Genomic DNA, 49,261 nt, shown 5'->3' with positions numbered 1-49,261 from the left:
GGTAGTGCCCGAACTCTTGCGCACTTTGGTCTTCGCCCGTCCCTGTGGCGGTGATCAGTTCGCTGCTGGTACGGTCTCACCGAGCCTTGACATGTCGAGGTAGCGGCGCGTCGACCACTCGTCGGATGTCACGTAGCGGACCCTCGCGCAGACGAGCATCAACGCGCTGCGTCCGTCGGGGAACGAGCCGACCACGCGGGTCCTGCGCCTGATCTCGCGGTTGAGCCGTTCGATCATGTTGTTGGTGCGGATCCGACGCCTATGCTCGCGCGGGTAGTCGTCGAGCAGGTAGGTCGTGGTCTCGCCGATGCCCTCGCGCAGGCATTTGGCGGCCTCCTTGAGTTTCCTGGATTCCATGTCCCGGGCGACGGATTCGGCCTTCTCCAACGCCTTGTCGCGTGATTCCATGGAGAACACGGCCTTCAGTGCGTCGGCCGCCCAGTCGCGGTTCCCGGGGTTGACCCTGGCGAGTATGTTGCGCTCGAAATGCACCATGCACCGCTGGTAGCGGGCATCGGGCAGCAGCTCGCCCGCGGCGGCGACCAGCCCCGCGCACCGATCTCCCGTCACCAGTCTCACGCCCTTGAGGCCTCGTGCGAGCATGCCTTTGATGAATTCGCGCCAGCTTTCCGCGTCCTCCTTCATGCCCTCGGCCACCGAAAGCACCTCGCGCCGCCCGTCCATGCCGACGCCGATGGCCACCAGGATGCTCACGTTCTCCACGGACCCGCCCCAGCACCTTTTGTGCCACACGCCGTCCATGAACAGGTACGGGTAATCCTGTTCGAGGGGCCTGCCCCGCCATGCGTCGATATCCGCATAGACGCGCTTGAGCTTGTCGCTCAGGGTCTGCGAGGGCATGCGGTCGCCCCACAGGAGCCGGCTGACATCATCGACCTGGCGGGTGGAGACGCCGGCCAGGTACATGTCGATCAAGGCCTCCTCGACGCTCTCCTCACGCCGACGGTATCGTTCGATCACGGCCGACTCGAACACCGCGCCCTTGAGTTTCGGCACTTTCAGGCTCATTTTGCCGGCCTTGACGGTCAGGTCGCGCTCGTAGTGGCCGGCCCGGTACGCCTTGCGGTCCCCGCTGCGCTCGTAGCGCGCGGCGCCGGTGATCTCGTCGGCCTCGGCGTCGAGCATCGCGTTCAGGGTCTCCTCGACGCTTTTGCGGACCATCCGGTCCAGGGTGGTTTCCAACATGGCCTGGTCGACCTGTAGAATCTGCTGTGACATGGCTTCGTGCCCTCGTTTCCAATCGCGGTTTTCTAATGTCTGGCGACTGAAAATCGTACACAGGACACGGGCCATGCCCCTATCTCAAGCCCAAACCAAAGTGCGCAAAATCTCAGGCGTTATCTCTCCATGTGGATGTCCATGGACATATCCATGTGGATGTCCATGGACATATCCATGTGGATGTCCATAGACGTGTCCATGTGGATGTCCATGGACATATCCATATGAGCGCATAGGAAAACGCATGAGGGTGGATGATCGTTCGGGGTGATGCCTTCTTCCGCGAATGGGAAGGGGCTCTTCCTTTTTTTGGAATGTCATCTTCCCGCATCCTTCGTCTTGAGCTCCTTGAGCAGCATCGTCGCGTTGTCGCGGATGCTCGCGTCCGTGAGCGGGGAGAGCTCGTCCGCATAGGAGCGGCAGAGGAGCGCGTACACCCGTTCCCGCACCCATGCGCTGCGTGCGATGCCCAGCTTGAACGCGGCCCGGCACAGCATCTCGTATTCGTCGCCGGTGAGCATGACATTGAGCTGGCGTCCCTGCTTCAAAGGATGTTCGGGGTCGGGGTCGGTGCGGTACACGTCGTTCCAATCGGTGGTGCCGGGGGCGAGTTCCGTGTAGCTGAACGGCTGGATGGCGTATCTCACGAAACGGGATTTGGGTATGCCCGTCTTGGTGGAGGCCTCGGCAAGCAGATTGAACAGCTCCCGGTCCATGAGGACCCGGAAGGCGTGGCTGTATCGTCGCATGGTTTCCTCGTCTCCTTGGTCGTTGCCGTGCCCGGCGCGGCATGGCGCGCCGGGCACGGATGGTTGGCCGGTTGGTCAGCGGTCGAAGTCGAACGCCGTGCCGCGTAACTTGTCGATGCGGATGGCCGCGTCGAACTTCTTCCCGGATTTGGATGTGAAGCCCTTCAGGGTGACGGTTTGTCCCGCGAGGAGCCTGCGTGCGGTCTGGTCGGTGATGGTCTTGCCCGCTATGCGCGCGAACATCTTCCAGCCGCATCCCTCGACGACGGTCCACTTGCCGTCCTTGGTCTTCTCGCTTCTGTTCGTGGAGCATTGCCACATCCGGCCGGTTTTCCTGACCGGCTGGCCGCAGCGCGGGCAGTCGCCCCAATCCTGCGCGTCGGTGTTCGTGGTTTGCGTGACGGCATCGGCCTTGAGGTTCGCGGTCGCGTCGGCGGGGATTCGCAATGCCTCCCGGTGGAACATGTCCATCACGTCGGCCGGGTCCCGTTTGCCGTGTTCCACGTCGGAGAGCGCCTGTTCCATCCGCGCGGTGAGCAGCACGTCCTTCAGGCGTGGCTCCACCACGTCGGTGAGGCGTTCGCCTTCCGTGGTGGCGTGGAGCTGACGGCCCTTGCGTTCCACGAGTTTGGAGCGCACGAGCTTTTCGATGGTGTCCGCGCGGGTGGCTGGCGTGCCGATGCCGCCGGAATGTGATTCGTCGTCATCGAGCGCCGCCTTGAGGCTTTTGTCCTCCACGTACCGGCTCGCGTGCTCCATCGCGGCCAGCAGTGTGGCCTCGGTGAACGGTTTGGGCGGGCGGGTCTCGCCTTCCTCGACCGTGACCTTCCCGACAGGGCGAATGACGCCGCCTTCCATGAGGTTCGACGGGATCACGTTTCTTCCTCCCGCCGGGTTCGCGGTTTCCTCGTCTTCCGGTTCGGGCCCGTGGCCGGTTTCGACAGCCTTCCATCCTGCGGATACGGTCTCGTCGGAACGGCTGGAGAACTCCCTATCGGTGTCGTCGGAAAGCCGTGCCTTCACTTCGGTGACGATGTGCACATGGTCGTCGCCCACGGCTTCCCACATGCGGCGCACGATGCGTGTCATCACCTTGCGTTCGTCGTCGGTCAGGCCTTCCAGCTTCCCGGCGTCCAGTTGCATGGTCGGCAGGATCGCGGTGTGGCCGGCCACCTTCGCGTCGTTGACGGTGATCTCCGGGCGCGGGTGTCCGGGTATGCCCTCACGTGTGACGAAACCTTGGGCGAGACGGCCGGATTCGAGGAGCGCCGTGAGCGTTTCGAGGTCGTCGTGCGTGATGTACCGGCTGTCGGTGCGCGGATAGGTGGCGAGTTTGAGTTCGTAGAGGTGCTGCAACGCCTGGAGCGTGCGTGCGGCGGTCATGCCGTGCAACCGGCTCATGTCCTTCTGCAAGCCGGTCAGGTCATACAAGCGGGGCGGCCGGTCGTTCACCTTCCTCCGGTTCACGGATATGATGCGGAAGCGGCCGTGTTCGACCTGGCCGCACAGCAGCATCGCCACCTCGCGGTTGTCGATCCGTTCGCTGGAGAGCCGCCATCCGCCCATGTCCGCGATCACGGTCCAGAACGGCACCGGTTTGTGGTTCCTGATCTGCCGGTCGCGTTCCGCGATCATGGCGAGCGTCGGCGTCTGCACGCGGCCCACGCTGAACCGTGCGTTGTAGAGCAGCGAGTATGCGCGGCTCGCGTTCATGCCGATCAGCCAGTCCGCCTTCGACCTGATCTCCGCCGACCATGCGAGTCCTTGGTATTCGGATTCGGGTTTCATCGCACGCCACGCGGCCTGGATGGCCTCCGCTTCCAGGCTCGCCACCCACAGGCGCAGTTCCGGCTTGCGCGAGCCTTCCATGTCCGCGATGCGGCGGAAGATGGCCTCGCCCTCGCGGTCGGGGTCGCAGGCGTTGACGAGGCAATCCACATCCGCGCGCCGGATCAATTGCACGATCTGCCGGTAGCGGGTTCCCGCGCCGCGTTCGGCGCTGATCTTCCATTGCCAATGGCCGGACGGGTCCACCGGCAACGTGTCCAGACTCCATTTGCCCCAATCCCTGTCCTTGTAGTCCTCTGGCATGGCAAGGTCGATCAGGTGGCCCTGCGCCCATGTCACGAGCAGCTGGCCGCACTCATAGCATCCGTCCCTTTGGACGGGCGCGGCGCACAATGCCTGTGCGATGGCCGTGGCGACCGATTTCTTTTCCGCGATGACGAGTCTCATTCGCGTTCCTTCCGATTTTCTGGATTCCTTGATTCTTGTCCGACATGCGAGGGCCGGCGCGGGAATCCCTTCCCGGCCGGCCCTGGATGGAGAGGCGTCGCCAAGGTCAGGCGGCGAAGCCGAGCAGCGGCGCGAACACGGCGGCGATGGCCAGCACCGCGATCAGCATGAGGATGACGCCGGCGATCCACGCGATGGCCGTCACCAGCGTGCGGCTCCAGGTCTGTCCGCCGGATTCCACGATCATCGGGCTGCCCATGCGTTTGCCGATGATCGCGCACACGCCCGAGGCGACCACGCACAGCAGCACGAGCACCACCTGGAGCATCCCGTTGAGCTCGACCAGCCACGTCCACAGGCCCATGAACCAGCCGGCGAGCATAGAGAGAAACGATTCCATTGATTTTCCTTTCATCTGATTGGAACGACGCTTCCGATTCTCGGCCGCACAACGGCCGGACACGGGGCATGGCGTCTACACGCCCCGCCTTCCGCCATGGGGAATGTAGACGCCATGCCCCGTGGAACGCGCGACGGGAAGGCAGACTCGCCTTGACGGAAAAACGAGCGAAAGGAAGATCGTCGTGGCGAACAACCAGAACACCATGCGTGACATGAAACGCAGCATCCTCAAGGCGGTGCGCGACAGCCAGAAGACGAAACAGGATGCGATGGACGAGTACGTGGCGGCGCGCGTCAACATCAAATCATTGGAGGGACGTCTGGAAGAGGCCCGCGAGAAGGCCACCCTGCTGCGCAGGAAGGCGAAGGACGCGGGAAACACCAGCGCCGAACTGAAAACGGCGGACGACCTCATAGACGCGCGATGGACGGGGACGGAAGACGGATCACCCGAAAACGCGGATCCGGGAACCGTGAATCCCGAGCGGGAGCATCCGGCCATGGAAGGAAACATGGAAGGCGGCATGCCGGGCGAGCCGAACCGTTGGGAAGGCGGTGAATCGTGAACCGGCCGGAACCGCGTCCGCTGCCGAAACCGCTGCGCGTCCTGTGCCTGCTCGTCGCCGCGCTCCTCGTGTGCTCGCTGGGCGTCATCGTCGCCAACCACCAGCCGTCAACGGCCGGCGACGACCACGGCTCCGCAACGGACGCGAAACAGGAGTCCACGGGCAAAAGGAAAACGGAATCAAGCCCGCAACGGTACGCCGGCCTGGAGGCGGCGGGAATCCCGGTTCCCGGCGACTGGTCTCAGCGCACCGCCGCGTTCCCCGTTGACACCCACAAGGACGGCACCCGCACGCTCTCCGAAAACGCGGACGGCATCACGCTGCACAATGGTTCCGGCCCGATCGACACCGCATTGGAAACGGTGGACGCGCTGCTCGATCCAAACGGCAGCGACGACGAATGGCGCAACAACGTGTTCGCGCTGCTCGGCGACGACGGTGCCGGGGAGAGCCATCCGGTCTCCGACGCGCCGCGCTGGTGGTGGACCCAGCGGCGCTTCCACGCCGGATCCGTATGCTCGGGCCAATACGATGACAAGTACGTCAACTACGCCTACACCTGCACCTCCGACGGCAAATGGGAGGGCTCGGATACGGATGCCATCCAGTCCCAGCCGTTCTGGACGACGAAGGAAACCAGCTTCCCGATCCCGGAAGGCGGCGGACCGTCATCCACGACGGATCCGCAGCAGACCGTCAGCCAGGCGTACAACACCGTGCTCTTGCCGATGGACGACGGCAACTGGCACGTCACCGTCTACTGCCCGGCCGCGCTCGACGCGCCATTGCTGGACAAGGATGCCAACGAGCTCGACCCCGATCAGGTGAAGGCCGGCGACGAGGCGTACACGGTGATCTCCGCCACCGGATACGGCACGGTCCAGCATCCCTGCCGGACCGTGGAGGTCGTGGTCGGCGGGCAGAAGCCCTTCTGGTCGCTGAGGAACACGCAATGAGCCGGACCAGCCGTCATCGGATCCTCGCGGCCATGCTCTCGGCGTGCCTGCTGTCCCTGCTCGGCGGATGCACGCCGTTGACCGTGCTCGCGGTCCTCGGCGGCTGCAAGGACGGAGGCTCCAACGGATCGTCGGGAGGCACCACGGGAAGCGTCGTCACCGGCGAGGTGCGTGACGGCATGACCATCGCGCAGACCAAGGCGTGGTTCAACGGATCCGACGGGCCCGACAACGTGTGCCAGGCCTATCCGGACGGGCAATGCACCTGGTGGGCGTGCATGAGAGGCCATAAAATCGGATTGGACGTGGGTTCCTACTGGGGCAACGGCGGCGACTGGGCCGCCAGCGCCACCGCCGCCGGATGGAAGACCACCCGCACCGATCCCGTGGCCGGCAGCATCGTCAGCTACCCGCCCGGCGTGGCCGACGCGGACACCCTGTACGGCCACGTCGCCGTCGTCGAGGCGGTCGACCGGACGGCCGGCACCGTGACCATCAGCGAGATGAACGGGCGCGCCGGCCTGGGCATCGTCAACCACCGCACGCACAGGACCGACGTCGGCGCGGTCTACATCCTGCCCAACGGCAGTGTGTCCACCAATGGTTCCGCCGGCACGGATTCCACGTCATCCGGTTCCGAATCGTCCGATTCGTCGTCATCGTCCGACTCGTCGTCCTCCTCTTCGGATCCGGTGGAGGCGGCATGGACGTGCTCCAGTTCCGACTCGGGCTCCACGGACGTGGTGGTGGACTACGACGGCGACGGCACCCACGCCACGCCGGAACAGGCGCGGGCCGTCGCCAGGAAGATGATCGCCTCGTACAAGGACTGGGGCGACGGCGACTATGACGCGCTCGTATGGCTGTGGAACAAGGAATCGGGATGGCAGTGGAATGCCACCAACCCGAGCAGCGGCGCGTACGGCATACCCCAGGCGTTGCCCGCGTCGAAACTGGCATCGGCCGGCGATGACTGGAAGGACGACGCCGCCACCCAGATCAAATGGGGATTGAACTACATCGCCGGACGGTACGGCAGCCCCAGCGCCGCCAAGACGTTCTGGCTCGCCCACAACTGGTACTGAGGGGCGGGACACGTGAAGGGGCCGAGCATCAGATCTCGGCGGGATCATCTGACCCGTAGACGCCATGCCCCGCGCGACCGCCCGTATGGGCTGATGATCGGAGCCATGCCCGCCGGACGGCGCGGCACCGATCATCCAAGGGAAGGAAGGACGCATCATGCTGATGGAACCCGACGAATACACGCCCCAGGAACGGGCCCTGACCGACAAGGCGAAGGAGCTGATCGAGCAGCACGAGCTCGACTGGGGCAACGGGGAATGCTTCATCCAACACGACGCCGGCCACAGCGAACTGTACATGACGCTGGAGGCCCCCAACCACGCCACGGTCTCGGTCACGGTGCCGGCCGAGGCGGACGAGAAGGGGCTGAGGCGCGCCATGGCGGACGGGCTCCTCGACTTCGACCCCGACGAGGAGTTCGACGAATGCTGGTCCCGCGAGTTCGCGGCACGCAACGGGTTCACGCCCTCCGGCTTCCTGTCCGGCCTCCAGGAAGACAAAGCGTATTTCGGTCTCCGATCTGAGGCGTTGCTTCATCCCGATCAAAGCAACGCCGGGCAAGGCAACGAAACGATTGCGGAGATCCGCTGGACGGAGGAGGACCTTCGGCACTGGCTGAAAGACCATGACTGGCCCGACAACAACGAGAACATGGACGCGATGCGCGACATGATCTCGGCCAGGGAATTGCAGGACCGCAGCATCGAGGAAGGATGGGAGATCATCGACGCGATGGTGGACGACGGCCGGCTCGCCCGCAAAGACGAAGGCGAGGAGGCCGAAACGTCCGAAACCTACGATCCCGCGAACCCGGCCGACCCGTTGAGCATTGCCGATACGTCTGCCTCGGCCGCAGCCACACGATAAAAGACCCGAGCGAAGGAGCATCATCATGGCCGGATTGAAGGACTACCAGATCAGCGTGTACGTCGCCAACCTGGGCAAATACGCGGAGGGCGTGTTGCAGGGCGCGTGGATCACGCTGCCCATGCCCGCCGAACGCTTGCAGGACACCCTGAAGACCGAGGTGGGGTTGGGCGGCCGGTACGAGGAGTACGCGATCCACGACTACGAGGGCGGGGAAGGACTGCTCGCCACCGTGGCGAATCCCGGCGAATACGAGTCGCTGACGGACCTGAACCTCATGTGCCGCGCGTTCGAGGCGCGCGAGGACGACGACCCGGACGTGTACGAGAAGGTGCAGACGGTCCGCGACGATCTTGACGCGGTCCCGCGCACCCCGTTGCAGTACGCGAACCTCGCGTTGAACTCGGACGAGATCCCCTATCACTCTTATGATGCGCCGTCCTCGGCCGAATCGAAGGAGGCGAAGTATGCCTGGACCGCCGTGAACCGGGGGTGGGCATCGGATGCCGTGTGGTCCATGTTCGATACGGGGCTCGGCTATCTGATCGATATGGAGATGTACGGCCGGGACCTCAAGCTCGACGGCGCTGTGTCGCTTGGCGACAACGGCTATCTGGAGGACGCGGACTGGCCGAGCGATATCGACGGCCGGTACTCGCGCGAGGAGATCGCCGAGGAGGTCGAATGGCTGGATGATTTCGACGCGAAGACCGGTTCGCCGGCCGCGTTCGACCTCGCCTCGCTCGTCCAGCCGGGCGAACGCATCGCGGACTACACGATTTCCGGCACCGGCACGAACTGGGGAGCCCCCTCATACCAGTGCATCGTGGAGGAGGGTTCCACCGATATCCATGCCGCGCTTGAGGACACGATGCACCGGATCATCGACGCGCGCGCCGCTACTGGCGACGCCGTGGACGTGCTGCGCGAGACCATGGGCGCAGTGCCCGCAGCATCCATCGGCGAAGACGACGGCGTGAGCCCGATCGACCTTGATCTGGGATATGTGCTGCCCGGTGCCGTCACCTCGTTCGCGGAACGCGCGCAGGCGTGCGACCCATCGGACCCGCTGAATATGACCGATACGGCCGGTTCCGCCCTTTCCAAGTGAGAAAGGACGAGCGAGATGGCCTTGACGCCTTTTGACATGGAGGGTGTGAACCGCGACCTGCTCGCGGCCGGGAATCCCGCCAAGCCCGACATGCAATCCATCCTGCGCAGGAACGCGCGCGATCTCGTGCTGGGGAACGCGATTCTGGTCTCTTCCGCCGATGCCAGGGAATTGGAGTTCGGCGTCCACATGGCGTATTCCGACGCGGACGGCGGCTTCGACACCGATCCGAGCGAGGACGTGTGGTTCGAGGCGTCCTCGCTCCCGATTCCCAATGAACGCCCTGATCTGCCTCCCGACAACGCGCTCAGGATCAGGGTCACGGACGTGCTGACCGAATACGGGTTCACGGACATTGACGTGAAAGCCCCGGACAGGACGCCGGAAGGCATCTGGATCGGTTTCGAGGCCATGCAGCCGGTCAGGCTCGACGTGACCTCGGCCCGGGGAGGGCGTTCCGTTTCCTTCACCCTGACAGCAGCCGAGGCCAACGATTGGCGTTCCGGCCGTCTCGACGCGCACGGCCTCTCACGCATGGCCGTCGAACGGGTTCTCGCCAGGCCGGGCGACACGGTGACGCTCGCCTACGGGGATTCGCTGTTCCGGCCGGCGGTGATGTGCGACGGTTCGGGAAGGCTTCCCGAGCATCGCGTCAAGGCCGGTATCGGCACGTTCGTCATCGGCCGTGAAAGCGAGGCGGTCATGCCCGAGATACTGCGGATCGACCGCACTGTTGACCCACGAGACCCGCTCGTGATCGAAAAGGCGTTCGGAAAGGAGAACGACATGGAGAACGGGAATGTCCCCGAATACTGGAAAGGCCTGATGGACGAGGCCGATCTGCCGTTGGCGGGCATCGTGCGCGAGCACGGCGGCGGGTTGATGGACTTCCACCGCATGAAGGGCATCGAACGCCTGACCGGTTCGAGTGACTGGGATTTCTACTCCTGGACGGTGGAAAATCACGACGATGACCTGCTCGACGTGTGCGAACGGGAGAACGCCGCCGACGTGCTCGCCGACTTGCAGGCATGGTGGAAAACGAGCCAGCCCGACATGCGGCAACACGTGGACGAGATGATGGCGGGCATCGACGCGGCCATGGGGCAGATCGACAATCGCCTGTACGCCGCCGCCGAAAAGGAGTTCAAGGAGCGCTCGTTGGACCCGGACGGGGAATGCTACCAATTGGACGGCGGCACGTTCATCTCCCAGGAATCATTCGACGGCATCTGCGGCGACCAACGCGACCGCTACATGGCATGGAAGAACCAGGCCGAACCCGCCAGACTCGTGAGCGCATGGGATGACCCCGCACGCCTGGACCGGCTCGTGGGCGACCTGATCGACGCGGACGATGGCGGCGGATGCTTCTACACCGACGCGCAGCCCATCGACTACACGCAGGGCATGGATTACAGCCCACAGCAGCTGGCCGCAGACAGCGGGCTGGGAGATACGGTCCCGCTGGCGTGTGAGTCCAACGCTTCCTACAGCCTCGCGCACCACCCCGATATCAAATTCACCGCCACCGGGTCTCCCGACGGCAGAAAGGCGCTGGAGGTCTCGGTTCCCGGTTCCGCCCGTCATGCGCTGATCACGGCCAAACCCGGAGCGTTCGACGTGAGCCTGCATGACGAGCGCGGCATCGTGTCCAGTGAATCCTTCCCTTACGAGGCAAACGATTCCTGGACGTACCGGCTTTCCGGCCAGGCGTTGCGCGGCGCGCTGGACCTCGCCGTCGGCTGGGCCGACCCACAGGAAACGTCTCCTGAGACCGCAGGGCTCGACCTCGCGTTGGATGACGGCATGGAAACGACACACGGACGATAAAGCGAAGGAGCACATGATGGACATGAATTGGACGGACGAGATACGCGACCCGGAACCCCTCAAGAGGCCCATCTACAACGCCGCCGACTACGACACGCGACACGGGGACCCGTATTACCGTGAACACAGCACCCGCGCCCCCGGCTCGATATCCGCTCCTGGTCGGACGAACCCGTGGAACAGGGGCTTGAAGCATCCGGTCTCGATGGTGCCAAGGCGCGTGTGGAACAGGCCATGATGCTGATCGAACAGGCCGGGGAATGCCTGCGCAGCGCCGATGCCATCGCCTTGGACATTGACCCGCATTACCTCGCGGCCGCGTTCACCGGCAAAACCGTAAGCCTGTGCGACCAGCTCGAACAGGCGACGAAGCAGACCGCCGCAGAAATCGAGGAAATGCGTCTCCAGGAGCCATCCATGGGATCATCGGACGGCAACGATGATCCCATGGCCTTTTTCCGCGACTTCTTCGAGGGAAAGAGAATCGCCTGTCCGTCCATGTGACGTGTTCCGCGCCTGTAGACTTATGGGAGCATCGATTAAGGAGCCGATATGCCGAATCCAGCGCTGACCGGGAAAATCAGGGATCTTCCTTCCCTTCTGGACTCTTTGAACGGGGATTCGGAAATGGCGGACGTGCTTCATCATACCGATGCCGCCAGGGAGCGGTTCGGGAGCATGCTTCCCCTGGATGGGGTGGAGCAGTCAGCGCTTGAGGATTACCGCAGGGAATGGATGGCCCGCTATGTCTACAACTCCAACGCGATCGAGGGATCCACGCTGACGCTTGAGGACACCGAACTGGTGTTGGAGGGCGAGTTCGTGCCGACCGACTCGCCGGCAAGATACATCTTCGCCGCCCGTGGCGTTGCGGATGGCATGGCCTATGCGGAACGATTCGCTGAGGAGAAACGGCCGCTGAGCGTCGAGGTGATCCAAAAGCTGCACGAGGTCACCGCATTGGACATGCAGCCCGCGCTCAGGGGACGGTTCCGCCCCTACGGATACATGGCAAGGATCACCGCCACCCGAGTGAAGACCGCCGACCCGCTCGAAATCTACGAGGACATGGAAGCGCTCGTGGACGCGGTGAACGGTTCCAAAGACCACCCGATCCTCAAAGCTGCCGGATTCCACGCGATGTTCGAGAACATCCATCCATTCACGGACGGCAACGGGCGAACCGGGCGACAGATTCTGAATCTCATGCTCATGGCTGCCGGCTACCGGCCCGTAGCAATCAAGCACGATGCCGGCCGCAGTTACGGGAAAAGTCTGGAAGCATGGCAGGTTGACGGCGATCCCAAGCCGTTCATTTCCCAGCTTGTCCAATGCGTTGATCAGGAAGAGCGCGCCGTAGCGGAAATCGTCGGCGGATTAAGAGAGAACCCTTTCTCGGGAAACGCCATCGACGGGATTGGTCTCGAAGACGGTCCGGCACGAGGGCGTTCCCTCTGATTGGAACGCTTCAGGATTGTGATAGGTGTACATGAATATGCGTTTTTGCGTATGTTCGTGTATACTCACAAACATGAAAAGGAGCGAGGCGATTGACCAGCTGCGCGAGATGGATGCCAAGTACTCGTGCTACGTGTATTGCAAGAACGAACTGGCCGTCGTGCTGGGCGAGCAGGGGCAGAAACTGAACCGAACCCTGTCCAGCCTGGTATCGGCGAAGGCGTTGGTCCGTGCCGCCCGTGGCGTCTACGTGTTCGCGTATTCCTCCCATCTCGGCGAGGGGACACTTCATCAGGTCGCAAAGCGGTTGCGTTCCGGCGAGCTGGTGTGGGAAAGCCTCGAAAGCGCTCTGTCGCGCTGGAACGTGATCAGCCAGATTCCGGTGGATAGGGTCACGTTCATGACCACGGGCCGCGAAGGCGAGTTCCATACCCCGTATGGGGTAATCGAGTTCACGCACTGCAAGCTCAGCTGGGACCGCATCCTGCCGAACCTGATCGCCCGCGATGACGGACTGACGCCGCTCGCGTCGAAACAGTGGGCGTATCGTGACCTGAAGGCCGTCGGACGCAATCTCGATCTGGTGGATATGGATGAATTGGAGGACGACGATGACTGGAACTGACGAACCGTTCAAGTACAAAGCCATGGCAGCACAGATCGTTTCCGCCGAGGACATGGGCAATCTGCTTCCCGTGGTCGAGAAGGAACTTCTGCATTATCGAATCCTGGACGCCATGATGCGCGAGGGTTTCTTCTCCTCGCTGGTGTTCCAGGGCGGCACGAGTCTGCGCCTGTGCCACGGGTCCCCGAGGTACAGCGAGGACCTTGATTTTGCCGGCGGCACCTCGTTCGACATGGACACCCTTAAAGGGCTTGGCTCCTGCATCTCCGATTCGCTCTCGGGGATGGGCGATGATGTGACGGTCCGGGTCAAGGAGCCGAGACCCGACGCCGATGGGCTGACGCGCAGATGGCGTATAGCGATTCGCACGGCCGGTCAGCGCAAGGATCTGCCGAGCCAGACAATCAAGCTGGAGGTGGCATCGATTCCCGCGTACGAGCCGCAGCATCGTCCCGCCTTGGTCAACTATCCGATGTTCCCGGCCTTGTCGGGTCAGATCATCCTCGATGCGGAAAGCCCCACCGAGATTCTTGCCGACAAGCTGCTCTCCTATGCCTGCGCATCGCACCTGCGGCGACGCGACCTGTGGGACATGTGCTGGTTGGCGTCGAGAGGCGACGTCGATTCCCGACGGGCGATGGAGCTTGCGGAATTGAAATCATCTGATTACGGCGAAGAAGGACTTTGGGCAGACCGTGCTGATCGCGTGGCGGGGGTCGCCGATGTGATCGGCTCGGATGCCTTCGCCGACGAGATGCGCCGGTTCCTCCCCGCCGGCCTGATGACATCCACGGTCGAATCCCCACGTTGGAGCGCATGGGCGATCGAACAGATCGGGACGTTGTACGGCACTCCAGGCACTCCATCGTCGGCCGATGCGGTTCCCGGATTCCCTATTTTCGGTGCGTCGAACGACTCCAGTCCAACCCGCTGAACGCTAAGGAGGTCTGCGATGTCGAATCTGGACTATAAGTTGCCTGAGCCGACAAAGGCGCAATTGGAGTACGCGCGTTACCTTAGCCGTTTCCAAGCGCCGCGTGAACGCCGGACTCTTTTCGCCCGCACCGAATCGGATATCGCAGCCGCCTTCCGTGAAGAGACCGCGAACCATTCCTGGAACGCCGACGACCTTGCCTCCCAGGCCGGTATCGATCCCCGGTTTGCCGATGCTCTGCTCCAGCGGGGCGAAGCCCCGATTGAAGCGGTGTTCTCCGCAGCCGATGCGCTGGGGATAGACATAGCCGCGTTGCCGCTTTCCAGTCTCGGGAACACTCGGTGAGTGGTGTTGGTATGCGCCAATATGCGCAAAGAAGCATGTTGGCGTATACCGTTTGTTCATCCGATCCTCGCGGTGCTAAGGGAATAGGTGGCGACGCTGCCGGCTGTTCCGACGACCTGGTTCATGGGCATGGTCAGTCTCATGTCCGTGCGGGTGGTGGATTCCACGGCGTTACGCATCTCGTCCTGCACGAGGCCGATGTAACGCATGGTGGTGGCGATGTTGGCGTGCCCCAGCATACGGCTGACAAGCACGATGTTGCAGCCGTTCCTGTAGTAGACGCATGTGGCGAACCTGCGGCGCAGGCTGTGCGACGGGTATCCGGTTACCGTCTTGATCCTCTTCGCCACGTAATCGACGCCGCAGTGTCCCTGCACGTCTCCGGGGAACAGCCACACGCCGGTGCGTTTCCGCAATGCCGAAGCGAGCTTTGCCGGCACGGGAAGCATCCGCTCCTTGTTGCCCTTGCCGTGGACGTGGAGCACCATACCTTCGGCGTTCTCCTCCAGATCGGTCTTCAGGTTGATCCGGGTCATCTCGACGCGACGCAGGCCGCAGAACGCGCCCAGCATGACGGCCAGCCGCGCGTCCTCGTCGGGTGATGCGAGCCCTTGTTCGATGTTCTCCTCCGGGCAGATGCGGCCGGAAGGAAGGGTGACGGGGACGGTGGGCACTTCGTCCGCCGGGTTGCAGCGGGCGAGCCCTCGCTTCATGCTCCATTGGTAGAAGACCTTGACGCAGCTGCGCACTCCGCGTCTGCCTTCGGTGCCCATGCCGGCAAGATAAAATATGAGGTCGTCTTCGGTCACGTCCGTGATGCTCTTGTTCACGATTTTGGAGAAACGGACTATTTGATACCATCGGGTTCTCAAGGTCTCTTCCGTACGGCCTATGGCTTCCATCCAGTCGATCCACAGTTCGATGGATTCCTTCCAATCCTCGCGTGGCTCGACATGCTCGCAGCTTTTCCTGTTCGAGTTCCAGTACTTCATGGCAGCTCCTTCGCATAGAAAAAGGAAGTGACGTCTTCGTCACTTCCCAGAAAATGCTATTTGCGATTGCATGGAGCCTAGCCAATGTTCTTGCCGACGGCTGAAGCTCTTCGGAAAACCAGGTGCATCGAGAAGAATTGTCGAGACACGCCGATTTGAAGGACAAGCAAAGCAGGTGTATTCTCTATTTCTGTTGCAAAAAGCCCTACGGCTGCAAGCCAGAACCGTATATCGGACGGTCGCTGGTTCAAGCCCAGCCGCAGGAGCTCACCTGAACGGGTAACTCCGGACGGGATGAAAATTGAATATTCCTGCGTAGCTCAGTTGGCAGAGCATCCGACTGTTAATCGGACGGTCACTGGTTCAAGCCCAGTCGCAGGAGCCATCGAAAGCCTCGGTTCTCCGAGGCTTTTTTATTTTCATCGCATTGGTGACCAGACACGACACCCCATCATCAACCGGGAAGTCCATGGCGAAGACCTCACCACTACTCACACCAGGCAGACAGGTCACTGTCAATTCACCGATGAGAGGCATGGTATTCCCAGTATCAGTTTGGGTATACCGCGCAAATCTTACATCGAGACCTTGGTCAGGGGCATGGCGGAGTCAATCGGGAAGTCGGAGGCGCTGGGGGCCACGCCGGCTTCGACCAAGTTCACGCCGAGCATGGCGACCATGGCACCGTTGTCGGTGCAGAGCTTGATTTGCGGGATACGGACGTCGACGCCGTAGTTCTCGCCGAATTCGAGCAGTTTGGCGCGCAGCTGCGAGTTGGCGGAGAAGCCGCCGCCCACGATCAGCGTGTTGGAATCGTACTGCCGGCAGCCGCGCATGGCCTTACGGGCCAGCACGGTGGCCACGGAATCGGCTAGGGAGGCGCACACGTCGTCCACCGGGATCTCATGGCCGGCGGCCTGCTCGCTTTCCACCCAACGGGCCACGGCGGTCTTGACACCGGAGAAACTGAAATCATACGGGTGCGCGGCACCGGCCTTGCCTTGGGTCAGACCCATCGGCACCTTGATGGCGTGCGGGTCGCCGTTCTGGCCGTGGCGGTCGATGTGCGGGCCGCCCGGATACGGGAAGCCGAGCAGGCGGGCGACCTTGTCGAAGCACTCCCCCGCCGCGTCATCCAGCGTGGTGCCCACCACATCGATCTCGCGCGGCATGTCCTCCACATGCAGCAGCGAGGTGTGGCCGCCGGAGACGATCAGAGCCAGCGTGTCCTTGGGGAACGGGCCGAACTGCAGCTGAGTGACGGCGATGTGCCCGATCACATGGTTGATGCCGTAAATCGGCTTGTTCGCAGCCCAAGCCAGCGCCTTGGCGCCGGACACGCCCACGGCCAGGCAACCGGCCAGTCCGGGACCGGCGGACACGGCGATGGCGTCCACATCCGCCAACGTCATGTTCGCGTCGGCGAGCGCCTTGGACACGCACGGCACGAAGGCCTCAGCGTGCGCACGGGAGGCGATTTCGGGGATCACGCCGCCGTATCGCGCGTGTTCCTCCATGGATGAGGCCACGACGTTGGAGAGCAGTTCGCGGCCGCGTACGATGGCGGCTGCGGTTTCGTCGCAGGTGGATTCAATGCCCAGTACAACCGGTTCGCTCATCGTGCTTCTCCGTTCTTCTCCGTTTGCTTGCTGGTGATGTCTTCAATGTCCGCCGATGCCGTCTGCGGGGCGGCAAAGCCCGCGACCCTAGGTTTCAGGTCCAAGCTCATGGTGTATGCGTCGATGCCTTCGGGCTGGTAGTAGCGTTTGCGCAATCCCATGCGTTCGAATCCGAACCGCTGATACAGGGCCAGCGCAGGGTCGTTATCCACACGCACTTCGAGCAGCATGCGCGAGGCGCCCTGACGTTTCGCCCTGTCGACCAACGCCTTGAGCAAAGCTGCGGCGATGCCTTGCCGCTGGTATGCCTTGCCCACGCCGATGGTCATGAGCTCGGCGTCCTCGCCGTCGTACCAGAAGCCGGCGTAGCCGCGGACAACCGCCTGTTCCGCCTCCCCCAGCACATCCAGCAGATACGTACGGGCGGGCGCGTCCAGTTCCTCTCGCACCATGTTCGCATTCCATGCGCCACGGCCGAACAGTTCGCCTTCCAACTGTGCAATGGAGCGAACCGCGAGTTCACGACTCACAGCAGTGATATCAACAATCATCGGACCACAACCCACTTCACGCCTTATCGGCACCGGCATGGCCGAGCACGTGCTTCAGCGGATTCGGCACTTCCGCGTCCGGCCGGCGCAGGTACAACGGTTCGACCGGCACGACCTGGTCGCCACGCAGTTCGCGGCTTAACGCGGTGGTCGCAAAGACGGCGAGCCCGGCTTTCCCGGCATCCAATACCGATCCGTCCACCACGGAGCCCAGCGCATGCAGTCCCTGCCAGACGGACGCGTATTTGGCCGCGCCGTGGCCGGCCACATCCACCACATAGCTGACGCCGTCGCGTTCGCCGTGTTCCGCGAGCGCCGCGTTCACCCGTTCGACGATATGCTCCGGGTAGTCGATATCCATCTCGATCCAGCGTCGTTCGGCGACGTCCTCGTCCGGCAGGCTGATGCTGCCGTGGTTGAGCGAGAAGTACAGCTGCTTGCGGCGCGCATCGTTGACGCACAGCGTGACGTGGCGGTCGAGTTCGTGTTCCTTGGACTCGGCGTCCGGGACGTCACCATCCGATTGGCGCGAACTCAAGCGCGGCACGTCGGCCAGGAAATCGATGCCGTCGAACATGGCGCTGCCACCCAGCACGAAGCTCATCATCTCGCCTTGCGGGTCGAGTACGTTCTGTCCGACGAGCTTGGCCCCGGTGGCGAAGGCCAACGCCTTGGCGGCCACGATGCCGGCGCGCAGGCCGGTGAATGGCGCCGGGCCGATGCCCACGACGATCTCCTCGATATCGGCAGGAGTCAGGCCGGCCTCCTCGACCGCGCGCGCGATATTGACCTGCAGTTTCTCCACATGGGTGCGCGAATCGGTCTCCACAATGGGCTCGCGCCCCACAATGCCGACCGTCGAGCCGAATGAGGTGTCAATCACCAACGTGCAACCCATGAATCCTCCTAGTCGTAAAGCCTCTAGAGAGTGTACATCGAGGAGTCTATGGGCGCATGGCTTATTGCAGGTCGAACGCGGCCCATCGCTTGCCGACTGGGACGAATGCGACGGTACGAGTGCCGTTGCTGGTGAGTTCGCCGTCTGATCCAGCGGATGCGGCCTCTGAGGAATCGAGAGGTCGATCGATATGGATTTCAAGTCGTTCTGGCGCCAAGGCGGTGGCCATTTGTTCGCCCCACTCCATAAGCACCACCGTGTTCTCGCCGGGGTCTTCAAGTTCTTCGTCCAATCCCAGCGATTCCAGCTCGTCCAACAAACGCCCGATGGCGTCCTGCCCCGGCGCATAGGCTGAGCCGCCCAGACGGTAGGCATCCACATGCACCAGATGAGCCGGAGTGCCGTCGGCGAAATGCCCGTCAAGTTCGCGGGCAATGGTGAATGTAGGAGACACGATGGGTTCGGTAATGCCCAGCCCCGCGCCGAAGCCCTGGGCGAATGTGGTTTTGCCGGCACCAAGAGGGCCTGAGAGCAGCAATACATCGCCGCCGTGTACCATTCCGGCCACGCGGCGGCCGAGCTCCTGCATGGCCTCGCTGGTGGGAGCCGCAATAGTGTGTTCGCTCATAAATACCCCTTTATCGACCTTTATGACTGATGACTTCAATGCAGCGTTCCAGCGCATATACCGGGTCGCCGCCGTTCGTTTTGCTTTGCTCATCCGCCCAGGCGAGCATACGGATGCAATGCGCGAGTCCTGCCGAAGTCCAGCCGCCAAGTTGGCGCATCGCATTCTTCAGCACCCACGGATTGGTTTTCGCTTCGGCCTGTGAAATCGTGCCGGCCCGGACCGCCGAGGCTTTGGCAATGGTACGGAGCTTCATGGCCAACGCGCCGATCAGCGCGATGGGATCGGTCCCTTGTTCCACAGCTGCACGCATCATGACGATGGCTTCTGCGGTTTTGCCTTCCACGGCCTTGTCTGCCACGGCAAAACCGGTGACCTGCGGATTGGCGGTCAAATACTGGTTGACACGGTCGAGCCCCATCGGATTATCGTCAAAGTCGAAACACAGTTGCTCGCACATGGCGGCGAGTTCGCCGGTTTTGCCGCCGAGCACGGATACCAGCTGCTGCGCGGCCATCGGTTCGACTCTACGACCGCGTTTCTCGAATTCTCCGAGTACGAAATTGAGTTGGGCATCCGGTTTCTTCAAATCCGGTACGTCCTCTTTGCGAGCGCCGGCTTTCACCAGTTGGTCGATGATCTTGCGCCCTTTGACGCCGCCCTCGTGCTGGCAGATCACCACGCTGGAGCCGTTCGGATCCTTGGCGGCCTGCTTGGTGTACGTCACCAGAGCTTCGGCGAGCTTTTCGTCGGCATTCTGCAGGTTGACGAGTTTGACCACGGCAACGTCGGAAAGCAACGATGGGCTGACGGCTTCATCGAAGGCATATTGGTCGGCCGATGTGGCGTCGAGCTCGATGAGTTCGGCGTCGGGTCGCGCCTTCAACGCTTGTGCGCACAGTGCCTTGGTGCGCGCGTCGTTCAAATACGAGTCGCCTCCGGGCACCACGGTTACCGGTACGTTCGCTGCTGTTTTCGCCATGCCCCCATCTCGCCACACAGGTTGGACAATGACCTGCCGGTATAACTGCCCGGCAGCACTCCGCGATTAGTCGTATGCCTCATCCAACAGGGCGTCGATATCCGCGAAACGCTTGGGATCGGGACGCCATACCGGGCGACTGGCCGCGATGACCAGTGCCGGGTGTTCCAACGCGCGCAGGTCGTCCAGCGGATTGGCATTCAGCACAAGCAAATCAGCGGATTTGCCGACTTCCAAAGAACCGGTCTCGGCATCGACGCCGAGAATGGAGGCGTTGACGGCAGTGGCTGCGTGCAGGGCCTCAGCCGGACTGAAACCGGCATATGCGACCAGCAGCTCCAGCTCACGCCATGTGGCGTACTGCGGCACGAATGTCATGCCGGTATCGGTGCCGACGCCTATCATCAATCCGGCCTCGTGCGCCTGACGAGCACCTGAAACCATGCCGCCGACCACGTTCTTGGAATTCTCCAATTGGATGTCGGTGATGCCGGTCACGGCGATTTTGATGGCGTTGACGCCAGCCTTGAGATTCTGCGCGACTGCGGTACGCGCCTCTTCCGGGGTGCCGCTGGTCAGTGCGATAAGCGGGGCGCCATGGCCTTCGGGAATCGCCATCAGCGGTCCGGATGCCAAGATACGCGGTCCGAGGATTTGGCCTGCATCAATCTGATCGCGTAATGTCACGACTTCATATCCCACGTCGCCAAGCGTACGGATCGTCGTAACGCCGGATTCCAGCAATGTTGTGGCGTTGTGTTTTACGGTTGCGGCCATGTACGGCTTGCCCAATGGCGAATGCGCGAATGTGGCGACCATACGTTGGCCTTTGGGCGTCGTCAGCTTCGGATTGAGCGGCTTGCCTTGGGAGAACAGATGGGTATGCGCATTGATCAGCCCCGGCATCACGATTTTGCCGGTGCCGTCAAGATAGTGGTATTCGGCTGGCTATTGCGATGGTTGCTGCACCGAATACCGCATTGGCTATTCGGCTTGCCGCCGCGTAAAGAGGCGTTTCGTCTCCTCGCACCAGAGACTGAGACGGACACGCCAAGCGGAACCGAAGCGCACGCCAGGCATTCCGGCCTCATAACGGCGGACATGCTGGAGGCAACGGCTGACGAACACCAGTAGCATGCCGATACCGATTTCCACCGCCACAATCAGCACGGCACCCGTAACGCCGTCTTTCCATGGGATGACGGCCATCGTGCTGCCACCCAGCCACAACGCCACCCGTTCCATCACCAGCGTGCCCCATGACGATATCCACGCGAATACGCCGGCCAGCCATGGCTCGCACCATGCGCAGGCCAATGCCATCAATCCCGCCATCGTGGCCAATCCCACGAACGGCGACACCAGCAGGTTCGCCGGCACGGACAGCAACGGCAACTCCGGTTCCATCAACACCTGAATCGGCAGGGTGAACAACTGCGCGGCCACGGTCATCGCCATCATTTCGGCGATGCCATGCGGCATCGCTCGCTCAAAGGCACCGGCCAGCCGCCCCGCAAACAGCACGATACCCAGTACGGCGGCCGAAGACAAGGCGAATCCGTAGCTGGCCGACATATCCGGATTCACCGCCAATACGCCGATTATCGTCCAGCACAGGGCGCTCAACGCTTGCGTACGTCGCCCCATCGCATACGTCAACGCACCTATCAATCCCATGATGAACGCGCGGGTGACCGAATCGCTGGGGAACATCGCCAATGCCAGCAGCACATATACTCCAGAGACCAGCAACGCCGTCAGCCGCCGATCAAGCAGCATCCACATGCATAACCGGCGCACCAATCCCGCCACCAGTACGAAGTGGCCGCCGGATACGGCCATGAGGTGCATGATGCCGGACTGGCGGAACTGATTCTCCAACGTTTGCGCATACGTGCTGTTGACCGGCATCGGACCGGTCTCGCCGCCGATATAATCCTGGCCAAGCACACCCATCGTCAATCCCGGCACCAACACACGCCCCTGATCGGACAATTGTTCGGTCACGGTGAAAAACGCCTCCTGCATATGCGCGATCGCGGCGAGATGCCACGGCGGAGCCCGCACCTGCGCTACCGGCTGTTTTCCTTCCAAGAGCAGCCATAGCGGTATACGTCCATATCTCGCTTGCTGCAATACGCCTGTCAGCAGATAGACCGCGCCTCGACGCAACTGCCCACAATACGATTCGTCGGCGTATACACGCACAGCGACCGTGGAACGTACATCCGTACCATTCACAGTGATGCCGCTCAGTCGTATGTCCGTCTGACAATCGTATGTGCGTTGGTCCGAAGCGATCACGGGCGTCGTCACCGTGGCCATGACTTCGTGGTATGAACTGGATTGGCGAGCTTGTGCGGAGGCAGGATCATGCCAGGCAATGGTGTCCGACGCGATTGCCGTCATACTGCCGATGCACGCCACCGCAACGCATACGGTCAATGTTCCCGTCCACCGGATCCGCAGGCGGAAAGACACCACGATCATCGCCGCCACGGCAGCACATGACGCCACTGTTATAGGCAATATTCGTGTGACAGGCCATTCCATGCCGATTATGGTGACGTCAATGCCAGCTCCGGCATCGGCCTTTGCCTGACCGGTGCCGAGTCCATCAGACATCCTCCATGCGAATAATGCGTGCGCTCCCAGACTCGCCGCCCACATCACTATGGCGATCGGCAGCATCCTCCAATCGCGGCTCCCCTGCTCGCGCAGTATCCAATCCCTGCTCATCCGACCGTCACCTGCCCTCGCATGGTCTCCAACGTCTTGGAGCCGATGCCTTTGACATCCAGCAGCTGATCGACTGATGTATACCCGCCAATCGCCGTGCGATGATCAATGATCCGCTGAGCGGTAACCGGCCCAATACCTTTGATGGATTGCAATTCCTCAGCGGTAGCCGTGTTGAGGTTGATGAGACCATGCGTGGAAGCGCCGGCATCGCTGCCGTCCGTCTGCATGTGCGGAGATTGCGTGGTATCCGATTCGGGGTTCGCTGTGGCATCGGAATGCTCCGACTGCTGCGGATCCGTGCGTTTCTCGTCCGTGGTGTTCTGCGATGGCATCGTCTGATCTCCAGCGGAGCCGCCCGTGGTCTGCATGGCGGTCGGTTGAGACAGCATGGCCATATTCATCGACTGTTGGACCAGCAATGCCAAGCTGATGCCAAGGGCGACGATCAGCAGCAATATCACGGCCAAGGCATGCCCAATGGTGAACGACAATCGCGGCTGATCCCGGGTGAGTCTGGCTGATTCGCCGACGACATCGGCGGAACGTACGCCAATCAGATCCGATAACGCACGTTTGTCACGGGTCGCCTGCCGCAGGCCGCTCTGCGCCCTTTGGTGCGGATGGCCGGACGGACGAATCCGTGCATGGCCGGGAGGCGGCGGAGGCGTCGTGGGCCGTTCCACTCGCGGTTGGGGCATGGCTTCGCTCTGCCTGCTGAATGCGCGCAAACGGTTGGCGGCATGGTCTGCGCGATGGTTATGAGAAACGCCCATGCATCCACGCTGATGGATTCATGGGCGTTTGTCCAGCTGAAACGGGGTATGTGGTTCTAGCTTATGAAGTTATCCACAATTGAGGTGGGGCGGTTGACGCTCCCCTCAGTCTCGCTACACGAGCCAGCTCCCCTCAAAGAGGGGAGCCTAACCCGCAACAAGTCACTCCGCGGGAACGATGGAGACGATCTTCGGGGCCTTGACGATCACCTTGCGCGGCTCCTTGCCGCCAAGACGGTCGGCGACGGCGGCCAGCGCCTGCTTCTCGAGATCGGCCGGATCGATGTCGACCGGCACTTCGAGCTTGGCGCGCACCTTGCCCTTGATCTGCACCACGGCGGTCACGGTGTCGTGGCCCACGTAGCGTTCGTCGGCCACCGGCCACGGCTCGGCGGACAGGGATTCGGCGTGACCAAGCTTGCTCCACATCTCCTCGCAGATGTGCGGGGCAATCGGCGCGAGCATCAGGATCAGCGGCTCCACGGCGGCACGCGGTACGGCCTTCAGACCGGTCAGGTGGTTGTTGAGCACGATGAGCTTGGCGATGGCGGTGTTCGGGCGCATGCCTTCCATTTCCGCGGTCACTTCGGCAATCGTGTTGTTGAGCAGCTTCAGGGTCTTTTCGTCCGGCGTGTCCTCAGTCACATGGGCCTGGCCGGTGGTCTCATCGACCACATTGCGCCACAGACGCTGCAGGAAGCGCATGCCACCGACCACGTTGCGGGTGTTCCACGGGCGAGACTCGTCCAGCGGGCCCATGCTCATTTCGTACAGGCGGAAGGTGTCGGCACCGTAGTTCTCGTACATGTAGTCCGGGGTCACGATGTTCTTGAGGGACTTGCCCATCTTGCCGAACTCGCGGTTGGCATGTTCGCCGTTCCAAGTGAAGGTCGGCTCGCCGGAGGCGCCGGCCGGGCCTTCCACGACCTCGTCGGCCGGCACGTACTGGCCGCGGTCGTCGGTGTAGGCGTAGGCCTGGATCATGCCCTGGTTGAACAGCTTGTGGAACGGTTCGGCCGAGTCCACGTAGCCGAGGTCGAAGAGCACCTTGTGCCAGAAGCGGGAGTAGAGCAGGTGGAGCACAGCGTGTTCGACGCCGCCGATGTACAGGTCCACACCGCCTTCATCACCCGAGTACTTGTTGTGGTTCGGGCCCATCCAGTAGTCGAACTCGTCCTTCTCCACCATGTGCTTGGTGTCGGTCGGGTCGATGTAACGCATGTAGTACCAGCAGGAGCCGGCCCAGTTCGGCATGGTGTTGGTGTCGCGGTAGTAGGTCTTCTTGCCGTCGCCCAAGTCGAGCTCGACCTTGACCCAGTCCTCGTTGCGGCTCAACGGTGCCTCCGGGTTGGACTCGGCGTCCATCGGATCGAAGGTGCGCGGCTCATAGTCGGGCACGTCGGGCAGGTTGATCGGCAATGCGGAATCCGGCAGCAGGTGCGGGGTGCCGGATTCGTCGTAGACGATCGGGAAGGGCTCGCCCCAGTAGCGCTGGCGGGAGAACAGCCAGTCGCGCAGACGGTAGCTTACGGTGCCCTTGCCCACGCCGGCGGATTCGAGCCAGGCGTTGGCCTTGGCGATGGCGTCGTCCACGCGCAGGCCGTTAAGGCTCAGCGCGTCGCCCTTGGCTTCGGTGGCCTCGACGGAGGAGTTGATCACGATGCCGTCATGGGAGACGAACGGCGCCTTGCCCTCGTAGTTGGCCAAGTCGTCGCCGGAATCCGGCAGAGGCTTGACGGTGTAGATGACCGGCAGACCGAACTTCACGGCAAAGTCGTAATCGCGCTGGTCGCCACCAGGCACGGCCATAATGGCACCGGTGCCGTAGTCCATCAGCACGTAGTCGGCAGTAAACAGCGGGAGCTTCGCGCCGGTGATCGGGTTGGTGGCGTACAGGCCGGTGAACAGACCGGTCTTCTCACCGCCCTCGTCCACGCGGTCCTTGGCGGTCTTGGCTTCGGCGGCGAGCCTGTAGGCCTTCACCGCCTCGACCGGGTTGGCATAGCCGCCCTTCCAGTCTTCGGGTACATCGGCCGGCCATTCGGCGGGCACGTTCTCCAGCAGGTGATGTTCCGGGGAAACCACGGCGAACGTGGTGCCGAACAGCGTGTCGGGACGGGTGGTGTAGATTTCCATGTCCTTGTCACCGTCGGCAGTGGCCACGGTGAAGTGCACGGAGGCACCATGGGATTCACCGATCCAGTTGCGCTGCATGAGCTTGACCTTCTCAGGCCAGTTGATGCCGTCAAGGTCGGCGATGAGGCGGTGGCCGTACTTGGTGATGCGCATGGACCACTGGCGCAGCTCACGCTGGAAGACCGGGAAGTTGCCACGCTCGGACTTACCTTCGACGGTGACCTCCTCGTTGGCCAGCACGGTGCCCAGACCCGGGCACCAGTTGACCGGGGACTTGGAGATGTAGGCCAGGCGGAAGTCGTTCAAGATATCCTGCTGCTCGGCGTCAGTGAGGTCGGACCACTGCTTGCCATCGGACTCGTGGCCCGGAATGGACTTTTCGCCGGATTCGAACTTGGCCACGAGCTCGGCGATCGGGCGCGCGGAGCCCTTGGAGCCGGACGGGTTGGTGGCGTCCTCGTCGTACCAGGAATCGTAGATGCGCGAGAAGATCCATTGGGTCCAGCGCACGTAGCCGGGGTCGATGGTGGCGAACGTACGACGGTTGTCGAAGCTCAGGCCCATACGGTGCAGCTGGCGGCTCATGTTGGCGATGTTCGCCTCAGTGGTCACGCGCGGGTGCTGGCCGGTCTGGACTGCGTACTGTTCGGCAGGCAGGCCGAAGGCGTCGTAACCCATGGCGTGCAGGACGTTCTCGCCCTTCATGCGGTGGTAGCGGCTCACCACGTCGGAGGCCAGGTAGCCCAGCGGGTGGCCGACGTGCAGGCCCTTGCCGGACGGGTAGGGGAACATGTCCATGGCGAAGTAGGCGGTGCGGCCTTCGGCGTTACGGCCCTTGCCGTCCTTCAAATCGCCGTTGACGTTGGCGGCCCAGAAGGTGCCTTGCTCGTCCCAAATCTTCTGCCACTTGTTTTCGATGTCCTGCGCCAGTGCGGCGTTGTAGCGGAAGTTGGGCTCTTCGGTTTGCGTGCTCTTCTCGTTGTCACTCATAAATCAGCAAGGTAGCCTCGCAACTGGACACGTCGTCAATCGTTATTCAGCATCCGAGACGATGGCTTTGGGGTCACCGTTCAGCGAAACCGTGAGCTTTGTTTGGCTTGTGAACGTATCCTTGGCGGCCGTCCAGCTGCCATCCTCAACCATGTCTTCCAATGCTTCCGCGATTTTCTGCGCCAATTGGCTGGTGCCTTGACTCACGGCGATGCCATAACTGACCTCGCCCTTGTCCGCAATCACGCCCATATACTGGGGCCCGTTGGCCGCTTGAAGACCGGAAAGCACCGCCATATCGGAGGCTATGGCATCCACCGACCCTACTTGCACGGCCGTGACGCACTGCGCATAACTGCTGCGCTCCTGAATCCGGGCCTGCGGGTGGTTGCCGCGGAAGATGCCGACTGTCTCGTCACCTTTCACTGCGCACACCGTGCCGTCGCCTACGTCACCCACCGAACCTGCGTCATTGGTGAATCGGCCACGCTCATCCGACCTGACCAGCAAACCGACGCTGGTCGTGAGGTATGGTCCGGCAAAATCAACGATCGCGCTGGACCCATCGGTGATAGGCCAAGAGGCGACGACCATGTCGACCTGTCCATTGTCCAGCATGGAGCGCCGGTTTTCGGGGCGGACCTGTTTGAAGACGATCTGCTTGTTCGCATAGCCGAGTTTGGCGGCCACGTATTTGGCGATGGTGATGTCGAAGCCCTGGTATGTGCCGTCATGCCATGCTCCCACCGATGGTTCGTCGGCTGCGACCCCAATGGCGATGGTGGGCCCCTCCGGCGCTCCGGAGACGGTGGTGACTTGAATTTGGCCGCAACCGGCCAGACCGGACAATGGCAATATCACGCCAAAGGCCGCGGCGAATCCTGCCATCAGTCGGGAGCGAAATCCGCGCCGCATCGGGCGGCGAGCGCGGAGCATGCTACGGCTGGCGAACGATGACCAGTGGTGCATAACCGTCAAACGCCTTACTTGAACATGCGCGAACGTGTGAGGAACCAGGCAACCGCACCGGAGAGCACCATGGAAATCACGATGATGAGCATGAAACCCCACGGCTTGTCAGTGAACGGCATACCCATCATGCCGCCATCGAAGTTCATGCCGTACATCGAGAAGATCAGGGTCGGGATGGACAGTATGATGGAGATGATGGTGAAGATGCGCATCACGTTGTTCAGGTTGTTGGACACGATCGAGGCGAAAGCGTCGGTCATGTTCGCAAGAACGCCGCTGTAAATGTTGGCCATCTCGATAGCCTGCTTGTTTTCGGTGATGACGTCGCCGAGCAGGTCCTCGTCGTCCGGGTATTGCTTGATGCGTTGCAGGGTGGTGAGCTTCTCCATCACGATTTCGTTCGATTTCAGCGATGTGGTGAAATACACCAAAGTCTTGCTCAGCTCCATGAGCATCACGATCTCGCGGTTCTGCATGGAGTGGTGCAGTTTCAGTTCAAGCTTGTCGCTTTCGCGGTCGATGATGCGCAGGTAACGCAGGTACATCGTGGCGTTGCGGTACAGGATCTGCAGGATGAAGCGCGAACGCATGAAGGTGTTGAAGCCTCGGATCGTGCCTTCCATGAATGGGTGGAGCACGGGCGTGTCCTGCATGCAGACGGTGATGATGAGGTTTTCGGTGACGATGATCGACAGCGGGATGGTCTCGTACCAGTCGCGTCCGCCACGCTCTTCCACGGTGGGAATGTCGACGATGATCATCGTGTAATCGTCTTCGACGTCTACACGTGAACGTTCCTCGTCATCCAAAGGGGCACGCAGGTCGGCCAGGTCGATGCCGGTTTGCGAGGCGACGGTGGCGAGCTCCACATCAGTGGGTTCGCTCAAACATAGCCAGGAGCCGTTTTCCGGTTTCTCGATCTGCTCCACTTGGCCATTGATTGAGCTGAAGATTCTCAGCATGTCGTCTCACCCGCCTTCCGCGCTTTCTTACTGTTCTATCACTGTACGGTTCCAAACCGAGATTAGTCTAGACCCACCGTTCGAATTTGCGAGCGGGGTTTCGCATAGCGACCATCACCAGACGATTGGCTGCCAACTTGGCATGTGCGGTCCTCGCAGATCGGTCGGCCCGTTCTCCCAGTCGGCGCTGTCGGCGATGGCGGGAGCCATGTTGTATTCCTCCAACTCCCACAGGGGCTGTTCGGTGGGGGTGCCGTTGACGCTGTGGCGCACTTTGAGCCGGCACCAACAGGCGTTGCGCATGCCGCCGAGTGCGTTCATGCCGTCCGGGTCGAGTTCGAGCAGGTTGGAGATGGTGGCGGCAATCCATGAGCCATGGGTGACGAGCATCAGCGTGGTGGGCGTGCTGTCTGAATAGGCGGAGTCGATGACCAGTGCGCGCACGGCATCGGCACCTCGCTGGCCCACGGCGGCACGGCTTTCCACACCATGCTTGGTTTCGCCCCCAGTGTGCTGTTTCCAAGAGGCGTAGTCGTCGGCTGCCACGGCTTTGATTTCGGCGCGGGTCATGCCTTCCCACTCGCCGAAGCTGCGTTCACGCAGTCGTTGGTCACAGGTGACTGGCAATCCCAAAATATCGGCGAAGGCGTGTGCGGTCTGTTGGGCACGGAACAGGTCGGAGGTCATCACCACCATGCGCCGGCCGGCGGCGGGAGCCTCCTCGAACTGGCGCGTATCAGTGCGTTCGGCGGCGTCAGGACCGGGCTGGGCGATGGCTTCGGGATGCTCGGCAAGTCGGTTCACCTTGGCCCAGTAATACCGTGAAGCGAGCGCGAATCCGGTCTGGTCGACCTGCCATTGGCCTACGATGTCGAGCGGCACATCGATCTGGCCTTGCAAGCGATGTTCGAGATTGTATTGCGTACGGCCATGACGCAGCATCATCACTTCATCGATCATCGGTTTTCGCCACCTCGTTCTCTTGCGGTTTGCCATACTCATCTCAGCACAACCCCTAGAATGGCGGCATGGAGATTTCTGAGTCGACTTGGGCGTTCATCGCCAAACACCGCCGTGAAGATGTGCGTGATGTGGCCTTGCACGCCAAGCATGATGGCGACGTGGATGTGCCGTTCGCGCTGGAGCAAATTGCCGGCTGGCAGCGCGCTTCACTCAAGCTACCTGACTGGGCGTCCCATGATGGGCTGATTTTCCCGCCGCAAGTCCCAATGGAACAATGTTCCAGCCAATTCACCGCACAGTACAAGGCTCGGCTGGCACAACGATTGTTGGCCGAGGAAGCAGTCGACGACGACTCCCCGACATCCCTAGTCGACCTGACCGGCGGGTTCGGCGTCGACTTTTCTTACATGTCCCGAGTGTTCAATCATGCCATATACGTGGAACAACAATCCATTTTATGTGATATCGCTCGCCATAATTTCCCGATACTCGGCCTTGGCCACGCCGAAGTCATCAATGATGATTCAACAGCAGTGCTTGACACGCTTGGCCGAGTCTCCATGATCTTCCTCGATCCGGCCCGCCGTGACGATCATGGCTCGCGTACCTACGCGATTGCCGATTGCACGCCGGATGTGCTGACCCTGGAGGATATGCTGCTGGCCAAGGCACCGACGGTCATGGTCAAGCTCTCCCCCATGCTCGACTGGCATAAGACCGTCGCCGATTTCGCCGGCGCGGTACATGAGGTGCATATCGTCTCCACCGGGAATGAGTGCAAGGAATTGTTGCTGGTGTTGGGGCGCGGCCGTTGCGCCTCACCGCTCGTGGTATGTGCTAATGACGAGCAGGTGCTGTCGTACAAGGCCGGCGATAACAGCGACAATCACACCACTATCAGCGATTCTGCCTTGGCTACACGCAATACTTGCAATACCGAAGATCCCCCGTCTGAGGAAAGCGCGAACGACTTCGATTCCTCGCATTGGAAGTACCTTTACGAGCCCAACGCCTCAATCATGAAGGCCGGATGCTTTGATGTTCTCGAACAGCGCTTCGCCGCGCATCACATCAGCCCGAATAGCCACCTGTTCGTGGCGGCCGAACCTATTGCCGATTTTCCAGGCAGGTCATTCGCCATCGAATCCATCGCCACCATGAACAAGAAAGAACTGAAACAGCTATTGGCCGGCCTCACGCACGCCAACATCGCCGTACGCAATTTCCCCCTAACCGTGGCCCAGCTACGCAAAAAACTCAAACTCAAGGACGGCGGCAACACCTACCTCTTCGCCACCACCGGCACCCAAGGCCGTCACCTAGTACTGCGCACTAGAAAGCGAAAAAGTGGCTCCCTCTGACGAGGAAGCCACCAATACGTCAGCTAATCAGTCCTTGGCGATGGTCTTGCCGGCGGTCGGACCGGAGGCAAGGTCCTGGATCTCGGTGACTTCGAGAACCGGAATCACGGCCGGCTTCTTGGTGCCCTTTTCCTCGGCGACCTTGACCTGCTCGTTGTAGATGTCGTCGTCAACGTGCAGCACCACGTTGCCGCGGAAGCGGTAGCCCTGCTTCTTCTCGAGGTTGGCGAAAGCGATGACCAGCGGGGAACCGTTCTTGAGGTTCTCGTAGTGCTGGCCAGCGGTGCGCTCGTGGTAGGCGATGTGCGTGTCGTCCAGCACGAACAGGGACATCTTCGGGCCGAGATCCAGTTCGCCGTCCTTGGAGACGGTGGTGATCCAGCCGAGGTTGTTCTTGATGAATTCCTTGATTTCCGGAGTAATGACTGCCATGTCGAATCCTTTCATGATTGCTACGGATAACGTCCTTACTCTTTCCAGAGTACCGGTTTCGAACGCGACTAGCCCGGATGTTCGCTGTGAGTAACCTCACCCTCGCACAGCTTTCATCCGGTTTTTGCCTGCTTGGCGATGCCATGCCCCGGTCGCGCACCAGCCACACACCTGTCACACACCCGACGCCCATCGACCGGTCGATTTTGGCCGGTAGTTCCCGTAATGTGTGAGCCGAGAGAGCCACAAGTTTTCCTAACTGTCCTGAGGTGCACCATGGGTTTGGTCGAACGTTTCAGCAAGCTGCGCAGCCGCTGGTCCCGCAGCTTTCCCCCGAATCTCGCCCGACTCATGTTGCTGGGCTGCGCCGCATTATGGGGTGGCAGCTATCTGCTCGCCAAATTCGCCATGGAGGCGATTCCGCCCCAATGGCTGATGGGTCTGCGCATGATCGGCGCCTGCCTGTGCATGCTGGCCTTGTTCCATAAGCACATCGTGCCGTATCTGACGCCGAAAATCATTGTGCCGGCGCTCGTGGTGGGCCTGACCTACTGGGGCACGATGGTCACCCAGACCATCGGCCTGCAGACCATTGAACCGGGCCGCAGCGCGTTCCTGACGGCCGCCTACTGCGTACTCACCCCGTTCGCCACGTGGATTATTTCAAAAACCCGTCCGAAGGCCATCAATCTGGTCGCCGGCGTGATCTGTCTGATCGGCGTCGGCTTCGTCTCGCTGGAGCCGGGCGGGTCGCTGTCACTGAGCGCCGGCGACTGGCTGACCATCGCCACCGCGGTCATCTTCTCGTTCAATCTGACCTGCCTTGGTGTCTACACCAAACGTTTCGACCCTATCGCCGTCACTTTTGTGCAGTTCGGCGTTGCCGGCGTATTGTTCATCATCGGCGCGTTGTTCACCGAACCCATGCCGAACGCCAGCTGGCTAGCACCCTCAGTAGTGGCCAGCGTGCTCTATCTGTTCCTCGGCGCCACGATGAGTGCCCAGATTATGCAAAACATCGGTCTGGCTCACGTGCCTGCCTCGCAGGCGTCAATCATCATGTGTACGGAAAGTCTGTTCGCCGTCACGTTCTCCGCGCTGTTCTGGGGCGAGACAATCATGTGGAGTTCACTGGTGGGCTTTGCGCTGATCTTCGTCGCCGTGCTGATGTCGGTAATCAAGCCGACCAAACAGTCGCTGCACCGGAACTGACGATTCAGTTTCGGCCATGGATGGTCATGGGTTCTCCATTGCCCTGAACCGTTACTACACTAGTGAGATGCGGCATGTCGTACCGCCGTATCGGGAGGAATCATGAATCTGCTTGAGGCCGTGGAAGCGCGCCATGCCGTGCGCGATTACACGGACGAGCCGTTGACCGGCGACCAGATCGACGCACTTGGCAACGCCATCGCCACCATCAACAGCGATGACGGGCTTGACATCCAACTCGTTCACGATGTGGACGACGCTTTCGGCGGTTGCCCGACCCATTATGGGCGATTCAAGAACGTACGTAATCTCATCGCCCTTATCGGACCGGAACACAAGGACGACAGCGCAGCGGTTCTGGACGAAAAAATCGGCCATGCCGGGCAGTTCCTGGCGCTGACCGCGGTCTCGCTGGGACTCGACACCTCTTGGGTGGTACTGCATGAGACCAGCGAACATGATGGCGCGTGGACGCTCGGTGAAGACGAGCGCATGCCCGCCGCCATCGCGCTCGGGCACGCCAACAGCCCCGGCCGCCCGCATCGTAGCAAACCGGCCGAGGAATTGGGCGTTGTGGAGAACGGCGAATATGCCGATGCGCCTGCTTGGTTCCATAACGGTATCGAGGCGGCGATGCTGGCTCCCAGTGCTTTAGGCAAGCAACCATTCCGATTCACGCTGCTGGCGGATGGCCATACGATGAAGGCCGAGGCTCTTGAAGGCGTGCAATCGGAAATCGGACTTGGCATCGCCAAACTGCATTTCGAGTTGGGTGCCGGCAACGGCAGCTTCGCTTGGGCTGCATGAAGTCCTGCTGAACGTCGTTTTCGCTCCAAGAGAACCAATTTCGGTTGTTCTTTGCGCTACTTTGCGCCACTTTGCGCTGATTTCCACTGCTCATCGGCACCATATATTTGAGTCATTCCACATTCCGCTGGCTAGGTTTTGAAGGTCTCGTGTAGGCATCCTCTCGCTATCACCGAGCCTTAAGCAACCTTCCAGCCCGACACTTTACGGTCGTGTCTTGTGAAGAAGTTTTTCGAAGGTCTTTCCCTCTCATCCATCGTGGCGGGCACCCTTGCCGCCGTCACCTCATTCTTACTGGCATCGAAAATCGGTATCGCCGGCTCGGTAATCGGCGCGGCAGCCAGCTACATCGTCTCCGCGGTGGCCACCAAAATCTATCAAAACGTACTCACCGCCTCCGGTGAGAAACTACAGTCGGTCTCGTCTTCCGGCAATGACGATGACACTACGGCCAATAAGTCCGATAAGGCAGCCGAATCCGAGTCCGATACGACGATGACCGGCATGGTCAATACCGTTCCCACCGCGCGCAAGCCGCGCGAAGTCGTGTCCAATCGAGCGAACGGACGAACCTATTCGGTCAATGAACTGCGCAAGGCCCGCTCCCATAATTCGAAGCGCACCGCCATTATCGTCACGCTGGTATCTGGCCTGCTCGCCGTGGCAGTGACCGCCGGCATCGTCATGCTGGTCACGCAGGGCCGTGGCACGGACCATATCATCACTCCGTCCACCACGCCCACGCAAACCGACACCAATCCGCAGACCGACACGTCCAATCAGAATAACGGGCTGCCGCAGCCGGGCATTACCGACGGTTCGAATGATTCCAACACCAAGGACTCCACATCCGGCTCGTCCAACGACGGCACCGATTCAAGCACGTCCGGCTCGACCGGCACCGACTCCTCTACCGATTCCAACGCCAATGGATCCACCGATGGTTCGACCGGCACCGATTCCTCCACTAATCCGGGCACGACTGGCGGTTCCACCGGTTCCGGCACCACCGGAGGCTCCACCGGCACCGGCAACGGTTCAACCGGATCGGGTTCAGGATCAACCAATGGCTCCGATTCCTCTTCCAGCTCCACGGGCGGATCATCCAGTTCAAACTCCGGTAATAGCGGTTCGAGCGGCTCCTCAACCGGTAGCAGCAGCGAAACCGGCATCAAATTCATTGGCTGACAATCGCCGACTCGATGGCAGCGATGGCGGCAATGCCAGTCAATGACGTGGGGCAATGAGAACATGGAACGTATGACTACCATCATTATGAATACCTCTGAGGGCAGCATCACCATCGACCTGTTCGACGACAAGGCTCCGAACACCGTGGCCAACTTCCTGGGCCTCGCCACCGGCGAGAAGGAATGGGCGGACCCGTACACCGGCCAGCCTTCCCACGGCAAGTTCTACAACGGCCTGACCTTCCACCGTATCATCAAGCAGTTCATGATTCAGGGCGGTTGCCCGCTGGGCACCGGTACCGGCGGCCCTGGCTACGAGTTCGACGATGAGATCGACCCGAGCCTGAAGTTCGACAAGCCGTACCTGTTGGCTATGGCCAACGCCGGTCTGCGTCGCGGCATGGACGGTAAGGTCCATGGCACCAACGGCTCCCAGTTCTTCATCACCACCGTGCCGACCCCGTGGCTGGACGGTCACCACACCATCTTCGGTGAGGTCGCCGACGACGACTCCAAGAAGGTCGTCGATAAGCTCGAAGCACTGGACACCGATCCGATAGATCGCCCGCTCGAGCCGGCCGTGATTCTCTCTGTGGACGTGGCGGAGTAAGACCGACAACATATTCGGCAAAGGTCCTGTTTGGTATTCCAGTCAGGACCTTTTCGTGTTCTTGGCTCCCCTCACAGAAGGGAGCCAGAGTAAGGCAACGGCCTACTTCATCTTGCGCAGTCGAGGTTCGGCGGATTCCTTGGCACCAGTGATGCGGTACACGTCGAACACGCCATCAATCTTGCGCACGGCTGCCAGCAACGAGTTGAGATGCTGCGGATCGGCCATTTCGAAACTGAACTGGCTGGTGGCCACGCGATCGGAACCGGTGGCGATCGTACCGGAAATGATGTTCACGCCATGGTCGGAAAGCACACGTGTCACGTCCGAAAGCAGGTTTCGTCGATCCAGCGCCTCGACCTGAATCTTGACCATGAACAGGCCCTTGGTGCTGGTCCATTCGACTTCGACCACACGCTCAGGCTGCTTGTTTTTCAGATCGATCATGTTCTGGCAGTCGGTGCGGTGCACGGATACGCCCTGATTACGGGTGATGAAGCCGATGATATTGTCACCGGGCACCGGCATGCAGCAACGGGCCAGCTTGATCCACACATCGCCCACGCCCTTGACGGACACGCCGGTGGAGCTGCTGGAGGCCTTGCGCTCCACGGGCTTCAGCGGCAGGACTTCCTGCTCGACTTCCTCATCGACCTCGTCGGCACCCACATCCTTGACCAGATGCGAGATGACGTTCTGCGTGGAGACCTGTCCGTCACCAATGGCGGCGAACACGGCGTCCGCGTTCGGGAAGTTAAGGTCGTCGGCCACACCCACCAGTGCTTCGGGCGTAAGCAATGTGTTGACCGGCAGATTGCGCTTGCGCATCGCGCGGGTCAGCTCGTCGCGGCCCTCCTCGATGGCTTCAGTACGACGCTCCTTGGAGAACCACTGACGAATCTTGTTGCGGGCCTTCGGGCTCTTGACGAAGCTCAGCCAATCGCGTGACGGGCCGGCTGTATCGGATTTGGACGTCAGAATTTCGACGGTATCGCCATTATCGAGCGTGGTGTCGAGCGGCACCAAACGACCGTTGACGCGCGCACCCATCGTACGGTGGCCCACTTCGGTGTGCACGGCGTACGCGAAGTCGACCGGCGTGGCGTGAGCGGGCAGGGATACGATTTTGCCTTTCGGCGTGAACACGTAGACTTCGGACGAGCCAAGGTCTTCCTTGAGCGAGCCCAAGAATTCGTTGGAATCAGGGGTTTCGCTGGTCCAGTCGGCGAGCTGCTGAATCCATTTGAGGTTATCGACCTCGGAAAGCTCCTGATTGTTTTCATCACGCTTTCGATCGGACTTGTCCGGCGAGCTCAGGGCGCGGCCGGCCTGGCCGTTTTCCTTGTATTTCCAGTGCGCGGCGATGCCGAATTCGGCGCGGCGGTGCATGTCCCAAGTGCGAATCTGGATTTCGACCGGCTTGCCACCGGGGCCCACCACCGTGGTGTGCAGCGACTGGTACATGTTGAGCTTCGGCATGGCGATGTAGTCCTTGAACCGGCCGGGAACCGGGTTCCACCGCGCATGCACGGCACCAAGCGCCGCATAGCAGTCCTGAATGGTGTCGACGATGATGCGTACACCGACCAAATCGTAGATGTTCGCGAAATCATGGCCGCGCACGATCATCTTCTGGTAGATGGAGAAGTAATCCTTCGGGCGTCCGGTGACGTATGCCTTGATGTTCTGCTCGTCGAGATCCTCGTTGATCTCCGCCAGAATCTGCTTCAGATGCACATCGCGCTGGCCGGCTCGGCGAGCTACCAGCACCACGATCTCGTTGTAGATCTTCGGGTAGAGCACCTTGAAGCTCAGTTCCTCGAGTTCCGTCTTGATGGCGTTCATACCGAGTCGGTTGGCCAAAGGCGCGTACACGTCGAGGGTTTCACGCGCCTTCTTCTGGGCGGACGTGGTCTTCACATAGCGCCAGGTGCGAGCGTTGTGTACGCGGTCGGCGAGCTTGACCACCAAGGTACGCACGTCGCGGCTCATGGCCACCACGAGTTTGCGAATGGTTTCGGCTTGGGCGGAATCACCCACTTCAAGCTGACTCAGCTTGGTAACGCCATCGACCAGACCGGCCACGGTGTCGCCGAATTCGGCGCGGCATTGATCCAACGTATAGTCGGTGTCTTCCACCGTGTCGTGCAACAGGCCGGCTGCCACCACGATCGGGCCCATGCCCAGATCCGCGAGAATCTGGGAAACGGCCAGCGGGTGGATGATGTACGGCTCGCCAGACTTGCGGCGCTGGGCGGAGTGCTGGATGACGGCACGCCGGTAGGCACGGTCGAGAATGGACAAATCCTCATCGGGGTGATGGGACTCGCACACCTTCTTGATTGGATCCAGCGGATTGAGTGGATCGGCACTGATCTCACAACCCAACTTACGGGCGGCGTACTGCTCGCCATCAATCTCTGCCATGCCAGTCACCTCCCTCGTCATGAAGTTCATTGTAGCCGCGAACCGGAGCCTTGTGCATGCACCTGTTCGCCATCATTGGTTCCGCAACCGTTGTTGCCGTCATCACCTTAATCATTCAACCGGCCTAATCCGGTCAGGACGCCACTCCCGTCGAACCGAACCCGCGTTCGGCGCGATCGGATCCGGGCAGTGTCTCGGCCGGGATGAACCGAGCCTCAACATACCGCTGAATCACCAATTGAGCGATGCGATCGCCCGGATGGAAGACGGCGGTGCGCTTCGGATCGAGGTTGATCAGCGGCACCTTGATCTCGCCACGGTAGCCGGCATCAACGGTGCCAGGCGCGTTGAGCACGGTGACGCCCTGTTTGGCGGCCAGCCCGGAACGCGGATGCACCAACGCCACGTAGCCCGCAGGTAGGGCGATGGCCACGCCGGTGGGCACCAGTGCCCGTTCAAAAGGCTTCAGCGTCACATCGACGGTGGTGATGAGGTCGGCACCGGCATCGCCCGCGTGGGCATAGTGCAGCTGGGCCGGATGTTCGGGGTCGAGGTTCTTGACCAGGACCTCGGTGGATTCGGGCTCGTTGTAGGTCTCGTCGAACGCCATCAGGCGGCGCACTCCTCACACACCGGCTGGCTATCCTCGTCCGTGTAGGCGAGCTGGCTGCGATGCTTGACCAGGAAGCACTGCGAGCAGATGAACTCGTCACCCTGCATGGGGATGACGGTCACCGAGGAATCCTCGTTGCTCAAATCGGCGCCCGGCAGTTCGTAGTCTTCGGCGATGGCGTTCTCATCGTCGTCGATGTCGCTCGAGGCGTTCTGCGAGGACTTCCCCAGCGCCTGCAGCGATTCCTCGTCCTCATCCTTGTTGCGGGGGGAATCATAATCCTGAGCCATCATGGTCCTTTCGTCGTCTTTGGTTCGTAAGTCGATATATATAGCACGGTCAGCGCCGTACTCGCCCATAGGATACACGATTTGAAATACTCGTAAAGTTCGACACGTGGGGCATACTTAAAAGAAGTAATGTCTTTGCGACGGAAAGTGGTGCGAATATGCCAGATGATCGGCTTGAAAAAGCCCGTTTCGTGCGCGTGAGCAAGACGGGGGACCTCGTATTCTCCCTTGGCGGCAGGGAAATGGCTGTGAGCGTGGACGACACGCTCGAACGGGCGATTCTTGAGGCCAAGCAGGTCAGAAGCGAGATGCGACAGGCTCCCCAGCCGCATCAGCAGTCCACTTTGCCGATTTCCCAGATACAGTCGCTGATTCGTGCCGGCGCCGATCCGGCCCGTGTCGCGGAGAAATATCATCTGAGCGAAATGCTGGTACGTCGTTTCTCCATGGCTGTGGAGACCGAGAAACAGTATGCCATCGAACAGTTCCTTGCCGTGGCGGCACCCAAAGACAGCAGGGTGCGCACCATCAGCGAACTGGTGGAACGCACGCTGGCCTCTGCGGGAATCGGCATGGAATCAGTGACCTGGAAATCCACCCGACGTGGACTTGAGCCTTGGCGCATCGTGGCGATATTCACTTCCGCGGGCCGTGAGATCCATGCCGAATGGACGTGGAATATGCATGACAATTCCGTGATGAGCCTGAACAATGCCGCTCGAAAACTGCTCGGCGAACAGAATCCGGAATCAGCCACGGATTCCAAACTCAAGCCGACGATTCCTGAACTGCCCGGCGACTCCGTACGCTCCGCGCGTATCGAGCGCGCCGTGTCTGCTTGGGCGGCGCCTACGCCTTCGATTCCGGCCGCGCGGCCTGCCGCAATCCGGTCCTCTGTCACTTCCACAGGTTCCATGCCTCCGGTGGACCTATCCACGTCCATCTCACCGGCCACGACCCAGGCTCATGGCACTACGGCCCCCAGCCCGGTCTCTTCGCAGACCGCCGGATCTGTTTCGCCATCTGCCGCAGGATTACAGCAATCGCCTGCCACGGCACCAGAGCAGGGCTCTGACAATGTTTCGGACAAGACCATACGGCGTGGCTCCAATGCACAGCTGGTAGCCACCGAGCAGGAGCGGGCGGCCGAATCCGCCGCCACCGAACATGAGGCACCAGCCAAACCGGCCAAGCGTAAATCAGGACGTTCGGCCGTACCAAGCTGGGACGAGATTCTGTTCGGAGACTGAATTCCCGAATCAGGCCATATCGATCAGGCAGGGAATATCCATTTCCAATGCCGTTTGGGAGCCATGCACGCTCGGCAGGTGGGTGGCTTTGTCTCCTTGGGTACGCGAATCGACGAGGGTCACGGCTCCCGCTGCCTGCACGACCACATCGCCGAGCATTGGCCGGACTCGCTCGCAGACCGGTCCAAACAATCCGTCCGCGATGGCCTCATCCTTGGTACGCACCAAGGCTCGGTCTTGCAGATAATCGCGCCACCGGCAAGCTATATCCTCAGGTCGTTCATCCGGCTCGGCATACAGCATCAGCGAGCGCGGCTCTCCCCCGACCAGTGACACGCCTCGGGTGAGCTGCGGTTCAACGGCGATGTCAATCCGCTGGTCCATGTCGGTTTGCACCATGCCGTGGTCGGCTACGATGACGATCAGCGTGCCTTTGGGTGCGCTGCGTTTCAGGAGCGCGAGCTGGGCGTCGATATGTTCGAATGCGGCCACCCAGTGTTCGGAATCCCACCCGTAATTGTGGCCGACTTTGTCGGCGTCACGGATGTACAGGTAGGTCAGGCCGGGGGTGCGGGAGGCGCGCGCGGCGGCCAGCACACGATCGCGTGGGGTGACATTGCCTTGATAGTCGGTGCCTCGCAATGCGGCTTCGGTCAATGGCGATTTGGAGAACTTGGGCAACCCCGAGCTCGTGGCGCGCACCTCTTGAGCCGCAAGTTTCTCGAACACCGTCTCCTCGCGCTGCTGGTCGAGCGGATCGACCATGGGCGGCACAGGAATGTGCGGATTGGCTGGTTTGGGTGCCAGCGCGTCTTTGAACTGGATGAGTTGGATGAGCTTATGGCTGGCGGGTTCGAGCTGCGTATAGCCCGCCATTGCGGTCAGTCCCGGGCAGGTTCCGGTACCGAATGCGGCCGTGGCCGCCACAGTGGTGCTTGGAGCACAAGTAGCGATGGGACGCTGATTGGCGCTTTCGTTCATCAGCGAACGCAGATAGGGCGCGTGGCCGAGGCGCATGGCGAGGTTCCAGTAGCCCAGGCCGTCCACGAGCACCACGATGGCCGATTCGGCATCGGGCAGCCCCAACGCGCGCTGGCAGGCCTTGGGATCGGCGTGGACCTTGGTGGGGGTCGGATGTCCGATGGCGGCGGACAAGGCGGGCAGCACGGCGGACAGGTGCAGTGCTCCCCCACGCCGATCGGCCGGGGCGTCATCCCCATAGCCCACAGTGGGCACCAGCCGCAGCAACTCGTCCATATCCGGCGTCTCAACACTCATAGTTGCCCATTCAAGTAGCACCCCTCCCCTTGGCTCAGTGCGCAGAGAACGGTTCTCGATAACAACTGTGCGCTCCAACGCACATAATCAAACAAACGCACATCGACTGAAACACTGGAATCACGCCGTTTTATCGGCAAACATGTGCGATTGGCGCACCGAAACCAGCGCACAGTTGTTATCGAGAACCGTTCTCTGCGCACTGTTTCGCGCCCTCCCGCTAATATGGGGGCGTTCGAAAGGGAGTTTCATGGCATCACACCGCAAACCGTCCGCGCAAACCTACGATCCGCGCACGGTCAAGGAGCATATCGTCGAGACGCCGCTGAACGAGGAGATGAGCAAGTCCTTCCTCGAGTATGCGTATTCGGTGATTTACGCACGCGCACTGCCCGATGCGCGCGATGGCTTGAAGCCGGTGCAGCGCCGCATCGTCTACCAGATGGGCGAGATGAACCTGACTCCCGACCGCCCGTATATGAAGTCCGCCCGCGTGGTGGGCGAGGTGATGGGCAAGCTCCACCCGCACGGTGATTCCGCGATCTACGAGGCCATGGTGCGTTTGGCACAGCCGTTCGCGATGCGTCTGCCGCTGGTAGACGGCCACGGCAACTTCGGCTCGCTGGATGACGGCCCTGCGGCCTCCCGTTACACCGAGGCCAGGCTTGGCCCGGCCGCTCTCGGCATGAACGCGGATATCGATGAGAACACCGTCGACTTCACGCCGAACTATGACAACAAGCTCAAGGAACCGACCGTGCTGCCGGCCGCCATCCCGAATCTGCTGGTCAACGGCGGCTCGGGCATCGCCGTGGGCATGGCCACGAACCTGGCCACCCACAATCTGGGCGAGGTGGTAAACGCCGCCAAGTTCCTCATGGCGCATTCGGACGCCACCCTGGAACAGCTGATGCGTTACGTGCCCGGCCCCGACTGGCCCACCGGCGGCACGATCATCGGCCGCGACGGCATCCGTGAGGCCTATGCCACTGGCCGTGGTACGCTCACCACGCGCGCCGCCACGCATATCGAACATGTCACGGCCCGCAAGCAGGCCATCGTGGTCACCGAGCTGCCGTACATGGTGGGCCCGGAGAAGGTAATCGAACGTATTTCCGACGGTGTAAAGAACCGCAAGCTGGAGGGGATTTCCGGCGCGTTCGATCTGACCGATCGTCATAACGGCACGCGTATCGTCATCGAGATCAAGACTGGTTTCGACCCGCATGCGGTTCTGGTGCAGTTGTTCAAGCACACACCGTTGCAAGACAACTTCGCCATGAACAACGTGGCGTTGGTGGAGGGCCGCCCGCACACGATGGGTCTGAAGGAGATGCTTCAGGTGTGGGTGGACCACCGCCGTGTGGTGATTCGCCGCCGCAGTGAATATCGCAAGAAGAAGGCGCTGGAGCGCCTGCACCTGGTCGAGGGCCTGCTGCTGGCCATGCTGGACATCGACGAGGTGATTCAGGTAATCCGCACCTCGGATGATGCGGATGCCGCGAAGAGCCGTTTGATGGTCGTTTTCGATTTGGACGAGGTCCAGGCTCAGTACATCCTCGACCTGCGTCTGCGCCGACTGACCAAGATGAACCGTATCGAGCTTGAGACCGAACGCGATGATCTGAAGAAGCGTATCGAGGAGCTGACCCGGATCCTGGCCTCCGCCGAGGCGCTCGACCAGGTGGTCACCGACGAGATGGACGAAGCGGTCGCCAAGTGGGGCTCGCCGCGCCGTACCGTACTGCTGGATGCCGACCCGGATGGCACGTTGACGCCGGTCGTGGCGCAGGGTGCCGGGGCTTCGGGCGTGTCCAAGTCCGCGCTCGAAGCGGTGAAGGCCGCCACTACGATCTCCTCCGCCGAAGCCGATGTGGCCGCAGCCGCAGCCGCAGCCAAGAAGACCGGCGAACAGTCCGCGCTGACCGGAGCCTTGAAGATCGAGGACGAGCCGTGCGTGGTGATGATGAGCGCTACCGGTTTGATTGCCCGTACCACGCCAAGCGCGATGGACGTGTTCAATGCACGATCCACTTCCGATGAGCGTTTGAGAGACGATCAGATCACCACAATCTTCGAGACTTCCACGCGCGCTACGTATGGGCTGGTCACGTCGGCCGGCCGCCTGGTGCTCGCGCATGTGGTTGATTTGCCTGCCTTGCCCGCTGCCGCCACATTGTCGCTGAAGGGAGGAGTTCAGGCCGACGAACTGATCGGCATGACCGAATCCACCGATCCGATTCGCGGTGAGCGTGTGATTACGGCGATTGCCATGGAGCAGCCGACGTCCGGCAAGACCAGTGCCAAGGACGAGAGCGAGGATGGCGGGGCCGCCGAGGCCAAGCCGTTGCCGTCGCTGGCTATCGGTACCCGTAACGGTGTCATCAAGCGTTGGAATCGTGAGGCACCCACCACCATGGATTCCTGGCCCGTCGTTGATCTGAAAGATGGCGACGAAGTGGTATTCGCCGCCGTGGCCGAAGATGACGACCGTCTGGTGTTCATCTCCTCCGATTCCTCGCTACTGACCTTTGAGGCGAAGAACGTGCGCCCGCAGGGTCGTACTGCGGGCGGTATGGCCGGCATCAAGCTGGCCGAGGGCGCCCGTGTGGCGGCCTTCAACGTGGTTCCCGCCGGCAAGGTGGCATGGACCTATGAAGAGGGCGAGAACGGCTTGACTTCCGGATCCGGTGCAGTGGTGCTCACCGTGGCCGGCGATTCCGATGCACTACCCGGCACCGAAAACGGCGCGGCGAAGGTCACTCCGCTGGAAATGTACCCCACCAAGGGTCGCGCTACCGGCGGCGTGCGTTCCCAGCGCTTCCTGAAGGGCCAGAACACGCTGATTCTTGCCTGGGTGGGTCTCTACCCGTTGCACGCCTCCACATCCGCAGGCTCTCCGGTCGAGCTTCCCAAGCCCGATATGCGCCGAGACGGTTCCGGAGTGGACCTCGCCTCCCCCATCGCCTTCATTGCGTAACCTCAATTAAGCTCCCTCTGATGGGCCGAGCCGTAAAGCAAACACCCCAGTGGGGTGTTTGTAGGCGAGGAGCGAACGATAGTGAGCCAAACAATAGAGAAGAGACCCTAAACCCGGCCTACACTAAGCATTAAGGAGGTGGCGATGAGACTACTGGTTGCCGTATCCAATGAACCGTTGGCCCACGCCATTCGTGGTGCCCTGCTTGCCGGTCGTCATGAGGTGTCTTTGGCAAGCACCGGTAGTATCGCGCTCGCCGCTGTCGCCAAGGAGTCATTTGACGCAGTGATTCTTGATGAATCCCTGCTCGGCATTTCCACCGAGCAGCTCATCGAATCCCTACGCAATGCCCGTGCCTCCGTCAAGATTCTGCTGCTGACTTCGACGCCACTCAGCAAAACCATTGGTGAAGGCAGCCGCTGGCGAGCGCTGCCTGACGAGTACGCCCCTATCGAAGAGACGCCCTACAGCTCCTTCAGCGCGAATTCACGCGCAAACAACTCAGATGCCGAAGCCGAACAACGCTCGGACAATGCCGCCGCTAGCGCACAAGCTAACGTACGACGCCCAGATGCCGCGCTGAGCAAACCATTCTCCGATGGCGAACTGCTCTCATATGTCGGCTCGCTTGCCACCGACTCCCCCGCCATGATCATTCGTGGCAATCTCACGTTGGACACCACGAATCACAAGGCCTACTACGCATCCACTCACAGCGCAATCTCACTGTCCCGTCTGGAATACAGCTTGCTTGAAGCGCTGGTCAAGGCTAACGGCCAGTTCGTCAACACCAGCGAGTTGGTCAAACTTGTCGGCGGCCCATTCTTCGAGCAACAGGGCTTACTCAAGAACGCCCTCTACACACTGGATAAGAAGCTCACCCGCGCCGGCCTCATCATGACCCAACGCGGCTCCAACTACCGCATTCGATAGCTGGGCTCAATCAGTACAGCCGCATGCCTCGGGGAACGGGGGTGAAGCCGGACTGGTGGAGGATGCGGGCGAAGGGGTGACGCGCGTTGAGGGGTTCGCCATTGATGTCGCTGAATGTCACGGAGCCGGTGCCATTGCGTTTGAGGGCGTAGGCCAGTTCTGTGGCGGCCTTGCGCATTTGTTCGTCGGAATCATTGGCAGCGGCTTCATGGCCGACCGATTGATCGAACGCTGTCAGGTGCTTGGCTTTGGCGGCCGCGTATAGTAGCGCACCTTGCGCATTGAGCACGACCGTGGCTCCGATACGGCGTGCCGGTTTACCCGCACCGGCAGGCGCGTCCGGCCACGCGATGGCGGAGCCACTGAGATTTGCGGGGTCGAGCACACTCAATGCCACCACGGACTGGCCGCGATGCTCTGACGGATGACGCAACGCATCCACGGTGTCGCGCTCGGCAAATTGGGCCGCACCGAAACCACGGACGAACATGCCTCGTACCAGCCAACCATGCTCCTCCATACGCTTCAATACCGGATACAACGCTGAGTAGCCACCCGGGATATTTTCCTTGTCAATCACCGGCTGCGCGATGACGCCATACCTGTCCAGCAACGTCTCGACCAGTGCGAGTGCCCGTTCGGTCTGGTCAGTGTCTTCGGCTTCAGCTTGCCCGATTACGGCAGACCACAAACCTCCTAACGTCATATCCGTAGTGGCTCGGCGAATCGGAGCGACACGCCCACGACGACGTGATGTAGCGGATTTACGCGGGCTTGCTGCGCCTGCGGTTAATGCACGCACCGGCGCGAAGCTGGAATTGGTGACCTTACCTTGCCAGACCAAGCTCCACAAGGCATCCTTGAACTGCTGTTCGCTCCACTCTTGCGGAATGATTTCGCCGGTGTTTGGATTGATGTCCGGCTCCGCGGTCTCATTCCACACACGTTTGGCGTCATCCACCAGTTGACGGGCATGGAACGCTCCCCCTGAGTCCAGTGCGGTCAGAATCGCTTCCGGCATGGTGGCGTCTGAGGCGTTCGATGTCGTACCATGTTCCACACCGCTGAGCAATATTGAATCCGCCGGATAGAAAGCAACCTCACCGGGGTCCATCGCACTGGTTCCCCCGGTTTTTGAGCCGACCCAGACCACATCACCGCTGGTCAGCAACTCATCCAGCAATGCAGGTTGGTAGTCTCGTACTCGTGCGGGGAATACTGCCGACTCCCAGAGTGCAATGGGCAGTGATATGCCCTCCAGCTGCTCGATAACGCGCATGAGCCCGTCAGCACCTTCATATCGTTCGCCGCCGACCGGCCCGATACCTTGCCGGTCGATAAGAAACATCTGGAACGCCTCTGGTTCTACTGGCTTGACTGCTTTACGCGCCTTAGCCAATGAGCGAGACCGAATACGGCAGAATACGTCCTTATGGAGCCACTGTTGGCCTTGCTCGTCATCATCTACAAAGTGGCCTTGCAGCAACTCGCCTTTGGCAGCCAGCACATCCAGAGTATGCACGGCATCCGTAGCATCGAGGTGTAGAGCGGCTATGAGCTGATCGGCGGTGAAAGGACCATGGGTTTTGGCGTAACGGGTCACGCGACCAGTCACATCATCGTCGGCAAGCTCATTCCAGAAAGTGCGCTCCCCCAGTTCCTGTTCGACTTCGCGAATCACGTCCGGGTTAAGCACTTGTGCCATATCGGTGGTGCCGAGCAAGCGTCCGAGCACGTGCGGATCGAGAGACAGCAGTTGCACGCTACGCTCGGCCTGAGGTTGGTCATACTGGTACATCACCACGCCGACGAAGCCAAAGAGAATGTTCTCGGCGAAAGGCGATGGCGACTCGGTTTCCACGTCCTTCACGGTAATGGTGCCGGCTTGCAATCCGGTCATCACCTCGTTCAGGGCGAGCATGTCGTATACGTCTTGCAAACATTCGCGCGCGGTTTCCAGCAGCAGCGGAAAGTTCTTGGCCATGCGTGCGGATTGCAGGAGCTGTGCGGCGCGCAGTCGCTGCTGCCATAGGGGCACGCGACGGCCCGGGGCGGATCGCGGCATGAACAGTGATCGGGCGGCGCATTCGCGGAATCGTGCGGCGAATAGCACGGACTCGCCCACTTGACGTTCTACATCTGCTTTGAGGTCTTCTGGGTCGAAAAGGAACAGGTCTTGAGCAGGAATATGTCCGTCACCGTCCGGTAGCTGAATGACGATACCGTCATCGGCGGCATATACCTGCCCATCGAAACCGTATCGTTGGCGCAGTCTACGGCTGATGGCCATGGACCACGGTTCGTGAACGCGGCGGCCGAAGGGGCTTAACAGCACGATGCGCCATCCGCCGTCTTCATCGCGTGTGCGCTCCACGATAAGGGTTTGGTCGCTGGGGACTGCACCAGTGGCGGCTTGTTGCTCGGAGAGTAGGCGGGCCAAGTTGGTGATGGCATTGGGGTCTAGGCCGTCTCGGTGGAGGCGAGTGAGGATTGTCGGGATGAAGGTTGGGACGGCTGGACCTTCTGCGGCAGACCTCCCCCCAGCCCGCTTCACGTCTAATCCTGCGACGATTTCTCGGGTGAAGCGGGCTATGGTACGGCTGAAACCGTAGTCACGGCCAGCGCCTTCACCGTGCCAGAACGGCAGACGGGCGGTGCGGCCCGGAGCCGGAGTCACGACCACACGATCACGGGTGATTTCCTGAATCTGCCATGTGGAGGTGCCGAGCGTAATGACATCGCCCACGCGCGATTCGTAGACCATCTCCTCATCCAACTCGCCGACGCGACGCTGTCCTTTGCCGGCGTCCGCCTCAGGCAGGACCACGGTGTACAGCCCTCGATCGGGAATCGTACCGCCAGAGGTAACGGCCACTTTCTGCGAACCGGGACGGGCGGAGATCAGGCCATTATCCCGATTCCATACCAGTCGCGGCCGGAAGGCCGAGAATTCCTCGCTGTTGTATTCGCCGGACATCATGCCGATTACCGCATCGAACATGTCACGTGGCAGTTCGGCAAACGGCGCAGCACGGCGCACCGTGGCATACCAGTCATCAGCGTTCAAATCGTGCATCGCGGCAGCGGCCACGGTCTGCTGGGCAAGAATATCGAGCGGATTGCGCGGCACGGCCAATGGTTCTATATCGCCGGCAATCATGGCTTCCAGACTTGCGGCCCCAGTGACAATCTGCTGACGGGTGAGCGGGTAGAACAATGCGTGAGAGACGCCACCGACCTGATGATCGGCACGGCCTACACGCTGCAATCCGGAGGAGACCGACAACGGCGTATCGACTTGAATCACCAAGTCGACCGAGCCCATATCAATGCCGAGCTCCAAACTGGAGGTGGCCACCACGCAGCGCAATTCACCACGTTTAAGCCGTTCCTCAATCATTTTGCGTCGATCTTTGGAAACCGACCCATGATGAGCCATGGCGATGACATCATCGCCCTCATGTGAGCCGACAAGCATGGTGGTGGAGCCGACCACAGCATCGTAATGTGTGGAGAACCCTTCGCGGCCTTCCGGAGAGCCCGGATCCCGCACAGTGTCGGGATTGGTGCCATGCCGGGTCTGCGCATACAGATCGTTCAAGCGCGCAGTAAGTTTCTCAGCCACACCACGCGAATTAACGAACACCAATGTGGTGTGGTGCGCGAGAATCTCATCCAAAATGCTGCGTTCCACCACCGGCCAAATGGAACCGGAAGTACGGTCGCCCGCCGCTCCAACCAACGCGGAGGAATCGAACGCATCATTCGCATCAGAATCGTCCCCAGAAGTGGAAGAAACATCTCTATCATCCACCGGCACAATGCCCCTGCGTTCAGCAAGTCGCTGCATGGCCGGCGTGACACCACTGATATGCGGAGCGGACCGTTCAGCATCCACGCCACCGACACGCTGCTTGGCATTCACGGACTGCAAATCACGCATGTTTTCCAACGGCTCAATCATGCGCAAATCCATTGCAGGCCGCCCACCGGGATTCACGATGGCAACCGGTTGCCCGCCGCCCAGGAATCGCGCCGCCTTTTCAGGCGGATTCACCGTAGCGGATAGACCAATGCGCTGCATATGACGATCGCCGCGGCCAGCATCAACGGCGGCATCACCGCCCTCATCAGCATCTGCATCGATTGCATCTCGCTTGCGCGATTCTGCGACAAGGTTCTCCAGCCGTTCCAGACTTACCGCCAAATGTGCGCCGCGCTTGGTGCCCGCCACTGCATGAATCTCATCGACGATCACCGT

Annotated in this window: 41 protein-coding genes, 1 tRNA gene and 1 pseudogene (1 of these 43 running past the window's edge); 20 read left to right on the top strand and 23 right to left on the bottom strand. The window is 61.3% G+C overall.

Going from position 1 to position 49,261, the window contains the following annotated elements; all coding sequences use genetic code 11:
• Window positions 1–54: 54 nt before the first annotated feature.
• From ACEUKI_RS06890 to ACEUKI_RS06875, 4 genes are all read right to left on the bottom strand, one after another.
• Window positions 55–1,239 (bottom strand): IS256 family transposase, encoded by a 1,185-nt coding sequence (locus ACEUKI_RS06890; protein WP_131218582.1) that lies wholly within the window; start codon window positions 1,237–1,239, stop codon window positions 55–57.
• A 320-nt stretch (window positions 1,240–1,559) separates the two neighbouring features.
• Complete coding sequence (locus ACEUKI_RS06885; protein ID WP_080784730.1) at window positions 1,560–1,991, bottom strand: ribbon-helix-helix domain-containing protein; 432 nt, start codon at window positions 1,989–1,991, stop codon at window positions 1,560–1,562.
• A gap of 75 nt (window positions 1,992–2,066) precedes the next feature.
• Window positions 2,067–4,226 carry a DNA topoisomerase gene (locus ACEUKI_RS06880; RefSeq protein WP_374156641.1) on the bottom strand — a complete coding sequence of 720 codons (2,160 nt, stop codon included), beginning with the start codon at window positions 4,224–4,226 and terminating at the stop codon, window positions 2,067–2,069.
• A 106-nt stretch (window positions 4,227–4,332) separates the two neighbouring features.
• Window positions 4,333–4,626, bottom strand: coding sequence for a hypothetical protein (locus tag ACEUKI_RS06875; RefSeq protein WP_007054354.1), 294 nt, complete (start codon window positions 4,624–4,626; stop codon window positions 4,333–4,335).
• 184 nt (window positions 4,627–4,810) lie between these two features.
• On the opposite strand from ACEUKI_RS06875, the gene ACEUKI_RS06870 reads away from it, so the two are divergent.
• The 11 genes from ACEUKI_RS06870 to ACEUKI_RS06820 all read left to right on the top strand — a co-directional run bounded on the left by ACEUKI_RS06870 (window position 4,811) and on the right by ACEUKI_RS06820 (window position 14,409).
• Window positions 4,811–5,194: a hypothetical protein gene (locus tag ACEUKI_RS06870; RefSeq protein ID WP_032741574.1), complete on the top strand. Its 384-nt coding sequence runs from the start codon at window positions 4,811–4,813 to the stop codon at window positions 5,192–5,194.
• The gene (locus ACEUKI_RS06865; protein ID WP_179133390.1) at window positions 5,191–6,150 is read left to right on the top strand and encodes a hypothetical protein; all 960 of its coding nucleotides are present in this window, start codon (window positions 5,191–5,193) and stop codon (window positions 6,148–6,150) included. The genes ACEUKI_RS06870 and ACEUKI_RS06865 overlap by 4 nt, the downstream gene beginning before the upstream one ends.
• A complete protein-coding gene (locus ACEUKI_RS06860; RefSeq protein ID WP_179133389.1) occupies window positions 6,147–7,235 on the top strand; it encodes a CHAP domain-containing protein in 1,089 nt (362 codons plus the stop codon). Before ACEUKI_RS06865 ends, ACEUKI_RS06860 begins: the two co-directional genes overlap by 4 nt.
• Window positions 7,236–7,392: 157 nt before the next feature.
• Window positions 7,393–8,103 carry a hypothetical protein gene (locus tag ACEUKI_RS06855; protein WP_080784728.1) on the top strand — a complete coding sequence of 237 codons (711 nt, stop codon included), beginning with the start codon at window positions 7,393–7,395 and terminating at the stop codon, window positions 8,101–8,103.
• 25 nt (window positions 8,104–8,128) lie between these two features.
• Window positions 8,129–9,214: an antirestriction protein ArdA gene (locus ACEUKI_RS06850; RefSeq protein ID WP_077384277.1), complete on the top strand. Its 1,086-nt coding sequence runs from the start codon at window positions 8,129–8,131 to the stop codon at window positions 9,212–9,214.
• A 15-nt stretch (window positions 9,215–9,229) separates the two neighbouring features.
• Entirely contained in the window at window positions 9,230–11,047 is a 1,818-nt protein-coding gene (locus tag ACEUKI_RS06845; RefSeq protein WP_374156640.1) for a hypothetical protein, read from the top strand.
• A gap of 174 nt (window positions 11,048–11,221) precedes the next feature.
• On the top strand, window positions 11,222–11,551 hold the full coding sequence (locus tag ACEUKI_RS06840) for a hypothetical protein (protein ID WP_196048027.1): 330 nt from the start codon (window positions 11,222–11,224) through the stop codon (window positions 11,549–11,551).
• Between the two features lie 48 nt (window positions 11,552–11,599).
• Window positions 11,600–12,505, top strand: a complete 906-nt coding sequence (locus tag ACEUKI_RS06835) for a Fic family protein (RefSeq protein WP_195952039.1) — start codon at window positions 11,600–11,602, stop codon at window positions 12,503–12,505.
• Between the two features lie 73 nt (window positions 12,506–12,578).
• Window positions 12,579–13,130 (top strand): type IV toxin-antitoxin system AbiEi family antitoxin, encoded by a 552-nt coding sequence (gene abiEi / locus ACEUKI_RS06830; protein WP_007056124.1) that lies wholly within the window; start codon window positions 12,579–12,581, stop codon window positions 13,128–13,130.
• Window positions 13,117–14,064: a nucleotidyl transferase AbiEii/AbiGii toxin family protein gene (locus ACEUKI_RS06825; RefSeq protein WP_374156639.1), complete on the top strand. Its 948-nt coding sequence runs from the start codon at window positions 13,117–13,119 to the stop codon at window positions 14,062–14,064. The genes abiEi and ACEUKI_RS06825 overlap by 14 nt, the downstream gene beginning before the upstream one ends.
• An 18-nt stretch (window positions 14,065–14,082) precedes the next feature.
• Window positions 14,083–14,409 (top strand): hypothetical protein, encoded by a 327-nt coding sequence (locus ACEUKI_RS06820; protein ID WP_015512170.1) that lies wholly within the window; start codon window positions 14,083–14,085, stop codon window positions 14,407–14,409.
• Window positions 14,410–14,465: 56 nt separating this feature from the next.
• Here ACEUKI_RS06820 and ACEUKI_RS06815 read toward each other — a convergent pair whose 3' ends face one another.
• Window positions 14,466–15,401, bottom strand: coding sequence for a tyrosine-type recombinase/integrase (locus ACEUKI_RS06815; protein ID WP_251847767.1), 936 nt, complete (start codon window positions 15,399–15,401; stop codon window positions 14,466–14,468).
• Between the two features lie 309 nt (window positions 15,402–15,710).
• Between ACEUKI_RS06815 and ACEUKI_RS06810 the strand changes: the two genes are divergently transcribed.
• Window positions 15,711–15,786, top strand: a tRNA-Asn gene (locus ACEUKI_RS06810).
• Between the two features lie 190 nt (window positions 15,787–15,976).
• Here ACEUKI_RS06810 and tsaD read toward each other — a convergent pair.
• From tsaD to ACEUKI_RS06750, 12 genes and pseudogenes are all read right to left on the bottom strand, one after another.
• Window positions 15,977–17,020 carry a tRNA (adenosine(37)-N6)-threonylcarbamoyltransferase complex transferase subunit TsaD gene (tsaD, locus tag ACEUKI_RS06805; protein ID WP_374156638.1) on the bottom strand — a complete coding sequence of 348 codons (1,044 nt, stop codon included), beginning with the start codon at window positions 17,018–17,020 and terminating at the stop codon, window positions 15,977–15,979.
• Entirely contained in the window at window positions 17,017–17,571 is a 555-nt protein-coding gene (gene rimI / locus ACEUKI_RS06800; RefSeq protein ID WP_179133388.1) for a ribosomal protein S18-alanine N-acetyltransferase, read from the bottom strand. Before rimI ends, tsaD begins: the two co-directional genes overlap by 4 nt.
• 16 nt (window positions 17,572–17,587) lie before the next feature.
• The gene (gene tsaB / locus ACEUKI_RS06795; protein WP_179133387.1) at window positions 17,588–18,469 is read right to left on the bottom strand and encodes a tRNA (adenosine(37)-N6)-threonylcarbamoyltransferase complex dimerization subunit type 1 TsaB; all 882 of its coding nucleotides are present in this window, start codon (window positions 18,467–18,469) and stop codon (window positions 17,588–17,590) included.
• Between the two features lie 61 nt (window positions 18,470–18,530).
• Entirely contained in the window at window positions 18,531–19,097 is a 567-nt protein-coding gene (tsaE, locus tag ACEUKI_RS06790) for a tRNA (adenosine(37)-N6)-threonylcarbamoyltransferase complex ATPase subunit type 1 TsaE (protein WP_179133386.1), read from the bottom strand.
• Window positions 19,098–19,107: 10 nt separating this feature from the next.
• Window positions 19,108–20,079 (bottom strand): DNA polymerase III subunit delta, encoded by a 972-nt coding sequence (gene holA, locus ACEUKI_RS06785; RefSeq protein ID WP_374156637.1) that lies wholly within the window; start codon window positions 20,077–20,079, stop codon window positions 19,108–19,110.
• A gap of 66 nt (window positions 20,080–20,145) precedes the next feature.
• Window positions 20,146–21,027, bottom strand: a pseudogene (locus ACEUKI_RS06780) (amidohydrolase family protein); the annotation flags it as partial.
• A gap of 36 nt (window positions 21,028–21,063) precedes the next feature.
• Window positions 21,064–22,818 carry a ComEC/Rec2 family competence protein gene (locus ACEUKI_RS06775; protein ID WP_179133385.1) on the bottom strand — a complete coding sequence of 585 codons (1,755 nt, stop codon included), beginning with the start codon at window positions 22,816–22,818 and terminating at the stop codon, window positions 21,064–21,066.
• On the bottom strand, window positions 22,815–23,594 hold the full coding sequence (locus ACEUKI_RS06770) for a ComEA family DNA-binding protein (RefSeq protein WP_374156636.1): 780 nt from the start codon (window positions 23,592–23,594) through the stop codon (window positions 22,815–22,817). Before ACEUKI_RS06770 ends, ACEUKI_RS06775 begins: the two co-directional genes overlap by 4 nt.
• A gap of 162 nt (window positions 23,595–23,756) precedes the next feature.
• Window positions 23,757–26,720 (bottom strand): leucine--tRNA ligase, encoded by a 2,964-nt coding sequence (gene leuS / locus ACEUKI_RS06765; RefSeq protein ID WP_374156635.1) that lies wholly within the window; start codon window positions 26,718–26,720, stop codon window positions 23,757–23,759.
• 42 nt (window positions 26,721–26,762) lie between these two features.
• Window positions 26,763–27,608 (bottom strand): glutamate ABC transporter substrate-binding protein, encoded by an 846-nt coding sequence (locus ACEUKI_RS06760; protein ID WP_181896185.1) that lies wholly within the window; start codon window positions 27,606–27,608, stop codon window positions 26,763–26,765.
• Window positions 27,609–27,703: 95 nt separating this feature from the next.
• Entirely contained in the window at window positions 27,704–28,654 is a 951-nt protein-coding gene (locus ACEUKI_RS06755; RefSeq protein ID WP_115770193.1) for a magnesium transporter CorA family protein, read from the bottom strand.
• Between the two features lie 114 nt (window positions 28,655–28,768).
• Window positions 28,769–29,614 (bottom strand): histidine phosphatase family protein, encoded by an 846-nt coding sequence (locus ACEUKI_RS06750; protein ID WP_080784718.1) that lies wholly within the window; start codon window positions 29,612–29,614, stop codon window positions 28,769–28,771.
• Window positions 29,615–29,682: 68 nt separating this feature from the next.
• Between ACEUKI_RS06750 and ACEUKI_RS06745 the strand changes: the two genes are divergently transcribed.
• Complete coding sequence (locus ACEUKI_RS06745) at window positions 29,683–30,978, top strand: class I SAM-dependent methyltransferase (protein ID WP_179133384.1); 1,296 nt, start codon at window positions 29,683–29,685, stop codon at window positions 30,976–30,978.
• A gap of 27 nt (window positions 30,979–31,005) precedes the next feature.
• On the opposite strand, the gene ACEUKI_RS06740 is transcribed toward ACEUKI_RS06745, so the two are convergent.
• Complete coding sequence (locus ACEUKI_RS06740) at window positions 31,006–31,410, bottom strand: pyridoxamine 5'-phosphate oxidase family protein (RefSeq protein ID WP_007052678.1); 405 nt, start codon at window positions 31,408–31,410, stop codon at window positions 31,006–31,008.
• A gap of 276 nt (window positions 31,411–31,686) precedes the next feature.
• Between ACEUKI_RS06740 and ACEUKI_RS06735 the strand changes: the two genes are divergently transcribed.
• From ACEUKI_RS06735 to ACEUKI_RS06720, 4 genes are all read left to right on the top strand, one after another.
• Window positions 31,687–32,622 (top strand): DMT family transporter, encoded by a 936-nt coding sequence (locus ACEUKI_RS06735; RefSeq protein WP_080784717.1) that lies wholly within the window; start codon window positions 31,687–31,689, stop codon window positions 32,620–32,622.
• Window positions 32,623–32,724: 102 nt separating this feature from the next.
• Window positions 32,725–33,429 carry a nitroreductase family protein gene (locus ACEUKI_RS06730; protein WP_115770194.1) on the top strand — a complete coding sequence of 235 codons (705 nt, stop codon included), beginning with the start codon at window positions 32,725–32,727 and terminating at the stop codon, window positions 33,427–33,429.
• A 219-nt stretch (window positions 33,430–33,648) separates the two neighbouring features.
• Window positions 33,649–34,617 (top strand): hypothetical protein, encoded by a 969-nt coding sequence (locus tag ACEUKI_RS06725; protein WP_144169478.1) that lies wholly within the window; start codon window positions 33,649–33,651, stop codon window positions 34,615–34,617.
• A 72-nt stretch (window positions 34,618–34,689) separates the two neighbouring features.
• Window positions 34,690–35,229, top strand: coding sequence for a peptidylprolyl isomerase (locus ACEUKI_RS06720; protein ID WP_186289873.1), 540 nt, complete (start codon window positions 34,690–34,692; stop codon window positions 35,227–35,229).
• 102 nt (window positions 35,230–35,331) lie between these two features.
• Here the strand turns inward: ACEUKI_RS06720 and ACEUKI_RS06715 are convergent, their stop codons facing one another.
• The 3 genes from ACEUKI_RS06715 to ACEUKI_RS06705 form a co-directional block, all read right to left on the bottom strand.
• On the bottom strand, window positions 35,332–37,656 hold the full coding sequence (locus ACEUKI_RS06715; RefSeq protein ID WP_186289874.1) for a bifunctional (p)ppGpp synthetase/guanosine-3',5'-bis(diphosphate) 3'-pyrophosphohydrolase: 2,325 nt from the start codon (window positions 37,654–37,656) through the stop codon (window positions 35,332–35,334).
• A gap of 133 nt (window positions 37,657–37,789) precedes the next feature.
• Entirely contained in the window at window positions 37,790–38,266 is a 477-nt protein-coding gene (gene dut, locus ACEUKI_RS06710) for a dUTP diphosphatase (protein ID WP_374156634.1), read from the bottom strand.
• Window positions 38,266–38,559 carry a DUF4193 domain-containing protein gene (locus ACEUKI_RS06705; protein ID WP_115770196.1) on the bottom strand — a complete coding sequence of 98 codons (294 nt, stop codon included), beginning with the start codon at window positions 38,557–38,559 and terminating at the stop codon, window positions 38,266–38,268. The genes dut and ACEUKI_RS06705 overlap by 1 nt, the downstream gene beginning before the upstream one ends.
• A gap of 158 nt (window positions 38,560–38,717) precedes the next feature.
• Here ACEUKI_RS06705 and sepH point away from each other — a divergent pair, with 158 nt between their 5' ends.
• Window positions 38,718–39,809 carry a septation protein SepH gene (gene sepH, locus ACEUKI_RS06700; protein WP_080784711.1) on the top strand — a complete coding sequence of 364 codons (1,092 nt, stop codon included), beginning with the start codon at window positions 38,718–38,720 and terminating at the stop codon, window positions 39,807–39,809.
• A 9-nt stretch (window positions 39,810–39,818) separates the two neighbouring features.
• Here the strand turns inward: sepH and ACEUKI_RS06695 are convergent, their stop codons facing one another.
• The gene (locus ACEUKI_RS06695) at window positions 39,819–41,087 is read right to left on the bottom strand and encodes an alkaline phosphatase family protein (protein ID WP_374156633.1); all 1,269 of its coding nucleotides are present in this window, start codon (window positions 41,085–41,087) and stop codon (window positions 39,819–39,821) included.
• A 250-nt stretch (window positions 41,088–41,337) separates the two neighbouring features.
• Between ACEUKI_RS06695 and ACEUKI_RS06690 the strand changes: the two genes are divergently transcribed.
• Together ACEUKI_RS06690 and ACEUKI_RS06685 are read left to right on the top strand one after the other, a co-directional pair.
• Entirely contained in the window at window positions 41,338–44,067 is a 2,730-nt protein-coding gene (locus ACEUKI_RS06690) for a DNA topoisomerase (ATP-hydrolyzing) subunit A (RefSeq protein WP_080784709.1), read from the top strand.
• 144 nt (window positions 44,068–44,211) lie between these two features.
• Window positions 44,212–45,000 carry a response regulator transcription factor gene (locus ACEUKI_RS06685; RefSeq protein ID WP_080784708.1) on the top strand — a complete coding sequence of 263 codons (789 nt, stop codon included), beginning with the start codon at window positions 44,212–44,214 and terminating at the stop codon, window positions 44,998–45,000.
• 10 nt (window positions 45,001–45,010) lie between these two features.
• Here the strand turns inward: ACEUKI_RS06685 and ACEUKI_RS06680 are convergent, their stop codons facing one another.
• On the bottom strand, window positions 45,011–49,261 hold the 3' portion of the coding sequence (locus ACEUKI_RS06680; RefSeq protein WP_374156632.1) for a DEAD/DEAH box helicase. Its footprint extends 483 nt past the window's final position; 4,251 of the gene's 4,734 nt are visible here — the last part of the coding sequence; the start codon falls outside the window, past its right edge — the gene reads right to left on this strand; the stop codon is at window positions 45,011–45,013.

This window comes from Bifidobacterium sp. 2450 (genome assembly GCF_041900695.1).
Lineage (GTDB): Bacteria > Actinomycetota > Actinomycetes > Actinomycetales > Bifidobacteriaceae > Bifidobacterium > Bifidobacterium longum.
Note: the sequence above shows the minus strand (reverse complement) of the source record. Positions and strands in the feature narration are given on the sequence as shown.

Coding starts and splice junctions, on each gene's coding strand:
- ACEUKI_RS06890 (WP_131218582.1), bottom strand. CDS start 1,239: ATGTCACAGCAGATTCTACAGGTCGACCAGGCCATGTTGGAAACCACC.
- ACEUKI_RS06885 (WP_080784730.1), bottom strand. CDS start 1,991: ATGCGACGATACAGCCACGCCTTCCGGGTCCTCATGGACCGGGAGCTG.
- ACEUKI_RS06880 (WP_374156641.1), bottom strand. CDS start 4,226: ATGAGACTCGTCATCGCGGAAAAGAAATCGGTCGCCACGGCCATCGCA.
- ACEUKI_RS06875 (WP_007054354.1), bottom strand. CDS start 4,626: ATGGAATCGTTTCTCTCTATGCTCGCCGGCTGGTTCATGGGCCTGTGG.
- ACEUKI_RS06860 (WP_179133389.1), top strand. CDS start 6,147: ATGAGCCGGACCAGCCGTCATCGGATCCTCGCGGCCATGCTCTCGGCG.
- ACEUKI_RS06855 (WP_080784728.1), top strand. CDS start 7,393: ATGCTGATGGAACCCGACGAATACACGCCCCAGGAACGGGCCCTGACC.
- ACEUKI_RS06850 (WP_077384277.1), top strand. CDS start 8,129: ATGGCCGGATTGAAGGACTACCAGATCAGCGTGTACGTCGCCAACCTG.
- ACEUKI_RS06845 (WP_374156640.1), top strand. CDS start 9,230: ATGGCCTTGACGCCTTTTGACATGGAGGGTGTGAACCGCGACCTGCTC.
- ACEUKI_RS06835 (WP_195952039.1), top strand. CDS start 11,600: ATGCCGAATCCAGCGCTGACCGGGAAAATCAGGGATCTTCCTTCCCTT.
- abiEi (WP_007056124.1), top strand. CDS start 12,579: ATGAAAAGGAGCGAGGCGATTGACCAGCTGCGCGAGATGGATGCCAAG.
- ACEUKI_RS06825 (WP_374156639.1), top strand. CDS start 13,117: ATGACTGGAACTGACGAACCGTTCAAGTACAAAGCCATGGCAGCACAG.
- ACEUKI_RS06820 (WP_015512170.1), top strand. CDS start 14,083: ATGTCGAATCTGGACTATAAGTTGCCTGAGCCGACAAAGGCGCAATTG.
- ACEUKI_RS06815 (WP_251847767.1), bottom strand. CDS start 15,401: ATGAAGTACTGGAACTCGAACAGGAAAAGCTGCGAGCATGTCGAGCCA.
- tsaD (WP_374156638.1), bottom strand. CDS start 17,020: ATGAGCGAACCGGTTGTACTGGGCATTGAATCCACCTGCGACGAAACC.
- rimI (WP_179133388.1), bottom strand. CDS start 17,571: ATGATTGTTGATATCACTGCTGTGAGTCGTGAACTCGCGGTTCGCTCC.
- tsaB (WP_179133387.1), bottom strand. CDS start 18,469: ATGGGTTGCACGTTGGTGATTGACACCTCATTCGGCTCGACGGTCGGC.
- tsaE (WP_179133386.1), bottom strand. CDS start 19,097: ATGAGCGAACACACTATTGCGGCTCCCACCAGCGAGGCCATGCAGGAG.
- holA (WP_374156637.1), bottom strand. CDS start 20,079: ATGGCGAAAACAGCAGCGAACGTACCGGTAACCGTGGTGCCCGGAGGC.
- ACEUKI_RS06775 (WP_179133385.1), bottom strand. CDS start 22,818: ATGAGCAGGGATTGGATACTGCGCGAGCAGGGGAGCCGCGATTGGAGG.
- ACEUKI_RS06770 (WP_374156636.1), bottom strand. CDS start 23,594: ATGGGCGTTTCTCATAACCATCGCGCAGACCATGCCGCCAACCGTTTG.
- leuS (WP_374156635.1), bottom strand. CDS start 26,720: ATGAGTGACAACGAGAAGAGCACGCAAACCGAAGAGCCCAACTTCCGC.
- ACEUKI_RS06760 (WP_181896185.1), bottom strand. CDS start 27,608: ATGGCAGGATTCGCCGCGGCCTTTGGCGTGATATTGCCATTGTCCGGT.
- ACEUKI_RS06755 (WP_115770193.1), bottom strand. CDS start 28,654: ATGCTGAGAATCTTCAGCTCAATCAATGGCCAAGTGGAGCAGATCGAG.
- ACEUKI_RS06750 (WP_080784718.1), bottom strand. CDS start 29,614: ATGATCGATGAAGTGATGATGCTGCGTCATGGCCGTACGCAATACAAT.
- ACEUKI_RS06745 (WP_179133384.1), top strand. CDS start 29,683: ATGGAGATTTCTGAGTCGACTTGGGCGTTCATCGCCAAACACCGCCGT.
- ACEUKI_RS06740 (WP_007052678.1), bottom strand. CDS start 31,410: ATGGCAGTCATTACTCCGGAAATCAAGGAATTCATCAAGAACAACCTC.
- ACEUKI_RS06735 (WP_080784717.1), top strand. CDS start 31,687: ATGGGTTTGGTCGAACGTTTCAGCAAGCTGCGCAGCCGCTGGTCCCGC.
- ACEUKI_RS06730 (WP_115770194.1), top strand. CDS start 32,725: ATGAATCTGCTTGAGGCCGTGGAAGCGCGCCATGCCGTGCGCGATTAC.
- ACEUKI_RS06720 (WP_186289873.1), top strand. CDS start 34,690: ATGACTACCATCATTATGAATACCTCTGAGGGCAGCATCACCATCGAC.
- ACEUKI_RS06715 (WP_186289874.1), bottom strand. CDS start 37,656: ATGGCAGAGATTGATGGCGAGCAGTACGCCGCCCGTAAGTTGGGTTGT.
- dut (WP_374156634.1), bottom strand. CDS start 38,266: ATGGCGTTCGACGAGACCTACAACGAGCCCGAATCCACCGAGGTCCTG.
- ACEUKI_RS06705 (WP_115770196.1), bottom strand. CDS start 38,559: ATGGCTCAGGATTATGATTCCCCCCGCAACAAGGATGAGGACGAGGAA.
- sepH (WP_080784711.1), top strand. CDS start 38,718: ATGCCAGATGATCGGCTTGAAAAAGCCCGTTTCGTGCGCGTGAGCAAG.
- ACEUKI_RS06695 (WP_374156633.1), bottom strand. CDS start 41,087: ATGAGTGTTGAGACGCCGGATATGGACGAGTTGCTGCGGCTGGTGCCC.
- ACEUKI_RS06690 (WP_080784709.1), top strand. CDS start 41,338: ATGGCATCACACCGCAAACCGTCCGCGCAAACCTACGATCCGCGCACG.
- ACEUKI_RS06685 (WP_080784708.1), top strand. CDS start 44,212: ATGAGACTACTGGTTGCCGTATCCAATGAACCGTTGGCCCACGCCATT.